The sequence below is a fragment of the Nocardiopsis suaedae genome, assembly GCF_027706745.1.
Taxonomy (GTDB): domain Bacteria; phylum Actinomycetota; class Actinomycetes; order Streptosporangiales; family Streptosporangiaceae; genus Nocardiopsis_A; species Nocardiopsis_A suaedae.
In genome coordinates this window covers 57,516-115,186 of the sequence record NZ_JAQFWP010000010.1, presented here as the reverse complement: position 1 = coordinate 115,186, position 57,671 = coordinate 57,516, and the positions used below count along the sequence as shown (strand labels likewise).

Here is a 57,671-nt window from a genome sequence, read left to right as displayed (position 1 = left end):
CCCGCAGCGCGGTGAGCTCGATCCCGGCGCCGTCGAGCGCGTCCTCATAGACGATGGTGTCGGGATCGTCCTCGGACACTTCACCGCGTGCGTTCCCCGTCCCCTCGGCGGAGAAGGCGACGGACCGCCCGTCCTCGGTCTCCATCCTGGCGAGCGGTGCACCGTCCGCCGTCTCAGAGAAGTCGACGTCGTTCGCATCGGCCCGGTTGCTCCACACTCCGGTGCGTTCGGGAATGAGAGTGGGGTCGATCTCCTCCCAATCACCCTTGTCGTTCTCGAAGTGGAGGGGTTCCAGGGAGAAGTCCGTGGCGAGGGTCCCGTCGGCGTTCCGGTAGGTGCGGGAGAACTCGTCCCGCTCCTCCGGGATCTCCTCGCTCGTATCCGGGTCGAAGCCTTCGACCTCCGGCGCTTCCGGTTCCTCCATGGGGCGCGGTCCGGTCTCCGGGGGCTCCACCGAGGCCTCTTCGGGGACGTCCGGCCACTCCCGGGGCAGAGCGCCTTCGGGCGGCTCGACCTTTCCGCCGCCGCCCCCTTCGGCCGAGGTCATACCGGTGTCCACCGTGTGCGGGAGGCCGTCGGCAGACCCCATGCGCTGGTCCGGGGTCGTGACGTCCGCGTCGGCGACAGGGCTCAGGCGCGGCATCCACACCGTTTCGGCGTCCGGCACCAAGGCCAGTGGGGCGAGCAGCGCGAGGACGGCCGTGATGACCACGGTCTGGGCCGCCAGACGGCGGGCGGGCAGGGGGCGTCGGGGGTGGTCGCCGAGGGGCACGGGTGCAGGCCTCCGGGAGGGGGACGGCGGGGGATGTGCAGCGGGGGCGCACAGAGGCGCAGGGAACGTATCCCGTTCTTAAATGCCTGAACAAGTTCTAATGAAGGACAAACCGCCACAAAATGCCCACGCGACACCTTCGCCGCGCCTCTCACCTGGCAGGATGCGACCCTCTCCGCCTCCGGTCGCGGTCGGGTCCCTGGGAGCCCTCCCAGGAAGGGGCATTCGGGTCATGTGAGGCATGTCACCGGCTACGTGCGTTTCCGTCGCGCCAGTGGGAAAATTACCTTCTGAGGATTGAACGGCGGGGAAGGAAACCTTCAGTAGGAGGGGCACACGCATGGCCACCACCGGGACCGACCACCACGGGCTCGACCACCGGGGACTGCGGGACGAGCTCGCCGGGTTGGCGACCGAGGCGCGCCGGGACGACCTCGCCGACATCGACCGCATGGCCACCGCGGACATCCTGCGCACCATGAACGCCGAGGACGCCAAGGTCCCCGCCGCCGTGGCCGACGCCGTGCCCGCGATCGCCGCCGCGGTGGACGCCGCCGCCGAGCGCATGCGGCGCGGCGGGCGGCTCGTCTACGCGGGCGCGGGAACCGCCGGGCGGCTCGGGGTGCTCGACGCCTCCGAGTGCCCTCCCACCTTCGGCACCGACCCCGCGCAGGTCGTGGGTCTCATCGCGGGCGGCCCGCGCGCCGTCGGCACCGCCGTGGAGGGGGCCGAGGACGACGCCGCCGCTGCCGCCGCCGACGTCTCCGGCCTGGACGTGGGCCCCGACGACACCGTGGTGGGCGTCTCGGCCTCCGGGCGCACCCCCTACGCGGTGCAGGCCGTGCGCACCGCCCGGGCGGCCGGGGCGCTGACCGTCGGCGTCTCCTGCAATCCCGGCTCCCCGCTGGGCGCCGCCGCCGAGCACCCCGTGGAGGTCGTCGTCGGCCCCGAGCTGATCGCCGGGTCCACCCGGCTCAAGGCCGGGACGGCGCAGAAGCTCGTGCTCAACATGCTCTCCACCGTCATCATGATCCGCCTCGGCAAGACCTACGGGAACCTCATGGTGGACCTGCGCGCCACCAACGAGAAGCTGCGCGCCCGCTCCCTGGGCATCGTCGAGGCCGCCACCGGCGCCTCCCCCGAGGACGCCGAGGCCGCGCTCACCTCCACCGGCGGCGGCGTCAAGGAGGCCATCCTCGTCCTCGCCGCCGACGTGGACGCCGCGACCGCCGCCCGCCTGCTGCGCGACAGCGACGGGCGCCTGCGCGAGGCCATCGCCGCCGCCCCCTGAGGGCGCGGCGCCCCCGGTTGAAAGGAGTCCCCCCATGTCCGACCGGTCCGGCCCCGGCACCGCCCCGAGGCCCGAGGACACCGCCCGCGCGCTGCTCCCCCTCGTCGGCGGCGCCGCCAACGTCACCTCGGTCGCGAACTGCATCAGCCGCCTGCGGCTCGGCCTGGCCGACCGCTCGCGGGTCCGCGACGCCGACGTGCGCGCCCTGCCCGGCGTCCTCGGCGTCGTCGAGGACGACACCTACCAGGTCGTGGTCGGCCCCCAGGCGGTGAACGCCGTCGCCGCCGCCTTCGGGAGACTGGTGGAGGAGAAGGGAGGAGGGGAGACGGGCCAGGCCGGACAGACGGATACGGCCGAAGAGCTCGCGGAGCGGGGCGCAGCCATCCGGGCCGCCAACAAGCGGCGCAACGCCACCCCGTTCAAGCTCTTCCTGCGCCGCATCGCCAACATCTTCGTCCCGCTCATCCCCGCCCTCATCGCCTGCGGGATCATCGCCGGTGTCACCGGCCTGCTGCGCAACCTCGGCTGGATGGAGGGCGCGCTCCCCGCGCTCACCGCGATCAGCTCCGGGTTCATGTCGCTGATCACCGTGTTCGTCGGGATGAACGCCGCCAAGGAGTTCGGCGGCACCCCCGTCCTGGGCGGCGCCGTCGCCGCCATCATCCCCTTCGCCGGGGTCGCCGACGTGCAGGTCTTCGGCACCGCCCTCTCCCCCGGCCAGGGCGGCGTGCTGGGCGCCCTGGGCGCGGCGGTGCTGTGCGCCTACGTGGAGCGCCGGGTGCGCCGCCACATGCCCGGCACCCTGGACGTGCTGCTCACCCCCACCATCGCCGTGCTGGTGGCGGGCCTGGCCACGGTCTTCGGGCTGATGCTGGCCGCCGGCGCGCTGTCCGAGGCGATCGGAGCGGGGGCCGACTGGCTGCTGGGCACCGCGGGCGCGTTCGCCGGGCTGGTGCTGGGCGGGCTCTTCCTGCCGCTGGTGATGCTCGGCCTGCACCAGGCCCTCATCCCCATCCACACCACCCTCATCGACCTGGAGGGCTACACCACCCTGCTGCCGATCCTGTCCATGGCCGGGGCCGGGCAGGTCGGCGCGGCGCTGGCGGTCTACCGCCGACTGCGGCACGACGCGGGCATCCGCGCCACTGTCCGCTCCGCCCTGCCCGCCGGTCTGCTGGGCGTGGGCGAGCCGCTGATCTACGGCGTGACGCTGCCTTTGGGCCGCCCGTTCATCACCGCCTGCGCGGGCGGCGCCGTCGGCGGCGCGTTCGTGGGCCTGATGGGCCAGCTCTGGGCGACCACCGGGTCGACCGCCATCGGCCCGTCCGGGTGGGCGCTGTTCCCGCTGGTGCAGGGCAGCGCCGGGATCGGACCGGCCGTGGCGGTCTACGGCGGCGGACTGGTGGTGGGCTACATCGCCGGGTTCGTGCTCACCGCTCTGTTCGGCTTCCCGAAGGGGGCGGTGCAAGCGGCGGAGGCGGTCGAGGAGGCGGTCGCCCCCGGGTCTACTCCCGGGTGACCACGGGGTTGGACAGCTCGCCGACCTTCTCCACCGCGACGCTGACCCGCTGCCCGGGCTCGACCGGGCCGACCCCGGCCGGGGTGCCGGTCAGGATGATGTCCCCGGGCAGCAGCGTCATGAAGGAGCTGATGTAGGAGACCAGCTCGGGGATGGGGTGCATCAGGGCCGAGGTGCGCGCGTCCTGGCGCACCTCGCCGTCCACGGTGGTGGTGATGCGCAGGTCCGAGGCCTCCTCCAGGGTGAGGCCGGTCTCCACCCACGGCCCGACCGGGCAGAAGGAGTCGAACCCCTTGGCGCGCGTCCACTGCTTGTCGGTGCGCTGCAGGTCGCGGGCGGTCACGTCGTTGGCGACGGTGTAGCCGAACACCATCTCCTTGGCGCGCTCCACCGGCACCTCGCGCCCCATCCGGCCGATGACCACGGCCAGCTCGCCCTCGTAGTCCACCTGCGCGGAGGCGGCCGGGTAGAACACGGGGTCGCCGGGCCCGGTCACCGCGGTGGAGGGCTTGAGGAAGACCACCGGCTCGGCGGTGGCCCCGCCGGTCACGTCCTTCATCTCGGCGACGTGGTCGGCGTAGTTCTTGCCGATGCACACCACCTTGCTGGGCAGCACGGGCGACAGCAGCCGCACGTCCTCGAGCTTGGCGCGCTCCCCGGTCAGCTGGATGTTGCCGAGCAGGGGGTGCCCGCTGATGCGGGACACGAACTCCTGCCCGCTCTCGGCGTCGGTGTCGACCAGGCCGAACCCGACGTCGTCCCCGGAAGAGAATCTCGCGATGCGCACGGCTGCCCTACCTAGCCTTCATTGGGGAGAACACGACCCGTCCGAGGGTACCGAGCCGCACGGCGCGGGCGCGCGCACCGCTCCCCCGTGTCCCAGCCGCCGAGACGCTGAACGGTGACTGCACGACCGTTCAGGAACGCTTACCCTTTGCGGTATGACCGACTGGGATCTGCGCAAGCTGCGGGTGCTGCGCGCGCTCGGTGAGCACCGCACCGTCCGGGCCACGGCCGAGGCCCTGAACATGACCCCCTCCGCCGTGTCCCAGCAGCTCGCCGGGCTGTCCCGGGAGACGGGCGTGCAGCTGCTGGAGGCGCACGGGCGGCGGGTGCGCCTGACCGACGCCGCGCACGTGCTGCTGCGCCACGGCGACGCCGTCTTCGCCGAGCTGGAGCGGGCCGAGGCCGAGCTGGAGGCCTTCGCCCGCGGCGAGGCCGGGCGGGTGGCGGTGGGCGCCTTCGCCACCGCGATCCCGGCGCTGGTCGTCCCGGCCGCGGCCGACCTGCGGCGGCGCTGGCCCGGCCTGGCGGTGCGGGTGCGCGAGGCCGAGGCGGCCGAGGCCTACGGGCTGCTGGCCGCCGGGGAGGTGGACCTGGCGCTGTCGCTGGCGGCCGACGCCCCCTCCCCGCGCGATGCCACCTTCGAGCGCACGGTGCTGCTGGCCGACCCGATGCGGGCGGCCCTGCCCGCGCACCACCGGCTGGCCGCGGCCCCCGGGCTGCGCCTGGCCGACCTGGCCGAGGAGCCGTGGATCTTCGGCGACTCCGGGCCGTGGCGGCAGATCACCGAGCACGCCTGCGGGGCCGCCGGGTTCACCCCCGACCAGGCGCACTCGGCCGCCGACTGGTCGGCGGTGCTGTCCCTGGTGGAGGCCGGGATGGGGGTGGCGCTGGTGCCGCGGCTGGCGGCCCCGGCGGCCCGGCCCGGGGTGGCCGTGCGCGAGCTGCGCGCCGACCGCCCGCTGCGGCACGTGGTGGCGGCGGTGCGCGCGGGCGCGGGCGGGCGGCCGCGGCTGGCCCGGGTACTGGGGGCGCTGCAGCGGGCGGCGGCCGAGCACGCGGACGGCCCGGCCCCACCGTTCAGTGATCATGAACAGTCTGAACAGTAGACGTCGATGGACACGAAAGATCGACCGGGCGCACACTGGGGGACGTACTCGCCTTCAACGGTACAAAGTTCACATTCTCGACGTTCACCTCCCCCGACAGTGAGGAGCACCGTGGCCGGCGCCCCGACCGATCCGCACGCCTACGACGCGCAGCCCTACTCCGGCGGCGACCCCTTCGCCGACTACCGGAGCACCGAGCACGCCTTCACCGGCCTGGTCGACCTGGCCGACCGCCGCCTGGGCGGCTCGGTCGTGGCCGCCAACGACGAGTTCTTCGCCCAGCGCGAGAACCTGCTCAAGCCCGAGCCGGCGGAGTTCGACCCCGAGGCCTTCGGGCACAAGGGCAAGGTCATGGACGGCTGGGAGACCCGGCGGCGGCGCAACACCGCCGAGGAGCCCTTCCCCGGCGACGGCGCCCACGACTGGGCGCTGATCCGTCTGGGCCTGCCCGGCGTGGTGCGCGGCGTGATGATCGACACCGCCCACTTCCGCGGCAACTACCCCCAGCAGGCCTCGGTCGAGGCGGTCTGCCTGACGGGCACCCCCTCCCCCGAGGAGCTGCTCGACGCCGAGTGGACCGAGATCGTCCCCCGCTCCCAGCTGCGCGGCCACGCCGCCAACGGGTTCGCCGTGGACAGCGAGCGGCGCTGGACGCACCTGCGCCTCAAGCAGTACCCTGACGGCGGCATCGCCCGCCTCCGCGTGCACGGCGAGGTCGTCCCCGACCCCGAGTGGCTGTCCGCCCTGGGCACCTTCGACCTGGCCGCGCTGGAGAACGGCGGGGTCGTCGAGGACGCCTCCGACCGCTTCTACTCCCCGCCCGAGAACACCATCCTCCCGGGCCGCTCCCGCAAGATGGACGACGGCTGGGAGAACCGCCGCCGCCGCGTCCGGGAGAGCAACGACTGGGTGCTCTACCGCCTGGCCGCGCACGGCGAGGTGCGGGCGGTCGAGATCGACACCGCCTACCTCAAGGGCAACGCCGCCGGGTGGGTCGAGGTGTCCTTCGCCGACGCCGCCGAGGGCGACCTGTCCGACCCGTCGGTGTGGACGACGGTGCTGCCGCGCACCCGGCTCCAGCCCGACTCCCCGCACCGGTTCCTGCTCGACGGGGCCCACCGGGCCACCCACGCGCGCGTCGACGTCTACCCCGACGGCGGGTACTCGCGCGTGCGGTTCCACGGCAGCCTGACCCCCGCCGGCCTGGAGGCCCTGCGCGCCCGCCGCGCGCGGCACTAGGCCGCCCCTCCCGGTGCGGCCGCCGCCCTCCTTTTCTCGCCTCAGGCCAGGGCGGCGGCCGCGCCGACGAACACGCACACCAGCACGAACAGCACCGCCAGCAGCGGCGCCACGAACCTCAGGTACGCGCCGTAGCCCACCTTGGCCAGCGCCAGCCCGCCCATCACCACGGCGGTGGTCGGCACCCACAGGTTCATCCACCCCGAGGCGGCCTGCCAGGCGGTGACCACGATGTCGGCCGGGACCCCGGCGAAGTGCGCCAGCGGGGCCAGGACCGGCATCGCCAGCGTGGAGTGCCCCGAGGTGGAGGGGATCAGGAACGCCAGCGGCAGGTTCACCGCGAACACCAGCACCGCGAAGACCGCCGAGGAGGTCCCCGACACCGCCGCCTCCATGGAGTGCAGCACGGTGTCGGTGATCCTCGCGTTGTTCATGATCGCCGTGACGCCGCGCGCGGCCACGATCACCAGCGCCGGGCCGATGAAGTCGGCGGCGCCGCGCACCAGCGTGCCGGTCAGGCGCGCCTCCCCCATCCGCCCGATCAGCCCGACCGCGATCGCGGCGACGACGAAGAGCGCGGACAGCTGCCCGAACGACCAGTCGAGCTGCCAGGGGTAGGGGGCGGCGGCCGCGTCGCCGGTCACCACGCTCGCCCACGGCACGACCGCGAACACCATGAAGGCGAACACCAGCGCCATGAAGGCCACGACGACGCGGTGGGTGGCGGTCAGCGGCTCGGGGTCGGCGTCCTGGGCGGCGCGTTCGGCGGCTTCGGCGTCCCCGGGCAGGAAGCCGGTGAGCGAGCGTTCGGGGCGCGCCCGCACGCGCGCGGCGTAGCGCAGGACGTAGGCGATGGTGACGGCGGTGAGCACGGCCCACATCAGCAGGCGCAAGGGGAGGCCGTCACCGAGGGACACCCCCGCGGCCGAGGAGGCCACCCCGGTGGCGAAGGGGTTGACGGTCGAGCCGAGCACGCCCACCCCGGCGCCGAGGATGACCGCGCCGGCCGCCGTCATGCGGTCGTAGCCCAGGGCCAGCACCATCGGGACGATGAGGCCGTAGAAGCCCAGGGTCTCCTCGGCGAACCCCTCGATGGAGCCGAGCACCGCGAAGACGCCCATCACCGCCCCGACGAGCAGGCCGCCGCGGCTCCTGAGGCGGTGGGCCAGGCGGGCGATGGCCCGCTCCAGGGCGCCGGTCGCGAAGACCATCGTGACGAACGCGCCGATGGCCAGGACGAAGAGGAACACGCCCGCGCTGCCGAACAGCTCGCCCGTGTTGTCCGGGCCGACGATGCCGGTGCCGGGGTCGAGGATGCCGTAGAGGCCGTTGACCGGGGACAGGAACAAGTCCATGAGCCGGTCGGTGAAGGTGCGGTCGGCGTCGATGCGCGCGTAGGTGCCCGCGATCGGCGCGCCGTCGGCGTCGCGCTCATAGGCGCCGGGCGGGATCAGGAAGGCGGCGAGCCAGACCCCGGCGGTGACGGCCGCCAGGACGGTCAGGGCGCTGGGGAAGCGCCACTCCCTGCCCTGCCCGCCGCTCATGCGTCCTCCCGCTCCCGGTACCGGCGCGCGTACTCCTGGAAGAAGACCGCCTCGGCCACCACCGCGCGCTTGAGCTCGTCCACCAGGACCCGCTCATTGGGCGCGTGGAGGTTGGACTCGGAGTCCTGCGCGCCGAAGAGGAGGATCTCCGCGCCGGGGACGGCCTTGGCCAGCCCGGCCACGAGTGGGATGGCGCCGCCGCTGGCCATGTGAACCGGCTCGGCGCCCCAGGCCTCGCGCATCGCGTCGGCGGCGGCACGGTACGCGGGGCCGCCCGTCTGCGCGGCGAAGCCGGACCCGGAGTCCCCGGCGTGCACGCTCAGCGGGACGCCGAACGGGCGCAGGCCTTCGAGGTGGCGGACCAGCGCGCGCTGCGCCTCGGCGGCGTCCTGCCTCGGGTGGACGCGGAGGTTGATCTTGGCGCGCGCGTAGGGGACGACGGCCGCGGCCGCGGTGTCGACGGCGGGGGCGTCGAGCCCCATGACGGTGATGGCGGGGCCCGTCCACAGGCGGCGCCCCAGGCTGCCGGTGCCGATCAGCGGCGCGTCCGGCCGCACCCCGGCCATGCGGCGGAACTCGGCCTCGTCCAGGGTGGTGCCGTCCCACTCCTCGCTGAGCAGGCCCGGCACGGCCACGTTTCCGTCCGCGTCGTGCAGGGTCGACAGGGCGTGCAGGAGCGCGATGAGCGCGTCGGGCGCCGCTCCCCCGAACTCACCGCTGTGGCGTGGCCCGTCCAGGGTGCGGACCTCGACCACGACCTCGGCGTCGCCGCGCAGCGCGACCGTGAAGGTGGGAACGCCGGGGCGGACGTTGCCCATGTCGGCGATGACCATGGCGTCGGAGCCGAACAGATCCGGGTCGCTGGGCGGATAGGTGTCGAACGGGCCGCCGTACTCCTCCTGCCCCTCGATGACGACCTTGACGCCCACGGGCGGCCGACCGCCGAAGACGCGCAGCGCGCCGATGTGCACGAGGATGTTGGCCTTGTCGTCGGCGATCCCGCGCGCGCGGATGGCCGGGCCCAGCGGGCCGGCGTCGAACTCGGTGGGTTCGAAGGGCGGGCTGTCCCAGTGGGACTGGTCGCCGGGCGGCTGGACGTCGTAGTGGGCGTACAACAGCACCGTCGGGGCGCCCTCGGGGGCGGGCAGGGAGCCGGTCACGACGGGGTAGGAGCCGGGCATCTCCAGTGCTCCGACGGACTCCATGCCCGCGGCGCGCAGGAGTTCGGCCACCTGGTCGCGGGCGCGCAGCACCGGCGCCTCCGGGTGGCCGGGGAAGGCGATGGACGGGATGCGCGCCAGCTCCACCAGGTCCGAGCGCAGCCCGTCGGCCAGGCCTTCGACGGTCCGGGCGATGTCCCGCATGCGGCTCCTCCAGGTCGGTGATGCCCGCATCCTGCCCGGGCACGGGCGGGGCGGGCCGTCCGACGCGCCTTGGGCGCGGTACGCGGTCGGCAAAGGGTGGGTGTTGCCGCGGTCATGCGCCGGAGGTGGTGGAGACTGTCCATCCCGAACACGTCGCGACCGAGAGGGGACACCGCCATGAGCGTGGTCAAGTTCAATGTGCTCACCGTGCCTGAGGGCGAGGGCCGGACGCTGGAGGAGCGGTTCGCCAAGCGGGCCGGGCTGGTGGAGGGGCAGCCGGGGTTCGAGGAGTTCATGCTTCTGCGGCCGGTGGAGGGCACCGACCGGTACCTGGTGTACACGCGGTGGAGGGACGAGGGGTCGTTCCAGGCGTGGCTGGAGAGCAGCGCCTTCAAGACGGGGCACGCGGAGGCGGCGGAGGAGTCCGGGAGCGCCGGGCAGGGCCACGGCCATGGGCACGGGCACGGCGGCCCCGCGGCGACCGGCAGCGAGCTGTGGGGCTTCGAGGTCGTGCAGCGGGTGAGCGCGGAGGACGGGAGCGGGGGCGCGTAATGTCCCGGCATTTCCCGGCCTGGGGATGACCAGGGCGGGGGCGTCCGGATCCGAGCCGGGCCGGATCTCTGGGATGCTGGGGTCCCGCTCCCGCCCCGTTCCAGGAAGGTCCACGCGTGCCCGAGCGTGCTCCGCAGTCCGGCGGCCGCCGACGCCGCTACCCGCCGGAGGTGCTGGTCGGTCTGGCCGTGGTCGCCCTCGGGTGCGTGCTGCTGGTGGCCGACAACCTGCCGTGGGTGCCCGACCCGGGGGCGGGCCGGGGGGCCGCCGTCTCGCCGTCGCCCTCCCCGAGCGGCGGGGGCGACGCCCGGGGCGGCCCGTCCGGCTCGCCCTCCCCCTCGTCGCCGCCCTCCCCGTCTCCATCGCCCTCGCCCATCATGCGGTCGGTGGTCGAGGAGGTGACCAGCGCCGACGGCGAGCTGGAGACCGTCGGGGGCGGCGCGGGACCCGTGGGCGACGGCCCGGTCGTCCGCTACACGGTCGAGGTGGAGAAGGGCCTGCCCGGCGAGGCGGAGGACTTCGCGGACGCCGTGCACGCGATCCTCGGCGACGAGCGCGGGTGGACGTCCAAGGGCCACTCCTTCGAGCGTGTGGAGGAGGGGCCGGTGGACTTCCGGGTGGCGCTGGCCTCGCCCGACACCGTGGACGCGATGTGCGCGCCGCTGCGGACCAACGGCTACACCTCGTGCAAGGCGAACGGGCGGGCGATCATCAACCAGAACCGGTGGGTGTCCGGGGTCGAGCACTTCGACGGGGACCTGGAGACGTACCGGATCTATGTGATCAACCACGAGGTGGGCCACGCGCTGGGCCACGGCCACGTCGGCTGCCCCGGCCAGGGCGAGCGGGCCCCGGTGATGATGCAGCAGACCCTGCGCCTCGACGGCTGCGAGCCCAACGGCTGGTTGGATCCGTAGCCGCCGTCAGCCGACCGCGCCGGTGACCTCCACCCCGCCGCGGACGGCGCGGATGAGGACCCCGTCCGAGGAGCCGGGGGCCCAGTCGGCGGGTCCGCTGACCGGGTCGCCGCGCCCCGGGGCGGTGATGTGGCGCCCGTCGCCGAAGACCAGGCGCAAGTGCCCGGCCGGGAAGGCGATGGACACCAGGACCTTGGTGCCGATGAGCGTCTGGAGGACGTCCACGGCGTCACCCGACGCGAGCGGCGCGGCGACGGCGATACGGACCCCGTCGCCCCGCTCCTCGACACTCTCGACCCGCGGACCGCGGAGTCCCAGGTCCCACCGGTCTTCCCTGGCATGGATCACGGGGTCCATCGTGCCCGCCGGAGGCACCGGATGCGGCGGGCGAGGGCGGCCGTGCCGAGGACGAGGCACACCAGGGAGAACACGGCCAGAAGCGGCATCAGCCACGCCGCGACGATCCAGTACTGGAAGCTGAACGACCCGCCCTGGACCCCGATCAGGGTCGGGAGGAACAGGCCGAGGACCGTCACGAGCCCGAGGGGGACGAGGCGCAGCACGACCCGGGGGCGCCGGGCCTCGCGCCGTCGGAGCGCCCAGCGGGGTGCCCGGACCACCGCGGTGGTGAGGAGCGTCCCCGCTAGCAGTGTGAGCCCCAGCAGGACCGCGTTGACGATGTTCATCGGGTTGCCCACCGGCGTCGTCTCGGCACCGGCCCGCTCCGCCAGCAGGTTGGTGGTCAGGAGGGCGGGAGCGCCCACGCCGTTGGTCAGGACGACGGCGGCGGTCCCCGAGGCGGGTGAGAACGCCATGTCCCCGGTCCAGGTCGCCAGGGTGCCCCCGTGGGCGACCAGCGGGCCGTCCCCTCCCGCCGGGGCGGGGCGCACCTCCCAGCCCAGGCCGGACTCCCCGGCCCCCGGCTGGGCGGTGTGCATCTCCTCCAGGGACTCCTCACTGAGCAGGTCTGAGCCGAGCGCGCCCTGGTTGAAGCGCACCCACCGCACCATGTCCTCCAGGGTCGAGACCACGCCGCCGTTGCCGACGCAACGGCCCGGCATCTCCGGGGCGGCGACGGCGACGCCGAGCACGACCTCGTAGCCCGACGCCAGCCCCGGCGCCGGGTCCGCGCACCCCTCGGTGGCGGTGGTGTCGTCCATCCCCAGCGGGGTGAACAGCTCTTCGGCGAGGAAGTCGTCGAACGGCTCGTCCGCGACGGCCTCGACGATCCTCGCCGCCACCGAGTAGTTGGTGTTGTGGTACTCCCACTGCTCCCCCGGGTCGGCGGCCAGCTCCTTGTCGGCCAGCTCGGCGACGACGTCGGCGGCGCTGCGGGGCGGCGGGAACACGTACTCGTTGTTGGTGCTGACCGACAGCCCCGAGGTGTGGTCGAGGAGCTGGCGGACGGTGATCCCGCGGAAGCGCGGGTCGTCCATGGTGAACTCGGGCAGGACGTCGACGACCGGGGCGTCCAGGGTGAACTCCCCCTGCTCCACCAGCAGCATCACCGCCGCGGCGGTCATCGGCTTGCTCATCGAGGCGATCCGGAAGCGCGTCGCCGGGGTGACGGCGGCACCGTCCCCGTCGTGGCCGCGCACGGCGGTCTCGACCGTGGAGCCGTCGATCACCGCCACGGCGATGCCGGGTGTGTCATAGGCCGACCGGTAGGCGTCGACCAGCTCGTCGGCCGCCGCACCGGTGGCGGCGTGCGCGGGCGGCGCCGTGCCCACCGCCGCGGTCAGGGCCAGTGCGACGGGCAGGACCGCACGCCGCACCGGGACAGATCGGATCATGTGCCGTGTATTCACGGCGGCAAAGCTAATTCCGGCGGCCGTCGTCCCACCTCACCCCGGAGGGTGAAATCCCGGGCCCGGCCCCACGCTCCGGCCCGGTGAGCGGGAGGGGCGTGGTTGCATGGGGCCCGGCGGAACGGAGCGGAAGCAAGGTGGACATGGACGTCGGTCAGGGCGGCGGCCACGGCGGCGGCCTGTGGCCCCGGTTCCGGCTGGTCGCCCACGGCGTCCTGGGGGCGCTGTCGGTTCCGGTGCTGGGTCTCATGGCGCTCGGCGGCGCCCACGCGTGGCAGGTCGCGGCGGCGGCCCTGGCGGCGGTGGCATTGCACGCCTCGGTCGAGGCCGCCCTGCGCCGCCCCGCGGCCGGCTTCGCGCTCGCCTCTCAGGCCATGCTGGGGCTGGTGCTGACGCCGATGCCGGGGCGGACGCCGAGCGCACTGCCGTCGGCGGCGTGCTTCCTGGTGGTGCTGTGGCGGATCGCCGCGACGTCCCGCCGCCTGCGGGCGGCCGCGCTGCCGGTGGCCGCCGCCGGGGTCGTGATCAGCGGGTCCGCCTCGTGGACCCGGCTCCCCGGCGACATGCCCGCGTGGACACCGGCGGCCCAGGGGGTGTTCGAGCTGGGCGCCGTGGCCGCCGTGTGGGCGGGTGCGGTCGCCGCGGCCCGGCGCCGGGAGCGGGCCGCCCGGGCCGAACGGGAACGGGTGGAGGCGGCGCGGTCGGCCGAACGCGCGCGGATCCGCCGCGACCTGCACGACGTCATCGCGCACTCGATCACGGTCATGGTGGCGCGGGTCGACGCGGCCGCGGTGACGGCCGGCGACAAGGGCACGCGCGAGGAGCTGGAGGACGTGGCCGAGTCGGGCCGCGACGCGCTCGGGGCGCTGCGCGCCATGCTGGCCGTGCTGGACGCGGGGCGCCCGGACCGCGGGGAGGCGCCGCCGACCCTGGGGGCGCTGCCGGAGCTGGTGCGGGCGGCGACCACCCCGCTGCACCGGGTGGTGTTCGAGGAGGAGGGCGCGCGCACGGCGGTGGCGCTCGACGCCGAGGCGGCGATCGTCCGCGTGGCGCAGGAGGGGATCACCAACGCGTTCCGGCACCTGAGGCCGCCGGTGGCCGTAACGGTCCACCTCCAATGGCGGGAGACCGGCGTTCTCCTCCGGATCCGCGACGACGGCGGCCGGGGCGGGCTGGACACCGGTCCCGCGGGGACCGGCCTGGCGGGCGCCCGGGAGAGGGTGGAGGCCGCGGGCGGCGTGTTCTCGGCCGATCCGGAGGACTCCGGCTGGGTCCTGACGGCGCGGCTACCGACCAAGGAGCAGCGGTGAGACCGGTACGGGTACTCCTGGTGGACGACCAGGTGCCGCTGCGCCGCGCGCTGCGCACGGTGCTGTCGGCCGATCCGGGGATCGAGGTCGTCGGGGACGTGGGCGACGGGCGGGCGGCGATCGAGGCGGTGCGCTCCCGGGGCGTCGACGTGACGCTCATGGACATCCGCATGCCGGGGCTCGACGGTGTCGGCGCGACGAAGGAGGTCACGCGGCTGTCGCCGTCGACGCGGGTGCTGATCCTGACGACGTTCGACGCGGACGAGCTGGTGGCCGCGGCCGTGCGGGCCGGTGCGAGCGGTTACCTGACGAAGGACACGCGGCCGAGCGCGCTGCGGAAGGCCGTGCACGACGTCGCTGCGGGGACGTCGGCGCTGGCGCCGGGGGTGGCGGCCACGGTGATCGGCCTGCTGCGCGAGGCGCCGGTGCCCGAACGGGAAACGCAGGCCGACCCCCTCCACGATCTGACCCCGCGCGAGGTGGACGTCTTCACACTGATCGCGGCGGGCCGGTCGAACGCGGAGATCGGCGAGGAGCTGTTCTTGAGCCAGAACACGGTGAAGACCCATGTGCGGGCGGTCCTGACGAAGCTGGGGCTGCGGGACCGCGTGCACGTGGTGATCCACGCCTACGAACACGGCCTCATCCGCCGCCCGCCGGGGTGAGGGCGACGGTGATGGCCCGGCGACCGCACCTGTCGGGGGTCAGCGCTCCTGCATCGCCCGGCCCAAGTCGGCGAACGCCTGCCACGCATCGCCGTGCGCGGTGATCGCCTCGACCTCGAACACCGACTCCGACGTCGGCGGGTAGCCGATCAGCTCGATCGACTTGCTCGGCGCGGGTGGGCGGTTGCGCGCGATCGCCTCCGCGGAGTCCCACAGGTAGACGGCGCCCCAGATCTGCTGCGCGGGATGGGAGAACCACACCTTCAGGTGCATCCCGTCGACCTCGGAGAACGCTTCCACGGCGTAGTCGCGGAGATACTCCCGCAGCCCTTCCACGGTCCGCTCCGAGTCCCGCAGGTCCCAGGCGAGGATCATCACGTACACGGCGTACTCCGGCGTCGGTGGCGGTCAGGGGAACGGATGCGGGAACGGGTTGAGGTCCGCATCCTCCAGTGGGCGGGGCGTGTAGCCCAACCGGAAAGGCACGTCGCGCAGGCGGGGCAGCCCGTGGATCCGGCGGTAGGCGTGCCCGAACGTCATCGGCAGCATCCCGGGCACGAGCACCTTCACGCAGCTCAACCCGGCGCGGCGGTGCTCCGACGCGGTCTGGTCCACGGCGACCACGTCCAGCCCGTCGGCCAGCAGCCGTCCGGTCAGCGCGTGCAGGTCCTCGGTCAGGTCGGCACCGGCGATCGACGGCCACGTCCGCGTGCCGAACGACGCGTCGATCGGCACGCCGGGACGCGGTGTGGGTCCGGTAAGGAACCGCAGACGGTCGAACACCCGGGAGTCGGCGTACAGCAGACCGTGGTCGGCCATCTGCTGCACCTGCGCCGAATCCGCCACCATCGCCCCGACCCGCTCGGCCTCCCCGGGGTAGGTGCCGATCAGCCCGTCCAGGATCGGGCCGAGCTCGGCGAGCGCGCCCAGCACGGCCCGCTCCGGCTGCAGGTGCGCGCCGGCCGCGCAGGACACCCGCGGTCGGCTCTCGTCGTCGTCCGACCGGACCGCCATCGCCCACACGCTGGGGACACCGTGGTCGAGCGTCGTGTCGTACAGCGACACCGCGTAGCCCTGCTCGTGCCGGATCTGCTCGACCAGCAAGGGGATCGTGCGGTCGGCCGCCGAGAAGGGATCGACCTTGGGGACCGGCAGTCGCGCGTACCACGTCAGCAGGAACGCGTCCCGCTCCAGCACCTCGAGCAGGCCGTGCAGGATCGCCTCCTCCAGGCAGCTCCCGGTGGCGCCGCCGTTGGACGACTCGAGCACGAACATCGGATCGTGGCCGGACTCCTCGCCGATGCCGTAGTAGGCCAGCCGTTCGGGGACCAGGACCGGTCCGCGCCGGGCGAACGAGTACCCCTGCACCCAGCCGTACTCCCGGCCGGGGTCGAACGGCGTGCAGCGGAAGCCCTCCCGAGCGTAGGACTCCGGCGGGTGCAGGCCGATCGCCGAGACGTCGATCGCCCGCTCGGCGACCTCGTGGTAACTCGCGCGCACCACCTCGGGCCGGTCGCCCTGCCGCAGCCCGCCGTACCGTTCCAGCGCCTCGCAGATCGCGACCGTCTCGCTGGTCCGGAAGTCGCGGGTCCGCCCGTAGCCGGACTCGGTGCGCTTGGACCGGTGGTGATCGCGCAGCCGCATCGGCGCCCGTACCAGCGCCATCCCGGCCGTCGTTCCGTACTGCAGCTCGCGGATCAGGCCGGCCTCGGGCTCCACGAAGTGGGCGCGCAGGTCGGCGGGGTCGAGGTCGGGGCGCAGCCGGTAGGTGTGCGGGTCCGGCTTCGGCCGCGGTCGCGGCGCGGCCGGCCCGCCGGGTCCGACCGGGGGGACGTCGGGGGGCTCCGCGCAGTCCGGGCAGTGCGGGTCGGGCAGGAACGGATGCCGGGTCACTTCGAGCGTGCGCAGGTCGACGCGCAGGAACGCCTCCGCGGTGCGCGGGACCGCACCGGAGGCCACCCGCGCGGCTTCGGCGGCGACCAGTGCGGCCACGGTGTCGGCGGCGAGCGGGGTCAGCAGCGTCGACGGGGTGGCGGCCAGCGTGTCGCGGTGCGCGGTGAACGCGGCGAGCGTGCCGTCCGGATCGGTGGTCGCCCGGTGCCGCCGCGCCTGCGCACACCGCAGACAGCCGCCTGCGCCGGGCCGCTCGAGCGGGCCGACGACCACGGTGCCGAGCTCGGTGCGCACCGGGAGCCACGGCACCCCGTGGTCTCGGGCCCACCGCCGCAGCTCCTCGCCGTCGCGCCAGCAGTCGCTGACCGAGGCGGCGAGCTCCGGGGGCTCCGGGGCCGCCGACACGCGGACCGCGCCGGTCACGGCCGCGGCCAGCAGGCCGGTGCCCTCGACGCGTACCCCTGGGGAGTCAGCCATCGGCCAGCACCACCTGCAGCAGGTTCGGCATCCGTCGGATCACCTCGGGATCGTGGTCGAGCGGCACGACGACCGGATCGTGCCCGGTGGCCGCCACCGCGGCGGAGAGCCGGTCGAGCGTCAGCGGGGCGTCGTCCGGCCCGCGACGGAACGGGCCGCTCAGGTGCGGCGGCAGCGGGTCCAGGGTGGGCGGCGCGTACGCCGGTTCGGCGTGCCGCCTGGACTGGTAGCCGAGCAGCGACTGCTCGAGCGCGTCCCGGAGCGCCGCGCCGATCGACGTGCCGACGGCGCAGACGCCGACGGTGCCGCGTGGGCCCGAGCGGACCAGCACACCCGGTACGCCGAGCAGCCCGCCGAGGTCGAGCACGGTGACCGGGTCGCCGGTGGCGTGCAGCAGCGCGCGGTAGCGGTCGCCGAGCGGGTCCAGCTCCATGTCGTCCAGCGCGAGCGACGGCAGCGGCTCGCGCACGGAGCGGAGGGCGGCGACGGCCAGCGCGCGGCAGTGGTCCAGCAACCCCTTCTCGACCGCGTGTTCCCAGCTGTATCCGGCGGCGGCGCCGAGCACCGGCCAGGTCCGGACCGCGCCGTCCAGCACGGGGAACGCCTGCCGTGCGGGCACGTCCCGCGGAGTACCGTCGAGGAGCCGGACGCCGCGCACCGTCCCGCCCGACAGTCGGCGCGGGTCCACCGCGAGCGAGCCGTAGACCGCGTATCCGCGCAGCGCGGCGTCGTAGCGGGCCGCCGCGAAGTCCGGCCCCGCGCCGACCACGCGCACCGGACCACCGGCGAGCGCCATCGGATCGGCGACCACGGCCTCACTGACGTGCACGGGGAACTGCGCGTAGCCGCGCTGGGCGATCTCGGCGAACACGCCGGTGTGGTCGTCGACCAAGGGAGCGGTGCGCCGGGACAGCTCGTCCTCGGTCAGCCGTTCCCCGGTCGGCGCCGCGCCGTCGCCGGGCGGGGGCGGGCCCGCGGGCGGCGGGAGCTCCAGCGGGTGCGACAGGAAGGCGTGGTGGGCGGTCTCCAGGTCGGCGTACCGGATGCTCGTCAGCCGGTCGCGCTCGGCATCGTCGGCGAGGCCGGTGGCGGCCCGGAACACCCGCTGCACCAGCTGGTTCGCGATCACCGTGAGGTGCTCGGCGGGCGGCGGAGGGGCGCCCGCGGGTACGGGCTCGGGCCGCAGCGCCGCCAGCCGTCGCCAGCCACTGGCCCCGTCCACGGCCGCGCTCGCGACCGGGCCGAGGACGGCGCGGTCGCCCAGGTGCGCGGCGTACCCGAGCAGCGAACCGGCGCGGCGTTCACGCACCCGGCGCGCCGGCGGGAGGTCCAGCCCGTCGGAGACCAGCAGCACGATGTCGCTGGCGTCCCCGTCGGGCGGCTCGGCGTCCGCCGAGACGACGCTCGCGGCTCCGGACCGCTCGCAGGCCCAGGCGACGGCGCCCGCCAACGGGCCCTCGCCGACCACGAGGACCGTGCGCCGCCGGTGGTCACGGAACGCGGCGTCCGGGGACTCGCGGAAGTACCCGAGGTAGCGCTCCTCCGGGGTGGCACCCCCGACGGAGGGCCCCTCCTCCAGTTCGCGCAGTACCCCCGCCTCGACCAGCGCTCCCACGACCCGCTCCAGCATCGGCCGGTGCCGTTCGTCCAGCCGGGCGGCCAGGTCCTCGAGGCCGAACCGCCCGTCCAGGAAGGGCTCCAGCCGATCCAGCCACGCCGCGATCGAGGTGCCCTCGAACGACACCGGCCCGTGGTGGGTCAGGAAGGCCAGCCCGGTCGGCGTGGTCGCGCGGTAGACGTCGTGGCGCAGCACCAGCCTCATGCGCGGCTCCGATCCGTGCCGGGCCGGGTGCCGAGCATGAACTCCCCGACCGTGCCCTCGGCCAGCGGGTCGATGCCGGTGGCGGCGGCGAACTCCTCGGAGTCGCCGGTGCCGACCGCGCACGCCGCCAGCCCCATCGCGGTGGCCGCCAGGTACATCACCTGGAACAGCACGCCGACGTGCTTGAGGATCAGCGCGTAACCGAACGCCTCGTACTTCCACATCACCCGCCCGAACCGCGCGGTGACCAGCATCAGCACCTGCGGCGGCGCGGGGATGCCCTGCAGCGCCTGGTTGACCCCGGTGATCCGGCGCAGCGCGGCCGGGTCGGCGGCGACGCGCTCCAACCGGTGGCCGTCCTGGTCGTACCGGTACAGGCCCGGATCGAGCCCGTCCACCCGGCGGACCAGGGGGTACAGCTCCAGTTCGTAGGACGCTCCGCCGGACGGGTACGGCCGCCCCAGGAACTCCGTGCCGTCCTGCTTGACCTTCGCCCGGGTGCTCGCGCACCGGTACAGGAACTCGGCCAGCTGCCGTTCGGAGAGCGGATGCTCGTCGTCGTACGCGCGCTCGGAGGTCCGGTCCTCCAGCACCGCGGTCAGCGGCGGGTCGGTCGCGCGCAGGGCATCGAGGTCGGGGCGGTACAGCTCGATGCCCGGCCCGGCCGGCCTGCGCAGCGGGGGAAGCGGGTCGGCGACGCCCTCGAACCGCGCCGTCTTGCCGATGTCCTCGCCGAGCGTCCGCCGCCCGCCCAGCCTGCTGTGCGTGTGGAACCACAGCTCGTGCGGGCTCCACTGCCGCAGCCGCAAGTCGTCGGGCGCGTGGTCGGCCTCCGCATCGAGGACGCCGGCGTGCGCGAGGTCGTCGAGGAACCGGCCGACGACGGCGGCGTCGAGGTCCTTGTCCAGCTCGGCCGCGTCGGCGCCCCCTGCCAGCCGGCTCACGATCGCGACCGCCCGCGGGTCGTGCAGGCGTACGTCGTGGGCCGCGCCGGGCACCGCGAGCACCAGCTCACCGGCGTCCGGTGCCAGCACGGCATGGCGGGACAGGCGCGCGGGCGACGGCGGGGCCGGACGATCCCGCCCGGGCGCGCGCAGCGGCTCCAACGTGTAGAGCGGGGCGCCGGAGGCGGCGACGGTGACGCGCAGCCAACCGGTGTGCCGCAGCCGGTCCACCAGCCCGGTGCCGTCGAGCTCGTCGAGCTCTTCGAGGCCGCATCGCCCACCGGACAGGCGGTCCAGCGCGCTCCGCTGCTCGGGGGACAGGGCGCCGAGCGGCTCGACGCGCGGCCAGCGGACCAGGTGCACCCGGCCGGACTCCGAGGTCGCCGCGTGCACGCCGGTGCGCAGGGTGAACAGCTCGGCGACGGCGCCGCTCATCCGCCGCCCCCGGAGATCACCTCGACGGACGTCCTGCCGTAGTGGCGCTCGGCGGTGTTCGCCGCGAAGTGGCAGAGGGCGTGGCGTTCGATGGGGCTGATCCCGAGCCGGGTCAGTTGGAGGTAGGCGTAGTTGATCAGCTGCCGGAAGACCGAGAAGTCGTCGCCGCGCATCCGCTCCATCGCCGCGGGGTTGGCGACCAGCGCGCGGTGGAAGTCGCTGGACAGGTCCTCGAACTTGCGGGGCTCCACCGACGGCAGGTAGAGGCGGCCCTCCTCGAGCAGGGTGCGGACCGCCGCCTCGATCGGGCGCAGCGTGTCCACCCAGCGGCGGACGAACGGCACCGACGTGCGGGTGCCGTCGAGGGTGGCCAGCACCTCGGTGAGCTCGGCGGCGAAGTGGTCGGCGTTGCGGGCGTACTGCGCGTCCCACTCGCGACGGCTCTCCGCACCACCGGGCGCCGCGTGCAGGAACGCCTCCGTGTGCGAGCGGAACGTCACGAAGTCCCGCTCCAGCCCGTCGGCGGAGAACGCCTCCACCGTTGCGAGCAGCAGCGCGAACGCGAGCCGCCGCCGCTGCGCGGGGTTCGGGGTGGCGGCGAGCACGTCGAAGGTCAGCGGCGTGGTGGCGACGTAGAAGCGGGCCAGCATCTCGGCGGTGTCGACGTTGTCGTGCACCTGCAGGCGCTCGTCGTACGTCTCGGGGACGATCGTGTTGTTCGGCGGCCACGGGCCCAGGGGGCCGTGCTCTCCTTCGAGGGCCGCCAACCGCTCGTGCAGCGGGAGGATCGCGGCCGGATCCAGCTCGGTCGTGGAGGGGTGCGCGCGCAGGAACCCGCCCACGATCTCGTCGGTGGCGGGCAGCACCAGCCGGTCGTAGGTCGCGTCGTCGGCGCGCACGTGCAGGCGCAGGTGCGGACCGAGCCGCCAGTGCGGGACGAAGTAGGCCTCGGGCACGTCCTCGGCGAGCCGCTCGAACAGCGGACGGACCCCCTCCAGGATCAGCCGGTCCCGGTCGTCGTCATGGTAGTAGACGTGAATCGCCCGCCACGGCATGCCTCTCCCCCTCTTCCCCCTCTGTGTCGCGCACCGCGCGCATCGCGAGCACGCGGACATAGCTCTCGTCGGCCAGCGACAGCCCGATCCGGTTGCAGAACAGGTGCGCGCAGATGTCGATGACGGGCAGCACGCTGACCGGCGTACCGGGCGGCAGCGGACCGGCGCCCTCCCACGCCTGGGCCGGGGGGACGAACCGGCCGGCCGCGGCCTCGGCGGTCAGCACCCGCTTCAGCCGGTCGATGGACCCCGTCCAGTCGGCGAGGTCGCCGCGCCCCTGCCGCCCGGCCACCGCCCGCAGCCGACCGGTCAGCGCGGTCAGCGTGGGCCGCTGCCGCTGCCATCGCCGTTCCAGCTCCGCCGGATCCAGTTCGCCGCCGATCGGGATGCGGGTGTCCATCTCCGCCCATGCGGACCGCCACGCCGGATCGTCGCGGAAGCTCAACCAGGCGAGCACCAGCAGCGAGTACGCCGCGGTGAACCGCTGATCGGCGTCCAGACCTCCCGCGAGCAGCCGCAGCGCCAACCGGCTGGACTCGGCGAAGTGCCGCTCGACCGCCGCCATCGCCGCCCCGGTGCCGAACCGGTGCCGCTCGCGCACGTAGGGCCGGAACTCGACGGAGTTGTTGGGGCGCAGTTCGGCGTACGCCTCAAGCCCTTCCCAACCGGCGATCTGGGCCGCCGAGCGCTGGTAGTCCGCCTGCTCCATCCGGTCGGCGGCCGGACGCGCGGCGAGGTACCGCTCGAACCGGCCGCGCACCAGTTCCCCGACCTCGGCGCGCGCGGACGCGTCCCGGGGCAGGACCCGGAACCGCAGGTGCGGCCCGCCGTCCCAGTAGCGCAGGAAGAACCACTCGTCGGCGAGCCCGCGCTCCCGCAGCTCGGCGGCCAACGGCGCGACGGCATCGACCAGCAGGGGATCGAGCCGGTCGTGGTAGAAGACGTGCGCCGCGACCCAGTCGGCCTCGGTGTGCTCAGCCATCGGCGCCCCGTTCGGAGTCTCGCTCGGGGTCTCGCTCGGGGATCTCCACGATGAACTCGGCGACCCGCTGCTCCCCGTCGTACGCGGTCGGCGCGTCGCCCGGCTCCGGCAGCGCCTCCTCGATCAGGAGTACGGCGGTGTCCGGGTCGGCCGCCAACTGGTCGAACAGCTCGACCAGGAAGACGTTCGCGGCGTCGACGTACAGCGGCTTGCGGGACTTCCGGAACGCCCAGTAGGGCAGCGATTCCGCGGCCAGCTCCTGGTCGAACAGCGCGGCGCCGAGCGCGCGGACGAAGCAGGTGCGCGGCATGCCGTGCTCGTGCAGCCAGCCGAGCAGCCGGTAGAGGTGGTCGGCCGGGCGCTCCCCCGGGCCGCGGACCGGGGCGTGGCCGGCGGGCACCAGCCAACTGGCGCGGCGGAGGACGACGTGGCCCAACCGCAGCCGCGGCTGGTGGACGAGCCGGTCCGGGACCCCGGTCTCGGCCAGGTCGCTCAACAGCGTGACCGCGGGGTGCTTGAGGTAGCTGCCGCCGAACACGTGCGTGAGCAGGCGGGCGACCGGGGGCAGCAGCGAGTCGGCCATCGTTCCCAGGTGCAGCGGCGTCAGCGGGCGGCCGAGCGACTCCGACTCCAGCCGGGGCAGCTCCCGCTCGGCGTCGAGGGTGACGACCAGATCGTGCGGAGCGACCCGCGCGTGTTCCGGGGCGGCGGTCACCACGCCGGGGTAGTCGAGCTCCCGGTCGGCGGTCGGCCGTTTCCGGTTCAGCCCCGATCCGAACGCGCCCGCGAGCTCGACGGTCAGCGCGCCGTCCTCGGCGGCGGTGACGCCGATCGGTTCCGGCTGGGCACCGGCCGTCTCCAGCTGGCGGCACAGCCGGTTGCGGCCGCGGCCGAAGCCGGTGGCGGCGGCGTTCAGCACCAGGTGGGCGGGGTCGCCGGTGGTACGGCCGGGCAGTCGCTGGACGAAGCACATCAGCGAGCGCGGCGGCCGGATCCAGGCGGGCCAGCCGTCGGCCATCGCGGCGATCCGCGCGGGGTCGGCGTACACTTCGCCGCCGCTCCCGCCCTCGGTGAGCAGGGCGCGCGCGGCCGTGTCCTGCAGACGGTAGAGCTCACGCACCCGGTCCAGCCCGCTGGACCGGCGCAGCAGCGGGTTCGTGGTGAACGCGAGCTCCATCGCGGCCCGCAGCTCGTCGGCGTACGGCCCGCCTCCGTCGATCTCCTCGTGGATCGCGCGCTGCAGGTCGACCACCGGCAGGCGGCAGCCGGGCCCGAACCGCGCGGCCAGGAACGAGCCGAGCACCAACCGCAGCGGCGCGACCGGGTCGTGGACGGCCAACCAGCGGCGGACGACGTCGAGGTCGTCCAGCGCCGACCGCCACTCCGGCAGCGCGCACTCCGCGGGTACGCCGGTGTGGACGGCGTTCTCGTGCAGGGTGATCCGGTCCTCGGGCCGCTCCTCCGCGGCCGCCGCGGCCCCGGTCGCCTCCCGTACGGCGTCGGTGAGCGCGGCGACGGTGTCACGGACCGCGCGCGCCCGGGCCGTGCCGGCGTCGAGGTCGGCGGGCGGGACCGTCCGGCTCAGTTCGATGTCGAGCGTGCCCGCCAGCTTCCGGCACGCGTCGAACCCGTCCGGCGCGACGCCTTCAAGCCAGTCGGCCAGCTTCGCGAACGGCCGCTCCGCCTGGTCGGCGACCGGCATCTGCGCTTCCAACAGCCCGCCCGCGCGGAGCTTGTCGATGTACCGGCGGATCGCGTCGGGGTTCCCGCCCGAGCGGCCGAGGTGCGCGCACAGCTCCGAGACCGTGAGCGGCCCGTGCTCACCGACGGCCCGGAGGACCGCGGCAACCGTCGCCGACGCGGGGAGAGAGACGATCGGCTCGTCCCGGCTCGGCGCGAGGAACCGCACCACGCCGTCGCGTTCGGACGCGCTCGGATTCACCCGTACGGCGAGCTCGCCCGTCAGCCGCGGGTCGTGCGCGAGCGCGTCGCGGACCCGCTCGAAGACGAGCCGGTCGGTTTCGAGCAGCACCCGCGCCTCGCCGGGATCCGGGTAGCGCGTCGCCGGCCGATCGGTCCACCGGCCGAGGCCGCTGATCGTGAACGTGCTGTAGGGACTGGTCTTCGCGGCTGCGCGCGCGACGTACTTCACCAGCCGGCCGATGCTCTTTCGCCGCGGTCGGCGCCCGGGGTCGGCCTGCCATTTCCGCAGCACCGCGTACAGCGACGGGCTGGACAGGGAGAGCGCGTGCAGGAACAGCGGGTCCGCGGTGACGTCCCGAAGCCGGTTCCGGGCCGCGCGGGTCTCCGCCTCGAGCATGTCGTGCGCGTCGGCGAGGTGCGCGTGGTGGGCGCGCAGGCGGGTCACCCAGTCCTCGACCCGGTCGCGCAGCCCGTCCGGCAGCAGCGCCGCGATGTCGTCGTTCCACTCGCGTCCGCCGGGCACCCGGGTCTGGAACACGGCCCGGCGCAGGCCCACGAGTCCGGGCCTCGCGGCCGGATCGCTCAGGCCGCCGATCACCGGGTACAGCTCGTCCGACAGCAGTGCGCCCCGCTCGGTGAGCCGCTCGTGATCGGCGCGGCACGCGTCGAGCAGCGCGAGCGACTCGGTGCATCTCAGCTCGGAGAGCGCGGACAGCGGGAGGCCTGCGATGCGGACGGCGGGCGGGGCCGCCGCACCGGGCAGGCCGCGGTGCGGACCGGGATCGGTTGCTGGCAAGTCGGCTCTCGTCCCTCTCCTGCTGGGAGCCTGGGAGCCCACGCCGGTGGGGCCGCTGCCGACCCCACCGGCGTGGGCGGATCACGCGCGGGTCGTCATCAGGAACAGGAGCAGCAGGAGCCCTGATCCAGGCTGCAGCACGACGCGCCGTTCTCCGGGAGACCGTGTCCGGCGGTCAGGGACTCGACGGTGAGGCCCTTCGACGTCAGCGAGAACACGTCCATGGGCAGGTCGTCGACCTCGAAGTCCACTTGGTCCGGGCTGTCAGGGGACTGCATTGACCACTCCTTTTGCCGGCACTCTCTGGCAACCGCACGCCGCGCTTGGAAAGAAAGGATGGGATACCGATCGGCCGCGAAGGGCGCGGCATTCGATGGCACGGGAACATAATGCGCCAAGGAAAGCGCGGAACGCCTTTCTCAGCCCCCCTCCGCCCCTCGAACCGCCGCCTGCGGGCCGCCGGACCTCGCATGCTGCAGGATCCAGCGTTGGGCGGGAGCGTAAGCGAGATGCGGACGATTCGTCAATACCGGAAAATTGCCCCACATGTCCGGCGCGCGGGGGCGCGACGGGCCCGGGGCGGGCGCCTCCAGGTCAGGCGCTACCAGGCCACCGGAAGCCCGGTCGAGCCGACCGCGAGCCTGGGATCGCGGGACCGGATCCCGCCCGCCGGCACGGCGAGGCGCATGGCCGGAAAACGCCCGATCAGGGTGCGGAAGAGAATGCACAGCTGCATGCGGGCCAGCGGCGCGCCCAGACAATAATGCGCACCGGCGCCGAAGATCAGCGGGGTCTTTCCGGTTCGGTGCACGTCGAGCCGGTCCGGCTCGGCGATGTGCCGCTCATCATGGCTTGCCGCGTGAATGTCGAGCAGCACCAGCTCACCTTTCCGGATCGTGGTCCCGTCGACGGTGACGTCGGTGCCGGCCCAGCGGGGAATCCCGAACGGCGTCCGTGTTCCGGCGGCCGTGATCGCCGAGAGCCGGAGCAGCTCCTCCACGGCGTTCTCGACCAGCTCGGGGGACTCGCGCACCGCGGCCCACTGGTCGGCGTCGGCCGACAGCCTCACCAGCGAGTCGTCGATCGCGTCCATCGTCGGACCCACGCCCGCGAGCAGGATCAGGCAGGCCGCCCCGGTCAGCCGCTCCATCGTCCAGTGTTCGGGGTCCTCGGTGTGCGCGGCCGCGAGATCGGTCGGCACATCACCACGCGGCTCGGCGATCCGCCGCCGCACGAGCGTTGCGACGTACGGCGAAAGGCCGGTGATCCCGCGCACCATCCGGTCGGGATCGTGGTCGCTGATCGCGTCGTGCAGCCATCCGTCGAAATCCCCGCCCTCGTCGTCGGGGACGCCGAACAGCTCGCGCAGCACCAGCGGCGGCAGCGGAGCCGACACCAGGCGGTGGAAGTCGGCGTGCCGCGGGGCCGCGGCGAGGTCGTCGAGCAGGCCGTCCACGATCTCCTGGATCCGCGGCCGCAGGCCCGCGAGCCGGCGCGCGGACATCGAGCGGCCGACCAGCCTCCGCATCCGCAGGTGGTCCTCCGCGGCGTCGGGCGTCCACTGCTGCGGCGGGCCGAAGGGGCCGGACGCGAAGCAGCGCGGCGCGCCCGCCGGATCCTCGTGGTAGACGTCCAGGCGCGGATCGGTGAGCAGCCGCCGCACCGTGCCGTGGTCGCTGACCAGCCAGGCCGGATGGCCGCTCGCGGTGGTGGTGAGCCGGACCTCGCCGTGTGCCATCGCGCCGCCTTCGGAGCCGAGGAGAACCCGAAACAGGACCGCCGCCACCCAACCAGGCGGGCCGAGGACCCGCAAGCGGTCGGCGTCGCCGACGCGGCGACGGAGATTGTCCGCCCGCCGAGGGGCCCACGATCCTCCAAGAGGTCACGACCGACAGACTCTAGTCCGAGGGTCGTGCGATCCCGTGCTCCCATGCCCAGGCGGCGATTCCGACGCGGTTGCGTACACCGAGCTTGGCGACCATGTTGGAGATGTGGGTCTTGACCGTTCCGGTCGAGATGTACAGCTCCTCGGCGATGTCCGCATTGGTCCGACCGTGTGCGACGAGCCGGGCGACCTCGCACTCCCGGGTGCTCAACGCCGCCACGGATGCGCGGGAGGCCGCATTCCGCGAGACCGCGGTGTGGCGGAGGAGCCGAACCGTGATCTGCGGGCTGACCAGCATGTCGCCGTTGACCGCTGCCCTGACCGCCTCGGTGAGCAGGGTGGGCCCGGACCGTTTCAGCAGGAAGCCGCACGCTCCGATCGCCAGCGCCTCGGCGACGTACTCGTCGAGGTCGAAGGTGGTCACGACGATCACCTTGCACGCCGCGGTGCGCTCGTCCGCCATCAGCGTACGGGTGACTTCGAGACCGTCCATCTCCGGCATCCGGACGTCCATCAACACCACATCGGGCACCAGATGACGCACCGTGTCAAGGGCTCCCGCTCCGTCGGCGGCCTCACCGATCACGCGCATGTCCGGTTGCGAGTCGATGACCAGCCGGAACGAGCTGCGGATGTCGCGCTGGTCGTCGGCGATCACCACGCGTGTCCGAGGCGTCGTCACGAGTCACTCCTTGGGTCGGTCGCGGGCAGTGTGGCCTCCAGCCGCCACCGCCCCTCGTCGTCGCGCCCGGCCTCGAGCCGGCCGCCGACCGCCTGCAGCCGCTCCTCGAGCGTGACCAGGCCGGTCCCGCCCCGGGAGGGCGGCTTCCAGCCGGGCGGGCGGGAAACGGGTGGGACCTCGTTCAGGACCAGCACGGACAGGGTGCCGTCCGGTGCACACCCGACGCGGACCGTGACCGGACGACCGGGAGCGCCGTGGCGGCGTACGTTGGTCAGGCCCTCGACCACGACGCGGTATGCCGCGGCCTGGACCTCCCGGGAGGTTCGTGCCGACAGGTCATCGTCGAACTCGACCCGAACCGGGGCGTCCGGTGGGCGCTCGACCCGAAACCGTTCCACGAGTCGTGGAACGTCGGAGATCCCGCGCGTCGACAGTGGCGCGGCATTGTCCTCGTGCAGCCCCTGGACGAACCCGTCCATCGTGTCGAGTGCGGCGGTGCCCACTTCCTCGATCCGGGCGAGGGCACCCCGGAGGTGCTCGGCATCGTCGGGTCGGGCGAACTGCGCCGACTGGGCCTGCGCCACGATGCCGGTCAGGTCGTGTGCCACGTAGTCGTGAAGATCCTGGGCGAGCTCCAGCCGCTGGTCGCGGCGCACTGCGGCTATCAGCTCAGCCCTGCGGTGAGCGAGGTGGCGCGGTACACCACCGGCGAGCACGGCGAGGCTCGGGAAGAACGCCGACGCGGCGAAGTGTCCGATGACGATGAAGAGGTCACTCACGGACGTGATCGGCCACGGGCTGAGCTCCGGCTCCGGAGGCGGTGCGTAGTCGAGCAGCCGCAGCGTCCATGCGACACAGGCGATCCACACGACGGCCCCGGAGGCCACTGCCGACCGGAGCGGGTCCATCCAGCGCGCTACGGCCGCCAACAACAGGTAGAGGGCGATCAACTCGGCCGGCGCGATGTTGATCCCGGGCCCGTAGACCACGGTGTCGGTGATGGAAGCGTACGCCGTGACGGCAAGCGAGACACCCCCCGCCGCGACCGCGACACGATGGAGATGTCTCCGGCCGACCGGCCAGCTCACGATCACCGCCATCACCGAGCACACCGCTACGGCCGCGGAGATGCCGACCGGCCCGGCTTGATCGTGGAGCGCGAACGCGCCCGGCACCGCCAGCAGAGCGACCCCGAGGAACAGCACGGAACGGACGGGCATCACCTCAGCGTATACGCGGATCCGCGGCCGGAACCGCCGGTCAGGCGGGCGTAGGAGGTCGATGCGACCAGGAGTCCGAGCCCCCATGCCGTGTACCCGCCGACCATGAGCACGACGGGGCGATCGATCGGCTGCAAGCCGGTGACGATCGCCCCGAACCCGCCGATGCCGAAGTAGGCGACGAGTCCGGCCCCCATGAAGAGCCCGGGGCCGAGCACCAGCCACCGGGGGACGTCGCGTCCGGCCAGAGGCCCGGTCCAACGGGGCCAGATCCGGCCCCAGCGGTGCACCAGCGCCATCGGCAGCACGGTGCCCGACGTCAACAAGAGCACGACGAACACCCGGAAGCCGACACTCTCCCCGGACCAGGTATCGATCAACGACGGCAGATACGGCAGGGCGCGCGCGCTGGTGCCCGCGAGGACCAGGTAGCCGCCGGCGAAACCCCACCACGGGGTGGTCGCGGAACGTCCGGGGCGGGGTCGCCGCGGTCGTCGCCCGCGGAACTCGCCGAGCGCGGTCGAAACGGCGAGCGCGCCGCCGATCACCCCCCAACCCCGCACGAGGAGCAGGCCCACCTCCGCGCCGCTCATCGGCACACCGAACGGGATCAGCAGCGCCATGGCGAGTCCGATCCAGAACAGCATGCAGTAGCCGATCATCCCGGCACCGCCGAGCCCTGCCAGGCCGACCCACGGCCAACGCGGGGCCTGCCTTGGTCGACGCCCCCGGGACACGGCCAGGCCGGCGGCCCCGGCGGCCGCGGCGCCAGACGGCACGACCGGCAACCATCCCCCCGGCAGCGGAGACTCGCCGCACAGCCTCGCGCAACCGTCAGGGGATCCGTCGGCGAAGAAGCCGGGGTCGCCCACGACGGCCCACCAGATGTGAAGGACCGCGTAAGTCGAGCACCACGCAGCGGCCATGACCGGCCTCGGTGGCGCGAGCATGCGGGGAATCACCGTTCGACCTCCGTCGAGCGCGGCGACGGGCAGTCCCCACCCCGTGTGACCTGTCGGGTCAGTGCGGCACGGAAGCCTGCGCTGCCGGTTCGGAACCGATCCTCGGCGGCGGCTTCACTTGGGAGAGAATCGCCGAGGGCGTCGTTCACCCGGGGATACCGCGCGGCGATCTGTGCCTCGACCATCGGATCGTCGGTGAGCGATGCCGCCCGCCGGGCCAGGTCGTCCGACACCACGATCGTGCACTCCAGGGCCATCACGGGTGCGACCTCGTCATCGAGTTCCCTCACCTGGCCGGCCACTGCGGCGAGATCCGCCTGCCTCGCGGAGTGCCTCTGCTCCTCCTCGAGCCGGCGAGGCGCATCCGTCGATTCGACGAGCTCGCGGGTCGGCCAGAGCTCGACGTACGGCGCGTCGTAGGGATGGTCCACCGTCACGACGACGAAGCCGTGGCTGGCCAGGTCCTCGGCGAGCGCGGTGAGGGAGCTGCGCATGCCGTCCGGCGGCGCGCCCATCACGACCACCGGGAAGGATCCGTGCCGCGGCGGCGCGTACCGGTGGGCGTGCGTGGTGAACAGCCAGTTGACCTCGCCCGACCGCAGTCCGAGCCGCTCCTCGTGGTCCGGCGACCACGCGAGCATCGCGAGCTCGGCCATGTGCTGGGACCGCCCGTAGTGGCGGAGCGGATGCTCCCCGTCGGCGGCCGGATAGCGGATGTCGGCCATGACGACGCGCGAGTCGCCCGGCCGCCACGGGTCGTCCGCTCCGGTGTCGAGGCGGGTGTACCGGACTCCGACCGCTTCGGGCCCTGTGGGGTCGATGAGACCGGGGCTGAAGGGTTCGCGCCACACCGCTTCAGGCCGTCCCGGGAGGATCAGGATCGAGGCCGCGGCAGCGAGGCAGGCGACGGCGACCGCGGCCAGATGTCGAGTGCTCATGTCTTCACTCTCGGCCGGTGAGCGGACGGATCCCATCCGTCTTTCGGCAGAGTGCCGTGCCGAAGGCGATCGGATCTCCGGCGTTCGACGGAGACCGGGAAATGGGAGGACGCCGACAGGGTCGTGAACATGACTGCGACAACGTCCACCGTGCCTCCGAGGACCGCGCCCCTGGCCGGCCCCATCGCGGTCGCATGGTCGGCCTACGTGACCGTCATGGGCGTCTACTGGACCGCCGGCGGTGCCGGCTTCCCCTTCGGACGCACGGACCCGGGCGCTCCCGACTCGGCATCCCTCCTCGCGGCCCTGGAGGCGTCGGCCGGTGGCCCCGTGATCGCCGCGACCGGCCTCATCGGACTCTTGCTGGCATGGCGGTTGGAGAGCCGACGGCCGCTGTCCGCGATCGGGAGAAGATGCCTGATCATTGCGGGGGTCACCTTCTCCTGCACCCTCGTGGCGCCGGTACTCGACGGCCGCGCCGTGTTCCTGCTGCCGCCGTTGGGCCTGAGCATCGCGCCGTGGTTCGATGCCGACTGGCCGACCCTCTTCCAGATGACCACTCCCTTCGCAGCCGCCGGCTTCCTGGTGACCACGGTGGGGATGGCCCGCCGTACGGCCGATCGGTCCGCAGCGGGAGTGGCGCGCGCCGCCGCCGTGTCCACCGCCTGGGAGCGGGTCGGGCGGGTCGCGACGTACATCGCCATGCTGGCGCCGGTACCCTACGCGGTCATCCGGCTGTGCTGGTCCCGCGGCTGGGGCGTCGGTGCCCCGGAGCCGTTCGTCGACTGGCTCCTGCTCACCCAGCCGGAGAACGTGTGGATCGAGCCCATCCTCGCCGGCATGGCTCTCACCGGGGCGCTCCTCACCTCCGGTCTGCTCCGCCCTTGGGGCCGGGTCTTCCCGCGGTGGCTGCCCGCGCTGGGCGGCCGCCCCGTGCCCCTCTGGTTGCCGCTCGGCCTGGGCGGTTCGGCGGCGCTGGCGGTCTGGTCCTTCGGCCGGGGGATGCTGCTCGGGCGCCTGGGGGTCCACATTCCCGGCCAGGTGAGCGCGGCCCAGGCATGGGGCCTGGAGGTCAGTGGGTGGGACTACTGGGGCGTCGACGGCCTCGCCTGGGTGCTCTTCCCGCTCTGGGGGCTTTCCCTCACGGTGGCGCTGGTCGGCTACTACCACCGGCGTCGCCCGCTCGGCACGGCCACGCCCGCACCGCCACGCTGCGGGAGTACGCCTTCGCCGAGCTCAAGGCGCGGGGACGCGGAGCGCAGGCCGCGCAACACGTGATCAAGAGGGTCCGCGACTCCTCCACCACGCTCAAGACCGGGTCCAAGCCCGTCGTGTTCCGGCCCGAGGCGGCCCAGCCCTACGACGACCGGTGTTGTGCGACATGAAGTCGTATTCCATGAGTGTGGGGTCGGGTCCCCATGGACTTCACCGATCCCGAAGGGGGAACGAAGACGGCGGTGCCGCTCGCGCCGGGCGGCCTACTGGTCATGACAGGCCCGGCGCGCTACACGTGGCGCCATGCCGTCACTGCACGCAAGAGCGACCCCGGCCCCAGGTGGACGGCCACCACGGGAATCTCCCCGTCCTGCGGTCAGGCCGTATCCGTGCGTGCCTCATCGAGCAGGCGCAGCAGCCAGCGGTCCACACCACCACGGCAGGAAGCCGCCCTACTTCCCCGTGCCACGTGGAGGACGCCGGGCGACGGCGATCAGGGTGCCCAACAACTCGGAGTCGGGGGCGGGGTGGACGCGAACGTCCACATCGGTGAAGCCATGTCCGGTCATGATGTCGGCCCACTGCTCGGGTTCGTAGGCCCACCTGTACAACCACACCGGCCGTCCTGTGAACCCTGCCCCGTACATGCCCTGCGCGCCATAGGCCCCGGGAACCGGCGGTGCGTGGGAGAAGACGAGCCGTCCGCCCGGCTCTAGGCGGTCGAAGATGAGGGGCAGCAGCCGCCCCGGGTCGGTGAACCACACCGCGCCCCAGATGGAGTAGATGGCCTCCCAGCGCCGCCCGTCCGCTCCCGCGAGGAAGTCAACGGCGTCAGAGCAGGTGAACTCCGCGTTCGGCAGGTGGGCCCACCGTGCGGTGGCTCGTTCCCGCTGCACCGGGGATACGTCCACTCCCGAGGCGGCGATCCCTTTGGCCGCCAGGACGGCAACGGCGTTTCCCCGCCCGAACCCCAGCTCCAGCGCGGTAAGGGGTTCACCGAGCAGTTCATCGCCAGGGCCGTGGCCCTCGTACTGGCACCAGCCGAAGGCGTTCTTCAGCGCTTCTTCGGGCGACTCGATGTCAGCCTGGCCATTGCCGTAGCGGTCCCAGTAACCGGCGGGGCTGACGGTCTGCGCGGGGTCAATGCGTGTACTCATGGTCTCCGGTGTCCGTGTGGCGGCTGCGCGGTGGCCGACACGGTAGCGCCGGGCGCCCCATGATCGCCGGTGAACACGGCAACGGGGCCCGAGCGGTGTGCTCGGGCCCCGCAGTCAGGGGATCAGTGGCAGTTGGAGCCGGGGTGGCAGGGAGTGCACTTGGCGCCGTCGCGCTCCCACAAGGGCCAGTCGACGACGAACCCGTTGTTCTCGATGACATGGGCGGTCTTCATGACGGACCCGTCGTACTTGAATTCGATCTCGGGGGTGTGCTCCAGGAGGCCGCCGAAGTGGCGGTGGCAGAACTCGCGGTAGTTGACGGTGTCGAGGATGAAGCCGTGCACGGCGGTGTCGATCAGGGGGCCGCAGCCGAGCCCGAGGTGTCGGCCGTGCTTCTCCATGGCGGTGATCAAGTAGGCCACGGCCTGGCCGAAGCACCTGTTCGCCATGACGGTGTCCCAGGGGTGGTCGCGGATGAGCAGGGCGATCTCGCGGTCCCACACGTCGGCGGGGACGTAGTCGCGGGGGTCGCGGGTGGCGGTGCGGGCCGCCTCCGTCCCGGTGGTGGTCATCAGGGGCTCCTCCTTCAGCAAGGGCGAACCTTCTGGACACCTCCCAGGAGACGGCTCCACATGCGCGGGGCTCAATGACGCCGGGTGAGGGCATCATTGCCCCGCGGGGCAATGTCTTCGCCGGTGGCCGCGGGCTAGCCTCGCACCACCCCCTGCCGGAGGAGCCCATGCCGACGATCAGCCGTCGGCGCCGCGCGGAGCTGGCCCGCGCCGCCGCACAGATCCGCATCGAGGGCCAGCGCTCCGGGCGCACCGTGCACGCCGTCGCCGCTGAGATCGTCCGACGCCTGCCGCAGATGCGGCCGCTGGAGGCGCACCGGCACGCCTACGGGTGGACCCGCCGCCAGCTCGCCGACGCCGTCGTGGAGGCGATCCGGGCACGAGGGCAGGCCGACCCCGGGCTCTCCGAGGCGAGGATCTGCCGATGGGAGCACAACGGCGTCCACCCCTCCGCGGACTACGCCGAGGCGCTTATAGAGGTCTTCGCCGTCCCTCCCGCGCGCCTTGGCCTGACCGCACCCCGGACTGCTTGGTACGGTCGTGGCCATCCGCGCGCCCAGGGAGTCACCATGGCCGACCACGCGCCGCTGACCGCGGTGACCGACAGCATCGCGCTGCACTTGGAGGTCGAGGGGCCCGCGGGCGGCCCCCAGGCGCGTGAGCAGGTCGGAAGGGCGCTGAACTACTTCGCGGTCCATTATGGCGACCACGCGCCGACCCTCATGGCCACCGAGGTCCACCGGTGCCGAGGCCTGGTCGTGGGCATGCTCGCTCACCGCCAACCCGACCGTGACCGCAGGGAGCTGCGGACTCTGGCGGGATGGCTCTCGGCGCTGCTGGGAGACTTCGTCTTCTCCGCCTCTGACTACGAGGGGGCGCTCATCCACCTGGGCACCGGTGCCCGTCTAGGGACCGAGGTCGGTGACGCCCGTCTGGCGAGTTGGAGCGTGGGGGCGCAATCGATGATGACCGCTTTCCGCGGGCGAGACGTCGATGCCTTAGAGCTGGCGGTTCAGGCGAGCGAGCTTGCCGACGGGCCGCTGCAGCAGGCGCAGATGGCGGCCTGGTGCGAACTGCGGCCACTGGCTCGCATGGGACGAGCGCGGGAGGCCCGGGACGCGGCTCGTCGGGCACAGCGCAGCATGGACGCCGCTGACGAGGATCCTCGGAACCGGTGGGGGTTCGACCGGCCGGAGCTGCACCAGCACCTGGCCGAAGCCCACCTGACGCTCGGAGACTCGGCGCAGGCACGCAGTCACGCCGAGACAGCCCGAAGGCTGAAGCGGACCGGTTCGGGCGGGTGGGCCGCCGCAACCGCGATCCTGGCGCGGGCGGCTGCCGCCGACCGCGACGCCGACGGGGCGGTGGCGCTCGCCGACCAGATCCTCGACACGGTGCCCGCCGAGTCGTTGCGCGAGACCACCCGGCGCCGCCTCCTCACGCTCGATGCGGACCTGGCCGCCGACCCCGCTCCCGGACCGGCGGCACGCGCTCTGACCGACCGCCTCCGAGCGCTGCCTGCTCACAGCCCGATCCAGCGCTCCAGCCCGGAGCCCAATGGCCGGTGAGAAGCGGTCACCGCTTCTGCACCTCGCGCATGACCGTTCCCCCACAACGCAATGAGTGAACTGGGTAGGGGGCGGTCATGGCACCGAGGACGGCGGAGCTCCTGAGCTCGGCCCCAGTGCCGTCGCTTTTCGCTGCCTCCAGCCCCCCCGGCCGCCCCGGTGGGGAGCGCGACGCCGCGCCACTGGGGGTGGGGTGGGCCCGCCAAACAGCGGCAACCCAAAGCAACGAGCGGTGGGGATGCCTCCTGGACCGACGAACGTGGTGGAAGAACCGTCCATGAGGCGATCAAGAGGTGAAACCACCACCCTCACTCCCCTCGGCCGACCAGAACGCGGGCCCGGAGGCTGCGCAGGGTCATCCTGTGTCGTGAAATCGCCGTTTTCCGCATGATCGTGTGGCGATTCCGCCACACAGGATGAGCGGACCGGCCTTCACACACCCACACGCGGGCGGCCACCCGCCCCTGACCGCGCCGCATTCCCGGAGCGGGAGAGGCCCGCCACCCGGCGAGCAGCGCCGGGGAACCGCCCTGCTCCTGCCGTCGCCGCTCTCCTCCCCGGCACCGTGGCGGCCCGACACCCGGCAGGCAGGCCGGAGCGGGGTGCCTGCTGATCCGTCGTTGCTCTCCGCCTGGACTTTCGACAGCCGAATGGGGAGCGCGGCACCGCACCGCCGGGGTGGGGAGGGCCCGCCAAGCAGCGGTAACCCAACGCAACGAGCGGTGGGGATGGGGCCTGGACCAACGAACGCGGCGAAAGAACCATCCATAAGGCGATCAGGAGGTGGAACCACCACCCCCGACGGCCCACAGCGGCCCCATCGGCGAGCGCGGCGCCGCACCGCCGGGGTGGGGTGGGCCCGCCAAGCAGCGGTGACCCAACGCAACGGGCGGTGAGGGTGGGGCCTGGACCAACGAACGTGGATCACCACCAGAAGGTGATCAGGAGGCGGAAGCACCGGCCTCGATACCCCGCAGCGGCCCCGCCGAGGAGCGCGGCGCCGCACCGCCGGGGTGGGGCGGGCCCGCCAAGCAGCGGCGACCCACTGCAACGAGCGGTGGGGATGCCTCCTGAGCCCACGCTGCTTCGTCGCATGCTGTGGCTGCGGTGGAGATCGAAGGGGCAGCACCAAGCCAGAGAACTGGGCGGTGGGGTGGGGACGCCTCCTGGGCCCAGGTGCCACATGGTGCAGCGGTCCCGGCTCGGGGCCGGGCCGGGACCGGGCGCCCCCTACTCGTTGTGGCCCTGGTGCATCAACCCGTACCTCACGGCCTGCTCCAGTGCGGTCCACGACGCGTCGATCACGTTCTCTCCCACGCCCACCGTCGTCCACTCGCTGTGGCCGTCGCCGAAGGTGACCAGGATCCGCGTCACCGCCCCGGTGCCGCCGCCCTCCAGGATGCGGACCTTGTAGTCCACCAGACGCAGCGCCCCCAGCTCGGGGTACACCCCCTCCACGGCCTGGCGCAGGGCCCGGTCCAACGCGTTCACCGGGCCGTTGCCCTCCGCGGTGGCGATCATCCGCTCACCCTTGACGTGCAGCTTCACGGTCGCCTCGCTCACGGCCACCCCGTCCGCGCGGCGCTCGGTGATGACCCGCCACGATTCGGCGGTGAAGAGCTCGGGCGCCTCGCCCAGTTCTTCGCGCAGGAGCAGCTCGAGAGAGGCGTCCGCGGCCTCGAAGCTGTACCCGCGGGTCTCCAGCTCCTTGATGCGCTCGACCGCCCGCGCCGCCGGGGCCCGGTCGCCGCCCAGGTCCACGCCCAGCTCCTCGGCCTTCAGCTCGATCGACGCCCGCCCGGCCATGTCCGAGACCAGCATCCGCATGTCGTTGCCGACCAGGGCCGGGTCGGTGTGCTGGTACAGGTCCGGGTCGACCTTGATGGCCGAGGCGTGCAGCCCCGCCTTGTGCGCGAACGCCGACACCCCCACGTACGGCTGGTGCGTCGCCGGTGCGATGTTCACCAGCTCGGCGACGGCCGTGGAGACGCGGGAGGCCTCGGCCAGGCACCCCTCCGGCAGCACCTTGCGCCCGTGCTTGAGCTCCAGCGCCGCCACCACCGAGAACAGGTCGGCGTTGCCCACCCGCTCCCCGTACCCGTTGGCGGTGCACTGCACATGGGTGGCCCCGGCGTCGACCGCGGCCAGGGTGTTGGCGACCGCGCACCCGGTGTCGTCCTGGGCGTGCATGCCCAGCCGCGCGCCGGTCGCCTCAAGGGCCTCGGCGACGACGCGGCCGACCCCGGCGGGCAGCATGCCGCCGTTGGTGTCGCACAGCACCGCCACGTCGGCCCCGGCCCCGGCGGCGGCCCGCACCGCCTCCAGGGCGTAGGACGGGTCGTACAGGTACCCGTCGAAGAAGTGCTCCAGGTCGACGAAGACCCTCCGCCCCTCGGCCCGCAGGTGCGCGACCGTGTCGGCGATCATCGCCAGGTTCTCCTCCGGCGTGGTGCGCAGCGCGCGTTCCACATGCCGGACGTCGCTCTTGGCCACCAGCGTCACCACGGGGGCACCCGAGTCGCGCAGTGCGGCGACCTGTGGGTCGTCCGCCGTGTGGGCCCCCGGCCGGCGGGTCGCGCCGAACGCGGTGAGCCGCGCGTGCTCCAGGTCGAGCTCTTGTGAAGCCCGCCGGAAGAACTCGGTGTCCTTGGGGTTGGCCCCCGGCCAGCCGCCCTCGACGAAGCCCACGCCGAAGGCGTCCAGCAGCCGCGCGATGGCGAGCTTGTCGGCGACGGTCAGGGCGACCCCCTCGCGCTGGGCGCCGTCGCGCAGGGTCGTGTCGAAGACGTGGAAGCTGTCGTCTGGCATCGGTGGTACTCCCGAGTCGGATGCTGCCCGTGGTGCCGGAGCCCGACCGTGCGCCGCCAATAAAAAAGACCCCTCGTGGACACGAGAGGTCGGCGCGCCGGCGGGGTCCGTTTTCAGCCGGCGCGCCTGGCGATAATGATCACCTGAGACGGCACGCTGCCAGTCTGCCACAGGGGTGCGGAAAAGCCCGAGTTCACGCGCCGAATGTCTCGGGATGTGAGACGCAATGTCCCGGATCCGGACGTCGTGGCCGGTCCTGTGGCTGGTCGTGCGGCAGGTCCCGGCGGGAGCAGGGCCGGGCGGTGGAGGCCCCTCAGGCCTTGGGGAAGGTGCGGATCCACCCGTGGGTGTCGGGGCGTTTGCCGTACTGCAGCGCCACCAGCTCCTCGCGCAGCCGCATGGTCACCGGCCCCGGCTCGCCGTCGCCGACGGTGAACTCGCCGTGGGCGCTCTTGACGTGCCCGACCGGGGTGATCACCGCCGCGGTGCCGCACGCGAACACCTCGGTGATCTCCCCGCTCAGCGCGCCCTGGCGCCACTCGTCGGTGGAGATGCGCCCTTCCTCGGCGGGAAGGCCCAGCTCCGGCGCGAGCTTGAGCAGCGAGTCTCGGGTGATGCCGGGGAGCAGCGTCCCGGTCAGCCCCGGGGTGAGGATGCGCGCGTCCTCGCCGGACCCGAAGACGAAGAACAGGTTCATCCCGCCCATCTCCTCGACCCAGCGGTGCTCGACCGCGTCCAGCCACACGCACTGGTCGCAGCCCTGCTCGACCGCCTGGCGCTGGGCCAGGAAGCTGGCGGCGTAGTTGCCCGCGAACTTGGCCTCGCCGGTCCCGCCGGGCGCGGCGCGGGTGTAGTCCTCGCTCAGCCACACGGTCACCGGGCGGACGCCCCCGGAGAAGTACGGCCCCGACGGCGAGGCGATCAGCCCGAACAGGTAGGTCGACGACGGGCCGTTGACGCCCAGGCCGACCTCGGTGGCGATCATGTAGGGACGCAGGTAGAGGCTGGCGTCCTTCTGGGTGGGGATCCAGTCCCCGTCGTGCTCCAGCAGCAGCTCGATGGAGCGCACGAACAGGTCCTCGGGCAGCTCGGGCATGGCCATGCGCCGTGCGCTGCGGTTCATGCGCTCGGCGTTGGCCTCGGGCCGGAACGCCGCGGCCGTGCCGTCCGGGTGCCGGTAGGCCTTGAGCCCCTCGAAGATCTCCTGCGCGTAGTGCAGTGCCTTGGTGGCCGGGTCGAGCGACAGCGGCCCGTAGGGCTCCAGCCGCGCGTCGTGCCACCCCTTCCCCTCGGTGTAGCGGATGGTCACCATGTGGTCGGTGAACACGTTCCCGAACCCGGGGTCGCCCAGCAGCGCCTCTCGCTCCTCCGGGGTCCGCCGCGAGGCCGAGGGCTGGACGTCGAACGTCAACCCGCTTGTGGTGGTGCCGTTGCTCATGGGTTTCTCAGGTCCTCTCACCTACGTCGGTCCGGCAGCGCCGCCGGTCCGGAGTCCAGTCTGACGGAATCGGCGCGTCCGCTGCCAGTGCCCGTTCCGGCCGGGCACCGGCGCACTCCGGGCGCGCCCCGGAGGGGAGAGGATCCCCGGCGCGGCCCGCCCGGCGGTGCAGGGCGGGCCGCGCTCGAGCGAATGCGGCTAGCCCTGCCCGGCTACTCGGCCGGCCAGGTCGTCACCGATCTGGGCGGTGGTGCGCTCGCCGCCCTCCTTGGCCCGCACCTGCAGGTCCTCGGCGACCGCGGCCTCCACCCGGCGCGCGGCGGCGGGCAGCCCGAGGTGCTCCAGCATCAGGGCGACCGAGAGCACCGTGGCGGTGGGGTCGGCGACGCCCTGTCCGGCGATGTCCGGGGCCGACCCGTGGACCGGCTCGAACATGCTGGGGAAGTCCCCCTCGGGGTTGACGTTCCCGCTGGCGGCCAGGCCGATGCCGCCGGTGACGGCGGCGCCGATGTCGGTGATGATGTCGCCGAACAGGTTGTCGGTGACGATCACGTCGAAGCGCTCGGGCCGGTTCACGAAGAACATCGCCGCCGCGTCCACGTGGCAGTAGTCCACGGTGACCTGCGGGTACTCGGCGCCGACCGCGCGTACGGTGCGCTGCCACAGGTCCCCGGCATACGACAGCACGTTGTCCTTGTGCACCAGGGTCAGGTGGCGGCGGGGCCGCTCGGCGGCCTTGGCGAAGGCGTAGCGCACGACCCGCTCCACGCCCATGCGGGTGTTGACGCTGTCCTGGGTGGCGATCTCGTCGGGGGTGCCCTTGCGCATCACCCCGCCCATCCCGGCGTAGGGCCCCTCGGTGCCCTCGCGGACCACGAGCATGTCGATGTCCTCGGGGGTCCGGTCGGCCAGCGGGGTGGCCACGCCCGGGTACAGCTTGACCGGGCGCAGGTTGGCGTAGTGCGCGAAGGCGAAGCGCAGCCGCAGCAGCAGCCCGCGCTCCAGCACCCCGCTGGGCACCGAGGGGTCGCCCACGGCGCCCAGCAGGATCGCGTCGTGGCCGCGCAGCTCGGCCTCCACCGCGTCGGGGAGCACCTCGCCCGAGGCGTGGTACCGGCGCGCCCCCAGGTCGTACTCGGTGGTCCCGACGGCGAGGTCGTCCCCGGCGGCGGCCGCGAGCACCTTCAGGCCCTCGGCGACGACCTCGGGACCGATCCCGTCGCCGGGGATGACGGCCAGATTCACGCTGCGCGCTGCCATGTGCCCTGCCTATCGGGTCGGGCCGGTCCCAGCATGTCTCACATGCCGAGACCGGCGTTACGTTCTCTGAGACAACTGTAGCGCCTCAGCGCCCCTGGGGCGCCCCGTTGTCCCTGCGCTCGAAGGCGTCCTGCAGCGCGCGGGCGGCCTCGTCGCGGTCCTCGGCGGGAGTGTCTGCGGTGTCGTACACGGCGGTCCTCACAAGCGTCGTGGAGTGGAGAAAAGAGAAGAGTGGAGCAGGGAAAAGGACGCGTGCGGTCGCACTCAGAGATCGCGCATGGGTGGCGCCCGCGGAAGTGGTCCTGCGGGGCGGCGCCGGGCCCGGACCCGAGTTGCGGGCGGGGGCGGCGGTGCGCGCGGCCGCGGCGCGGAGTCGCGCCGACGGATTTACTCGGACGACAGAATATCGGATGTCCGAACTTCTCACCAGAAGCCCCGCGGGATCCATCGGAGGAAACCCGCGGAGACGACGGCGGCGGCCGCCCGGTCCACCGGGCGGCCGCCGCGTCAGTGCAGTCTGCGTGCGGCGGGGAGGCGCTAGTCCTCCAGGTCCACCTGGCGGGTGGTCTCGGCGCGGATCTCGGTGGAGATCGCCTCCAGCGTGGCGCCCGGGATGGCCGTGTCCACGGTGAGGATGATCAGCGCCTTGCCGCCCTGCTCGTCCCGGCTGACCTGCATGCCCGCGATGTTCACCGAGGACTCGCCGAGCAGCGCGCCCACGGTGCCCACGATGCCCGGGCGGTCGTCGTAGGACAGGAACGCCATGTGGTCGCTGAGCGCGATCTCCATGCTGTACCCGTTGACCTCGACGAGCTTCTCGGTGTGCCGCGGCCCGGTCAGGGTGCCCGACACCGACACCCGGCGGCCGTCGGCCAGCACCCCGCGCACGGTGATCAGGTTCCGCCAGTCGGAGTCGCCGTCGCCGGTGGACAGCGTCACCTCCACCCCCCGCTCCTTGGCCAGCAGCGGGGCGTTGACGAAGGTCACCGCCTCCTCGACGACCGGGCCGAACACGCCCTTGAGCGCGGCCAGCTCCACGACCTTCACGTCGTGCGCGGCGATCTCGCCCCGCACCTCGACGTCGATGCGGTCGGGCAGCCCCCCGGCCAGCGAGGTGAAGATCCGGCCCAGCTTCTCGGCCAGCGGCAGCCCCGGCTTGACCTCCTCGGCCACCGAGCCGCCCTGCACGTTGACCGCGTCCGGCACGAACTCCCCGGCCAGCGCCAGCTTGACCGAGCGGACCACCTGGGTCCCGGCCTTCTCCTGGGCCTCGTGGGTGCTGGCGCCCAGGTGCGGGGCGACCACCACGTTCTCGAACTCGAACAGCGGGCTGTCGGTGCACGGCTCGCTGGCCCACACGTCGATGCCCGCGCCGGCCACCCGGCCCTCCTTGATCGCCCGGTAGAGCGCGTCCTCGTCGAGGATGCCGCCGCGGGCGGCGTTGATGACCCGCACCTCGGGCTTGACCTTGTGCAGCGCCTCGTCGCCGATCAGGCCCAGGGTGTCCTTGTTCTTGGGCAGGTGGATGGTGATGAAGTCCGAGCGCCGCAGCAGCTCGTCCAGGCTGACCATCTCCACGCCCATCTGCGCGGCCCGGGCGGGCTGCACGAACGGGTCGTAGGCGATGAGCTTGGTGCCGAACGCCGACAGGCGCTGGGCGACCAGGGCGCCGATGCGGCCCAGGCCGACCACGCCCACCGTCTTGTCGTAGACCTCCACGCCGGTGTACTTGGACCGCTTCCACTCCCCGTTGACCAGGGCGTTGTGCGCGGGGGCGGTGTTGCGGGCGCTGGCCAGCAGCAGGTTCACCGCCTGCTCGGCGGCGCTGACGATGTTGGAGGTGGGGGCGTTGACGACCAGCACGCCGGCCTTGGTGGCGGCGTCCACGTCGACGTTGTCCAGGCCGACCCCCGCGCGGGCGACGACCTTGAGCTTCGGTGCGGCCGCCAGCGCCTCGGCGTCCACCTGGGTGGCACTGCGCACGATCAGCGCGTCCACGTCGGCCAGGGCCGGGAGCAGCTGGGACCGGTCCGCGCCGGTGGTGTGGCGGACGTCGAAGTCCCCCTCCAAAAGAGCGAGTCCGGCGGGCGAGAGTTCTTCCGCGACGAGTACGGAGGGCTTGGGCACAGCGTGATCCTTATGGTTGCCAGTCGGTCTGCGTCGGGTGCGTCGGCCGACAAAAGTCTAGTCCGCAGGTCGGGATCGCGGGCGGGGAGGGCGCGGGTTGTGATCCTTCCCCAGATGCGACGGGGCGGGCGGCGCGTGCCGCCCGCCCCCGGCCCGGCCCGCCGGACTCAGCCCTTCAGCCAGCTCATCAGCGGACGCAGCTCCGCCCCGACCTTCTCGATCGGCTCGGCCTGCTCGGCCTCGCGCCGCTTGAGGAAGGTGGGCCGCCCGGCGTCGAACTCGGCCACCAGCTCACGGGCGTAGGTGCCGTCCTGCACCTCGGCCAGGATGCGCCGCATCTCCTCGCGGGTCTGCTCGGTGATCACCCGCGGGCCGCGGGTGTAGCCGCCGTACTCGGCGTTGTCCGAGACCGACCAGTTCATCTTGGAGATGCCGCCCTCGTACATGAGGTCGACGATCAGCTTGACCTCGTGCAGGCACTCGAAGTAAGCGACCTCGGGCTGGTACCCGGCCTCGGTGAGGGTGGCGAACCCGGCCTTGATCAGCTCGGCCAGGCCGCCGCAGAGCACGACCTGCTCACCGAACAGGTCGGTCTCGGTCTCCTCCTCGAAGGTGGTCTTCAGCGCGCCCGCGCGGGTGCCGCCGATGCCCTTGGCGTAGGACAGCGCCAGGTCCCAGGCGGAGCCGGAGGCGTCCTGCTGGACGGCGACCAGCACCGGGACGCCGCGCCCCTCCTCGAACTGGCGGCGCACCAGGTGGCCGGGGCCCTTGGGGGCGACCATGGCCACGTCCACGTCGGCCGGCGGCTGGATCAGGCCGTAGCGGATGCTGAAGCCGTGGCCGAAGAAGAGCGCGTCGCCCGGGCTCAGGTTGGGCGCGATCTCCTCGGCGTACAGGTCGCGGTGGATGTGGTCGGGGACCAGCACCATGATCAGGTCGGCCTCGCGGGTGGCCTCGGCGGGGGTGAGCACCCGCAGGCCCTCCTCCTCGGCCTTGGCGCGGCTCGTGGACCCCTCGGCCAGGCCGATGCGCACGTCCACCCCGGAGTCGCGCAGCGACAGCGCGTGCGCGTGCCCCTGGCTGCCGTAGCCGATCACGGCGACCCTGCGCCCCTGGACCGCGCTCAGGTCGGCGCTGTCGTCGTAGTACATCTGTGCTGCCACGTCGGCGTGCTCCTTGCTCGTGTTCTTCTTCGTCTTCCTGCGCCGCGCCGGGGTCAGGCGCTCCGCTCCACGGGGCGCAGCGAGCGGTCCGTGATCGACCGGGGGCCCCGGCCCAGGGCCACCATGCCCGACTTGACCAGTTCCTTGATCCCGTAGGGCTCCAGGTTGCGGATCAGCGCGTCGAGCTTCTCGGGTTTGCCGGTCGCCTCGATGACGACGACGTCGGCGTGGACGTCGACGATGTTCGCGCGGAACAGCTCCGCGGTCTGGATCACGTGGGGGCGGCTGGCGGCGTCGGCCTTGACCTTGGCCAGCAGCAGCTCCCGCCGGACCGATGCGTCGTCGTCCATCTCGACGATCTTGATGACGTTCACGAGCTTGTTGAGCTGCTTGGTCACCTGCTCCAAGGGGTGGCGGTCGCAGTTGACCACGATCGTCATGCGGGACAGTCCCTCGTACTCGGTGGTACTGACGCTGAGGGAGTTGATGTTGAAGCCGCGGCGCGAGAACAGCGCCGAAGCACGGGCGAGGATGCCCGGGGTGTCCTCGACGAGGACGGAGAGCGTGTGCTGGCTCATGGGGACGGCTGCCCTTTCTGCTCGTCTCGTCGCTTGCTCAGTCCTCGTCGCCCCAGTCCGGCGCCATGTCGCGCGCGTACTGGATGTCGTCGTTGCTCACGCCCGGCCCGACCATCGGCCAGACCATCGCGTCGTGGTGGACCGAGAAGTCGACCACGACGGGGGCGTCGTCGACGGCCATCGCCTTCTCGATGGTGGCGTCGACGTCCTCGGGCCGCTCGCACCGCAGGCCGACACAACCGTACGCCTCGGCCAGGCGCACGAAGTCGGGAATGCGGACCTTCTCCTCCTCGACCGGCGCGGTCTGCAGGTTGGTGTTGGAGTAGCGGCCCTCGTAGAACAGGGTCTGCCACTGGCGGACCATGCCCAGGTTGCCGTTGTTGACCACCGCGACCTTGATCGGGATGCCCTCCACGGCGCAGGTGGCCAGCTCCTGGTTGGTCATCTGGAAGCACCCGTCGCCGTCGACCGCCCACACGGCGCGGTCCGGGTCGCCGACCTTGGCGCCCAGCGCCGCGGGGACGGAGAAGCCCATGGTGCCCAGCCCGCCGGAGTTGAGGAAGGCCCCGGGGCGCTCGTGCCCGATGAACTGGGCCGCCCACATCTGGTGCTGGCCGACCCCGGCGACGTAGGTGGCCTCGGGCCCGGCGATCTCGCCCAGGCGGCGGATGACGTGCTGCGGGGCCAGCCCGCCCTCCTCGGCCGGCTGGTAGCCCAGCGGGTACTCCTCGCGCAGCCGCTCCAGCTGGGCCCACCAGGCCGCGTAGTCGCCGCGGCGGTCCTCGGACTGGTCCTTGCGGACCGCGACCACCAGGTCGGCCAGGACCTCCCGGCAGTCGCCGACGATCGGCACGTCGGCGTGGCGGTTCTTGGAGATCTCCGCCGGGTCGATGTCGGCGTGGACCACGGCCGCGTCCTTGGCGAAGCTGTCCAGCCGCCCGGTGACCCGGTCGTCGAAGCGGGCGCCGAGCGCGACCACCAGGTCGGCCCGCTGCAGGGCGCCGACCGCCGGGACGGTGCCGTGCATGCCCGGCATGCCCAGGTGCTGGGGGTGGGAGTCGGGGAAGACGCCGCGCGCCATCAGGGTGGTGACGACCGGGACCCCGGTCAGCTCGGCCAGCACCCGCAGCTCCTGGTGGGCCCCGGCGCGCAGCACCCCGCCGCCGACGTAGAGCACCGGGCGGCGGGCCTCGGCGATCAGCCGGGCGGCCTCGCGGACCTGCTTGCCGTGCGGCTTGGTCACCGGCCGGTAGCCGGGCATGTCGAGCCGCTGCGGCCAGGCGAACTCCGCCTCGGCCTGCAGGGCGTCCTTGGCGATGTCGACCAGGACCGGGCCGGGGCGGCCGGTGGAGGCGATGTGGAAGGCCTCGGCGATGGTCCGCGGGATCTCGGCCGCGTCCTTGACCAGGAAGTTGTGCTTGGTGATCGGCATGGTGATGCCGCTGATGTCGGCCTCTTGGAAGGCGTCGGTGCCGATCATGGGGGTGGCGACCTGGCCGGTGATGGCGACCATCGGGACCGAGTCCATGTGGGCGTCGGCGATGGGGGTGACCAGGTTGGTGGCGCCCGGGCCGCTGGTGGCCATGCAGACCCCGGGGCGGCCGGTGGCGTAGGCGTAGCCCTCGGCGGCGTGCCCGGCGCCCTGCTCGTGGCGCATCAGGATGTGCCGCACCCGCCGGGAGTCGTAGAGCGGGTCGTAGGCGGGGAGGATCGCCCCTCCGGGGATCCCGAACACCGTGTCCACGCCGGCGTGCTCCAGTGACCTGATCAGCGAACGTGCTCCGGTCATGCGCTCGGTCATCGAAAGATCCTTCGGTCGCGATCCAGGGGGTCGGTCCAGCCGTGGCAACAAAAAACCCTCCACCGCGGGTGCGGTCGGAGGGTGGCGCGCAGCAGCGTCTACTCGGTCAGCTGGCTGCGCGCCGACCAAGTACGAGAATGAGGGTGGTGTTGCTCTGCACGGTGTCAACCTTGGCGAACGCGGGGGCGGGCGTCAACCGATTCCGGGTTTTGTCTCACGATATGAGATGTGACGTGTCGCATACCGCGCCCGGCGAGAACCGAACAAACCCCTTATGACCTGCGGATACGCAGCGCGGCGCCGAGCGCGCCGCACCCTGGGTCCACATTTCGGACACCTTCTAGAGCGGAATGCCCGCGCCGCCGCCCACGAGCGCCTCCACGCCCGCGGCCGCCATCGGCCGGGCCACCAGGAACCCCTGGCCGTGGCCGCACCCCATGGAGCGCAGCTTCTCCAGCTGCTCGGGCCGCTCGATCCCCTCGGCCACCACCTGGACCCCCAGGTCCTGGCCGAGCCGCACGATGGTGTGGGTGAGCAGCGTGACGGTCCCGTCGGCGCCCAGGTCCCGCACGAACGACGGGTCGATCTTGATCTCGTCCACCCGCAGCTCGCGCAGGTGCGCCAGGGACGCGTACCCCATCCCGAAGTCGTCGATGGCCAGCCGCACCCCCAGCCGCCGCAGCGCCGAGAGCCGCTCCACGGCCTCCCCGGGGTCCTCCAGCAGGACCTCCTCGTCGACCTCCAGCGTCAGCACGCGCGCCGGCAGGCCGCTCTCCTCCAGCGCGTCGGCCACCGTCTCCACGAACCGCGGCGAGAGGATCTGGCGCACCGACAGGTTCACGCTCAGCCCGATGTCCCACTCGGCGGCCCGCCACAGCGCCACCTTGGCGCAGGCCTCCCGCAGCACCCACTCGCCCAGCGGGACGATCAGCCCGGACTCCTCGGCGGCGCCGATGAACTCCTCGGGCAGCAGCAGCCGCTCGGCGGCCCGCCCGTCCCCGTCCCCGTCGGCCGGGTCCGTGCGGCGCCAGCGCACCAGCGCCTCCACCGCGGTCACCTGCGAGCTCTCCAGGTCCACCACCGGCTGGTACTCCAGGGTGAACTCCTTGTCGGCGAGCGCCTGGCGCAGCCGCGCCTGCAGCTCCAGGCGCCCCACCACCTGGGCGTGCATGTCGGCGGCGTACACCTCCAGGCGGCCGCCGCCCTGCTCCTTGGCCCGCGCCAGCGCCATGTCGGCGTTGCGCATCAGCTCTCCGGCGTCCATCCCGGACTCGGCGAAGGCCACCCCGGAGCTGGCGGTGAGCACCACCTCCCGGTCGGCCACCTGGAACGGCTCGGCGGCGATCGCCCGCCCCAGCCGCTCGGCCAGGTCGACCACGCGCTGGGCGTGCGCGCCGCCCTCGACCAGCACCGCGAACTCGTCCCCGCCCCACCGGGCCAGGGTCATGCCGGAGGCCGACGCGGCGCGCAGCCGCCGCGCCGCCTGCGCCAGCAGGTAGTCGCCGAAGGTGTGCCCGGCCGAGTCGTTCACCGCGGTGAACCCGTCCAGGTCGAGGAAGATCGCGGCGATCTCGCCGGAGCCGGCCTCCTCGCCCGAGGCGGCCGCCCGCTCCCGGCGGGCGATCATGTCCCGGGCCCGCTCCTCCAGGTAGGCCCGGTTGGGCAGGCCGGTGATGCCGTCGTGGAAGGTCAGGTGGTTGACCTGGTCCTCCAGCGCCACCAGGGCGCTGATGTCGCGGGTGGTCACCAGCAGCCGGTCCGGCTCGCCGGGCTGCTCGTACAGCGACACGGTGGACTCGGTGTGCCGCCAGGTGCCGTCCCCGGCCCGCACCCGCAGCCGCAGGTGCACGCTGTCGGCGCCGCCGCCCCGCTCGAACAGGCGCGCCGCCCCGGCCGTGCGCGGCAGGTCCTCCGGGTGCACGATGGCCGTCACCGGCTCGGCCACCAGGTCGTCCAGCGTGTAGCCGAACGCCTCGGGCGCGCCGGGGCTGACGTAGAACACCCCGCCGTCGTCGTCCAGGATGAGGATGACGTCGCCGCTGTTGCGCGCCAGCTCGTGGAAGTGCGCCTCGCGGGTGAGCACCATCCGGTTCAGGGTGCCGTTCTCCTCCAGCATCCCCGACATGCGCACCAGCAGCACCAGCACCGCCGACCCGGCGGCCAGCGGCAGCACCGCCGCCACCCCGGTCAGGCTCAGCGCCGCCACCGTCAGCACCACCGTGGCCAGCCCGAGCGCGGCGATCGCCGCGATCTCCGGGGCGAACCGGTACAGACCGCGGCCGGTGATCCGGCGCGGCCGCGCCCCCGCCCGGTCCCGGATCAGCCACGGCAGCGCGCCCAGCAGGGCGAAGCCCAGCAGCCGCACCGGGTACTCGATCCCACCGGCCGGGGCGTCGCCGGTCAGCCGGGTGACCGCCCCGATCAGGTCGGCCCCGGCCACGATGACGAACGCCGCCATCGCGATCACCACGGCCCGGCGGGTGCTGTGCGGCGAGGTGAAGGCCAGCGGCGCGATCAGGCACAGCACCGCGATGTCGGCGACCGGGTACACCAGGGCGAAGCCCAGGTACTCCCCGCCCTCGCCCAGCTCGCTGTACAGCCGCGCGAACAGCAGCAGCCAGACCACGGCGAACAGGGCCGCCGCGGCCACGTAGGAGTCGGTCAGGTGCCGGGTGGCCGGGCGCAGCCCTTGCGGCAGCGGGGCCAGCCGGGTGAACCCGAGGGCGAACAGCGCCAGCGCCACCAGGCTGAACAGGTCGCCCAGGGTGAGCGAGACCGCCGGGCTGGTGGTGAGCAGGCCGGTGACGGCCGAGGTGGCCGCCCCTGCGCTCCAGGCGGCCGCGGCCAGCCCCAGGTAGCGCAGCGCGGCGGTGCCGTCGGCGCCGTCGGAGACCATCGGGTCGTCGGCGGCGGTCCCGGCCCGGCGCCGGGCGCCGGTCAGCAGGGACGCCGCGGCCAGCGCGGCGGCCACCGCGATGGGCCAGTGGCCCAGCCGCGAGGTCAGCGTCGTCCCCGGCGCCACCTGCACCAGCGTGCCCAGCGCGTAGACCACGGTGAGCACCGCGACCGCGCCGAGCCAGAGCCGCTGGTCGCCCTTGGCGACGGCCGTCTTCATGGGCACCCTTCCGGTCGTTGGCGCAGAGCGTGCCGCCTCCGCGGCACGGGCCGGGAGCGACCAGGCTATTCACCCAAGGTCACGCTCGGGTTGAGAGACGGCACCGGCCCCTGATCAGGCCGAACCGATCCGCTCCAGGATGAGCTCGCGCGCGCGGGCCGCGTCGGCCTGCCCCCGGGTCGCCTTCATCACGTCCCCGACCAGCTTGCCCGCGGCGGCGGCCTTGCCGCCGCGGATCTTCTCCACGACGTCCGGGTTGTCGGCGATCACCTGGTCGACCACCCCGCCCAGCGCCGAGTCGTCGCTGACCACCTTCAGCCCGCGGGCCTCGACCACCTCGTCCGGGGCGCCCTCCCCGGCCAGCACCCCGTCGACGACCTGGCGTGCCAGCTTGTTGGTCAGCTCGCCGGAGGAGACCAGCGCGCACACCCGGGCCACCTGCGCGGGGGTGATCGCCAGCGCCGCCAGCTCCGTCTCGGACTCCGAGGCGCGGCGGGACAGCTCGTTCAGCCACCACTTGCGGGCGTCGCCCGAGTCGGCCCCCGCCGCCACGGTCGCCTCGACCAGCTCGATGGCGTCGGCGTTGACCAAGTCGCGCAGCTCCTCGTCGCTGAGGCCCCACTCGGTGCGCACCCGCGCGCGCTGGGCCGCCGGAAGCTCGGGCAGGCCCGCGCGCAGCTCCTCCACCCAGTCGGCGCCCGGCGCGACCGGCACCAGGTCGGGGTCGGGGAAGTAGCGGTAGTCCTGCGCCTCCTCCTTGGAGCGGCCCGAGACCGAGGTCCCGGTGTTCTCCTGGAAGTGGCGGGTCTCCTGGACGATGCGGCCCCCGGCGTCGAGCACCCCGGCCTGCCGCTCGATCTCCGAGCGCACCGCGCGCTCCACCGACCGCAGCGAGTTGACGTTCTTGGTCTCGGTGCGCGTGCCCCACTCGCCGGCGCCGTCCGGGTTGATCGACACGTTCACGTCGCAGCGCAGGGACCCCTCCTCCATGCGCACGTCCGAGATGCCCAGCGAGCGCACCAGCGCGCGCAGCTCGGCCACGTAGGCGCGGGCCACCTGGGGTGCCAGGTCCCCGGCGCCGGGAATGGGCTTGGTGACGATCTCCAGCAGCGGGATGCCCGCGCGGTTGTAGTCCACGTTGGAGTGGCTGGCGCCGTGGATCCGCCCGGTGGCGCCGCCCACGTGGGTGCTCTTGCCGGTGTCCTCCTCCATGTGGACCCGCTCGATCTCCACACGGAAGGTGCGCGGCCCCTCGGGCGTGTCGACCTCCACGTCGAGCGCGCCGTCGCTGCACAGCGGCTCGTCGTACTGGGAGATCTGGTAGTTCTTCGGCATGTCCGGGTAGAAGTAGTTCTTCCGGGCGAAGCGGCACCAGGAGGCGATCGAGCAGTCCAGCGCCAGGCCCAGCCGGATCGCGCTCTCCACCGCCGTGGCGTTGGCCACCGGAAGGGCGCCGGGCAGGGCCAGGCACACCGGGCACACCTGCGTGTTGGGCTCGGCTCCGAACGCGGTCGGGCAGGAGCAGAACATCTTCGAGGCGGTGCCCAGCTCGATGTGCACCTCCAGCCCGAGGACCGGCTCGTACCGCCGCACCGCGTCGTCGTACGCCACCGGCGCCGCGCCCGCGGCAGTGCCGTTCGTTACCGCGCTGACCATCGCCGCACTACCCGTTTCCGTCGTCGTGGAATTCCTCCCGCGTACCCGCGGGACCTCATGAGAAGCCTACCGATGGCCGGGCACCGGCGACGACGGGCGCGGAATGTCACAGCACGCGCACGATTCGGCTCCCACGCGCGGTTCCTCCTGGACGCGCGCGCCCCTCCGGTTACCCTGACCGCGACCCCGACCGACCCGAAGGAGCCCGCACCGCCGTGCCCCGCACCCCGACCGCCGCACCCGCCCGCCCGGCCGCAGCCGCCGCGGCGCTGCTCGGCGCGGCCGCCCTGGCCTGCTCCGGGGCCCCGGCCGCCGCGGCCTCCCCGGACGGCCCCGCCCGCGTGGAGCGGGCCGTCACCGAGGGCGCGCAGGTGCACCTGGAGAGCGGCGACAGCGTGGCCACCGCGCTCTACAGCCTGCGGATCGACGACTCGGCCTCGGTCCCCGCCTACGGCGCCGACCTCGACGGGGAGGTGGACCACTCCGCCGCCTACGTCGAGTCCGGCTTCGAGGCGCTGGAGGCGCCCGAGGACGCCGCCGGACCGGTCGCCTGGGTGGTCGCCCACTCCTACCCCTCCGTCGGCCTGGAGGACCTGGACGCCCCGGGCGCCGGGGGGCTGAACGAGAGCCAGGCCATCGCCGCCACCCAGGCGGCCGTGTGGCACTTCACCGACGGCGCCGAACTGGCCGGGCCCGGCGGCAGCGGCGGCAACGACCCCCGCGTGGAGCGGTTCTACCGGCACCTGGTCTCCGAGGCCGAGCGGGCCCCGGACGCCCCCGCCGCGCCCACCCTGGCCCTGGCCCCGGACCGGATCTCCGGCGCCGACCCGGCCGCCCCGCTGGGCCCGCTGCGGGTCAGCACCACCGGAACCGGCCCGGTCCGGGTGGCGGTCAACGGCGCGCCCGGCGCCCGGCTGGCCGACGCCGACGGGGAGACGGTCTCCGAGGTCGCCGACGGCGAGGAGTTCTACCTGCACGTGCCCGCCGACCCGGGCGCCGGGGTGGCCACCGTGCACGCCCGCGCCGGCACCGCCGCGCTGTCCCCGGGCCGCGCCTTCTCCGGGCGCGACGGCGTGGCCACCCTGCCGGTGGTCGCCGCCGATGAGGCGCTGACCGGCGCCTCGGCCGAGGTGAAGGCGGACTGGTCCGCCCCGGCCCCCGAGGGCGCACCCGGGGCCGCACCGATGCCACAGGCCTCCTCGCACGTCCCCGCCCGCGAGCGGCCGGAGGCCCCCTCCTCCCCCGCGCCGCCCCCTTCCCCCGCTCCCGCCGCACCCGAAGGCGGGGCGGCCGACACCGAGGCCTCCGGCGGCCTGGCGCTGACCGGGACCTGGCTGGGCGGGCTGCTGGCGATCGGCGGCGGCCTGGCGGCCGCGGGCGCCGCGGCGCTGGTGGCCGCCCGGCTCCTCAAGCGGCGCCGCTAGGGCGCCGCCCGCGCCTCCGTGGTTCCGGTCACGTTTGACGCATGTCCGTTTTCGGACCAAATACCGTTGATCCCCTTTCCTGAGCTGCACGAACCGCACAGTTCAGGCATTGTTACCGAGAATTCCGCGAACCCTGTTGGAAGTCCGGAATCGGGTCGCTAGGATCGGGCGGTGCGGAAGTGACGCATTCGCCCCGCGGCCCCGAGACATCCCGCGGCTCAGGCGATCCCGACGCACCCGAGACGGACCCGCTCGACACAACCCGGGTGCGCGCTTCCCCGGCCGACCCCTCTCGACCTCGGAATTCACCGGTCCGGGAGGGCCCGGCGCATCATTCCCCGATACGAGACCCGGGACGCGATTTGATCACTACGGTCCACCCCCACGCCGCCCGCCGCGGCCGCCGCTTCGTCGCGGCCACCGCGGTGACCGCAGCGGCCGCCCTGGCCTTCGGCCTGTCCTCGGCCCCGGCCCTGGCCGACGGCGCCACCGGAAAGTACGTGGGCAACGGCCCCGGCGGTATCGCCGTCGAGACCGAGAACCACGGAAAGATCCAGACCAACCTGTTCAAGCTGCAGCTGGACGACGGCGCCACCCTGCAGACCTACTGCATCGACGCCGAGACCGCGATCCGCGGCGGCGCCGAGTACCGCGAGGACGCCTGGGACACCTACCCCGGCAAGGGCGACTTCGCCCAGCCCGGCAAGGTGCACACCGTCCTGCAGTCCTCCTTCCCCACGGTCGGCGTCGCGGACCTGGCCGAGGCCGCGGGCATCGAGGGCCTGACCGAGAAGGAGGCCGTCGCCGGCACCCAGGCCGCGGTCTGGCACTTCAGCAACGGCACGAAGCTGACCGAGGGCGGCAAGCACGGCGCCAACGTCGACGCGCTCTACGCCCACCTGGTGGAGCAGGCCGAGAAGTCCGACACCCCCGAGCCGGAGGCGTCGCTGACCATCACCCCCGAGGCCGCCGAGGGCGCCGCCGGGGAGACCATCGGCGAATTCACCGTCGAGACCAGCGCCGACTCGGTGCCGCTGAAGCTGGACGCCCCTGAGGGCTTCCAGCTGGTCGACGTGGAGAGCGGCGAGCCGGTCGAGGCCGCCGCCGACGGCGACACGCTGGGCGTCAAGGTCCCCGAGGGCGCCGAGGACGGCGAGGCCTCCTTCTCCGGCACCATCACCGCCACCGTCGAGGTCGGCCGCCTGTTCCGCGGCGTCGACGGCCAGCCCGCCACCCAGACGCTGATCACCGCCGACAGCTCCGAGACGGAGATCACCGCCGGCGCCGAGGTCTCCTGGACCTCCGGCGGCGAGACCCCGCCGGACGACGGCGGCGACGACGGCGACGAGCAGCCCAGCCCCTCCCCCTCCCCGTCCACCCCTGACGACGGCGGGAACGGCGGCGGCGACGAGGGCGACGGCGGCCAGGACGAGGGCGACGACAAGCCCGCGCCCGGCGGCGGCGACGAGGACCAGGGCGGCGGCCTGCCGGTCACCGGCGGCGCGCTGTACGGCCTGATCGGCGCGGCCGTGGCCGCGGTCGGCGGCGGCGCCGCGGCGATCTACTTCGGCCGCAAGCGCAAGGCCTCCAGCGAGGTCTGAGGCCCGACGGCCTGAGGCGCACGGAAGGGGCGGAGGGTCTTCCCTCCGCCCCTTCTTCGTGTCCTGCGTGTCCGCCGGTGCCCGCTCAGACCGCGTACGGGCTGCCGCTGAGGAAGTCGGCCCCGCTGCGGTCGCGCAGCGCCGCCTCCACCGCGGCGCCCACCCGGTAGGCGCGGTCGTCGGCCATGGCCGGCGCCATCACCTGCAGCCCCACCGGGAGCCCGTCCTCGGGCGCCAGCCCGCAGGGCACCGACAGCGCCGCGTTGCCCGCCAGGTTGGTCGGGATGGTGCACAGGTCGGCCAGGTACATCGCCATCGGGTCACCGGTCCGCTCGCCCAGCGGGAACGCCGTGGTCGGCGCGGTCGGCGAGACCAGCACGTCCACGCCCTCGAACGCCGCCTCGAAGTCCCGCTTGATGAGCGTGCGCACCTGCTGCGCCGACCCGTAGTAGGCGTCGTAGTAGCCGCTGGACAGCGCGTAGGTGCCCAGGATGATGCGGCGCTTGACCTCCGGTCCGAACCCCTCGGCCCGGGTCAGCGCCATCACCTCCTCGGCGCTGCGGGTGCCGTCGTCGCCGGTGCGCAGCCCGTAGCGCATGGCGTCGAACCGGGCCAGGTTGGACGAGCACTCGCTGGGCGCGATCAGGTAGTAGGCGGCCAGCGCGGTGTCGAAGCTGGGGCAGGACACCTCGACGACCTTGGCGCCCATCGACTCCAGCAGCTCCACGCTCTCCTGGAACCGGGTGAGCACCCCGGCCTGGTACCCCTCCCCGGACAGCTCCTTGACCACGCCCACGCGCAGCCCGGCCACGTCCGCCCGGCGGGCCGCCTCGGCCACCGGCGGCACCGGCGCGTCGATGGAGGTGGAGTCGCGCGGGTCGTGCCCGGAGAAGGCCTCCTGCAGCAGCGCCGCGTCCAGCACGTTGCGGGCGAAGGGGCCCGGGGTGTCCAGCGAGGAGGCGAAGGCGATCAGCCCGTACCGGGAGGAGCCGCCGTAGGTGGGCTTGGCGCCCACCAGGCCGCACACCGCCGCGGGCTGGCGGATGGAGCCCCCCGTGTCGGTGCCGGTGGCCAGCGGCGCCTCGAAGGCGGCCACGGCCGCCGAGGAGCCGCCGGAGGAGCCGCCCGGCACCCGGGAGGCGTCCCACGGGTTGCGGGTGGGGCCGAAGGCCGAGTTCTCCGTGGACGAGCCCATCGCGAACTCGTCCATATTGGTCTTGCCCAGCACCACCAGCCCGGCCTCGCGCAGCCGCGCGGTGACCGTGGCGTCGTAGGGCGGCCGGTACCCCTCCAGGATGCGGGAGGCCGCGGTGGTGGGCATGTCCGTGGTGGTGAACACGTCCTTGTGCGCCACCGGCACCCCGGCCAGCGGGCCCAGGTCCTCCCCCGCGGCGCGGCGCTCGTCCACCGCGCGCGCCTGGGCCAGCGTGGTCTCCCGGTCCACGTGCAGGAACGCGTTGACCTCCGGCTCGGCCAGCGCGACGCGGTCCAGGTAGGCCTCGGCCGCCTGCACCGCCGACACCTGCCCCGCGGCGATCGCCGAGCCGAGCTCGGCGGCGGTCATGCGGATCAGTTCGGCGCCCATCACTCCTCCTCCCCCAGGATCTGCGGGACCCGGAAGCGCTGGTCCTCGACGGCCGGTGCGGCGGCCAGGGCCTGCTCGGGGGTGAGGCCGGGCCGGGCCTCGTCGGGACGGTGGACGTTGGCCAGCGGCAGGGCGTGCGAACTCGGCGGGATGTCGCCCTCGGCGGCCTGCTGGACCTTGGCCACCGCGGAGATGATCTCATCGAGCTGGGCGGCGAGGTGGTCGAGTTCGTCCTCGTTCAGCGCCAGCCGCGACAACCGGGCGAGGTGCGCGACCTCATCACGGGTGATGGCGGACATGGATTGCTAACCGTTCTCTTCTTGCAGTCAGGGCGCCTCAATCCTATGGCCGTCGTGGGCGCCCCCGTGCGCGCGCAGCCACGCGGCCGCCTCGGCGGCCTCCAGCGGCGGGGAGAACAGCCGCCCCTGGGCGGCGTGGCAGCCCATCGCGGCCACCGCCTCGGCCACCCCCTCGGACTCCACGCCCTCGGCCACCGCCCGCATGCCCAGCGTGCCCACCAGGTCGATCGCCGAGGCGACGATCACCCGCCCGTCGGCGTCCTCCTCCACCCGGCGCACGAACGAGCCGTCGATCTTGATCTCCTGCACCGGCAGCCCGTTGAGCCGGGCCAGGGTGAAGTAGCCGGTGCCGAAGTCGTCCAGGGACAGCGGCACCCCCAGGTCGGACAGGGCCAGGATGACCGGGGCCACCGCGTCGGCCTCGGCGACCATCACCCGCTCGCCGATCTCCAGGCGCAGCGCCGCGGGCGGCACCCCGTGCCGCCGCAGCCCGGCGGCGACCACATCGGGCAGGGCCGGGTCGAGCAGCTCGCGCGCGGACAGGTTCACCGACACCGGCAGCTCCACGCCTTCCGCCCGCCACCGCGCCACCTGGGACAGGGTCTGCTCCAGCACCTCGTGGGTGAAGCCGCGCATCAGGTAGGACTGCTCGATCAGCGGCACGAACTCGTGCGGGTCCAGCACCCCGCGGCGCGGGTGGCGCCAGCGCACCAGCGCCTCCAGCCCGACCGGCCGCCGGTCCGACAGGTCCACGGTGGGCTGGTAGAACATCTCCAGCTCCTTCTCCACCAGGGCGCGGCGCAGCTCGCCGAAGAGGCTGAGCCGGGCGGTGGAGTTGCGGTCCTTGTGCGGGGCGTACAGCTCCACCCCGGTGCGGGCCTCCTTGGCCACGTACATGGCCACGTCGGCGCGCTGCATCAGCAGCTCGAAGTCGGGGGCGTGGTTGGGGTAGAGCGCGATGCCGACGCTGGCCTCCAGGTCGAAGTCCATCCCGTCCAGCCGCACCGGCTCGGCCAGGGCCACCCGCAGCCGGGCGGCCACCTCGCGGGCCGAGGCGGCGTCGCGCACCTGCGGCAGCAGCACCGCGAACTCGTCCCCGCCGAGCCGGGCCACCAGGTCGCCGGGGCGCACGCTGTGCGTCAGGCGCAGCGCCACGGTCTGCAGCAGCCGGTCCCCGGTGGGGTGCCCCAGGGTGTCGTTGACCTCCTTGAACCGGTCCAGGTCGAGCAGGAGCAGGCCGACCCGGTGGTGGCGCTGGCGGGCCTCGCCCAGGGCCTGCTGGGTGCGCAGGATGAGCAGCTTGCGGTTGGCCAGCCCGGTGAGCTCGTCGTGGTTGGCCTGGTGCTCGCGCTTCACCGACAGGGTGGCGCTGGTGTACAGCGCGGCCAGCGGGAAGGCGAACAGCGGCACCAGCCAG

General features: G+C 73.4%; 45 protein-coding genes (2 of these 45 cut by a window edge). 12 read left to right on the top strand and 33 right to left on the bottom strand.

The features are described 5' to 3' along the window. Positions 1 to 772 carry the beginning of a DNRLRE domain-containing protein gene (locus O4U47_RS07710; protein ID WP_270676931.1) on the bottom strand. Its footprint begins 8,342 nt before the window's first position, so the window shows 772 of its 9,114 coding nt (coding positions 1-772); its start codon is at positions 770 to 772; its stop codon lies beyond the left edge, outside the window. A gap of 340 nt (positions 773 to 1,112) precedes the next feature. Between O4U47_RS07710 and murQ the strand changes: the two genes are divergently transcribed. Both murQ and O4U47_RS07700 read left to right on the top strand, forming a co-directional pair. After that, positions 1,113 to 2,063 (top strand): N-acetylmuramic acid 6-phosphate etherase, encoded by a 951-nt coding sequence (murQ, locus tag O4U47_RS07705; protein WP_270676930.1) that lies wholly within the window; start codon positions 1,113 to 1,115, stop codon positions 2,061 to 2,063. Positions 2,064 to 2,097: 34 nt separating this feature from the next. Further along, the gene (locus O4U47_RS07700; RefSeq protein ID WP_270676929.1) at positions 2,098 to 3,582 is read left to right on the top strand and encodes a PTS transporter subunit EIIC; all 1,485 of its coding nucleotides are present in this window, start codon (positions 2,098 to 2,100) and stop codon (positions 3,580 to 3,582) included. On the opposite strand, the gene O4U47_RS07695 is transcribed toward O4U47_RS07700, so the two are convergent. Further along, positions 3,569 to 4,369 (bottom strand): fumarylacetoacetate hydrolase family protein, encoded by an 801-nt coding sequence (locus O4U47_RS07695; RefSeq protein WP_270676928.1) that lies wholly within the window; start codon positions 4,367 to 4,369, stop codon positions 3,569 to 3,571. The genes O4U47_RS07700 and O4U47_RS07695 overlap by 14 nt on opposite strands. Positions 4,370 to 4,523: 154 nt before the next feature. On the opposite strand from O4U47_RS07695, the gene O4U47_RS07690 reads away from it, so the two are divergent. Next, the gene (locus tag O4U47_RS07690; protein WP_270676927.1) at positions 4,524 to 5,474 is read left to right on the top strand and encodes a LysR family transcriptional regulator; all 951 of its coding nucleotides are present in this window, start codon (positions 4,524 to 4,526) and stop codon (positions 5,472 to 5,474) included. Positions 5,475 to 5,585: 111 nt separating this feature from the next. Next, positions 5,586 to 6,713, top strand: a complete 1,128-nt coding sequence (gene alc / locus O4U47_RS07685; RefSeq protein WP_270676926.1) for an allantoicase — start codon at positions 5,586 to 5,588, stop codon at positions 6,711 to 6,713. Between the two features lie 41 nt (positions 6,714 to 6,754). On the opposite strand, the gene O4U47_RS07680 is transcribed toward alc, so the two are convergent. Both O4U47_RS07680 and O4U47_RS07675 read right to left on the bottom strand, forming a co-directional pair. Beyond that, the gene (locus O4U47_RS07680) at positions 6,755 to 8,257 is read right to left on the bottom strand and encodes a YfcC family protein (protein ID WP_270676925.1); all 1,503 of its coding nucleotides are present in this window, start codon (positions 8,255 to 8,257) and stop codon (positions 6,755 to 6,757) included. Further along, positions 8,254 to 9,621 (bottom strand): M20/M25/M40 family metallo-hydrolase, encoded by a 1,368-nt coding sequence (locus tag O4U47_RS07675; RefSeq protein WP_270676924.1) that lies wholly within the window; start codon positions 9,619 to 9,621, stop codon positions 8,254 to 8,256. The genes O4U47_RS07680 and O4U47_RS07675 overlap by 4 nt, the downstream gene beginning before the upstream one ends. 177 nt (positions 9,622 to 9,798) lie before the next feature. Between O4U47_RS07675 and O4U47_RS07670 the strand changes: the two genes are divergently transcribed. Further along, positions 9,799 to 10,173 (top strand): antibiotic biosynthesis monooxygenase family protein, encoded by a 375-nt coding sequence (locus tag O4U47_RS07670; RefSeq protein ID WP_270676923.1) that lies wholly within the window; start codon positions 9,799 to 9,801, stop codon positions 10,171 to 10,173. A 116-nt stretch (positions 10,174 to 10,289) separates the two neighbouring features. Then, positions 10,290 to 11,090, top strand: a complete 801-nt coding sequence (locus O4U47_RS07665) for a DUF3152 domain-containing protein (RefSeq protein ID WP_270676922.1) — start codon at positions 10,290 to 10,292, stop codon at positions 11,088 to 11,090. Positions 11,091 to 11,096: 6 nt separating this feature from the next. On the opposite strand, the gene O4U47_RS07660 is transcribed toward O4U47_RS07665, so the two are convergent. Then, positions 11,097 to 11,447, bottom strand: a complete 351-nt coding sequence (locus O4U47_RS07660) for a hypothetical protein (RefSeq protein WP_408638947.1) — start codon at positions 11,445 to 11,447, stop codon at positions 11,097 to 11,099. After that, a complete protein-coding gene (locus tag O4U47_RS07655; protein WP_270676920.1) occupies positions 11,435 to 12,883 on the bottom strand; it encodes a serine hydrolase domain-containing protein in 1,449 nt (482 codons plus the stop codon). The genes O4U47_RS07660 and O4U47_RS07655 overlap by 13 nt, the downstream gene beginning before the upstream one ends. A 158-nt stretch (positions 12,884 to 13,041) precedes the next feature. Between O4U47_RS07655 and O4U47_RS07650 the strand changes: the two genes are divergently transcribed. Beyond that, positions 13,042 to 14,208: a sensor histidine kinase gene (locus tag O4U47_RS07650; protein ID WP_270676918.1), complete on the top strand. Its 1,167-nt coding sequence runs from the start codon at positions 13,042 to 13,044 to the stop codon at positions 14,206 to 14,208. Further along, complete coding sequence (locus O4U47_RS07645; protein WP_333563636.1) at positions 14,205 to 14,873, top strand: response regulator transcription factor; 669 nt, start codon at positions 14,205 to 14,207, stop codon at positions 14,871 to 14,873. The genes O4U47_RS07650 and O4U47_RS07645 overlap by 4 nt, the downstream gene beginning before the upstream one ends. 39 nt (positions 14,874 to 14,912) lie before the next feature. Here the strand turns inward: O4U47_RS07645 and O4U47_RS07640 are convergent, their stop codons facing one another. From O4U47_RS07640 to O4U47_RS07580, 13 genes are all read right to left on the bottom strand, one after another. After that, positions 14,913 to 15,248, bottom strand: a complete 336-nt coding sequence (locus tag O4U47_RS07640) for a hypothetical protein (protein ID WP_270676949.1) — start codon at positions 15,246 to 15,248, stop codon at positions 14,913 to 14,915. 33 nt (positions 15,249 to 15,281) lie between these two features. Next, the gene (locus O4U47_RS07635) at positions 15,282 to 17,243 is read right to left on the bottom strand and encodes a TOMM precursor leader peptide-binding protein (RefSeq protein WP_270676917.1); all 1,962 of its coding nucleotides are present in this window, start codon (positions 17,241 to 17,243) and stop codon (positions 15,282 to 15,284) included. Then, a complete protein-coding gene (locus O4U47_RS07630; RefSeq protein WP_270676916.1) occupies positions 17,236 to 19,065 on the bottom strand; it encodes a hypothetical protein in 1,830 nt (609 codons plus the stop codon). Before O4U47_RS07630 ends, O4U47_RS07635 begins: the two co-directional genes overlap by 8 nt. After that, positions 19,062 to 20,444 carry a SagB/ThcOx family dehydrogenase gene (locus O4U47_RS07625; protein ID WP_270676915.1) on the bottom strand — a complete coding sequence of 461 codons (1,383 nt, stop codon included), beginning with the start codon at positions 20,442 to 20,444 and terminating at the stop codon, positions 19,062 to 19,064. Before O4U47_RS07625 ends, O4U47_RS07630 begins: the two co-directional genes overlap by 4 nt. Then, entirely contained in the window at positions 20,441 to 21,499 is a 1,059-nt protein-coding gene (locus O4U47_RS07620) for a thiopeptide maturation pyridine synthase (protein ID WP_270676914.1), read from the bottom strand. Before O4U47_RS07620 ends, O4U47_RS07625 begins: the two co-directional genes overlap by 4 nt. Next, complete coding sequence (locus O4U47_RS07615) at positions 21,465 to 22,481, bottom strand: thiopeptide-type bacteriocin biosynthesis protein (protein ID WP_270676913.1); 1,017 nt, start codon at positions 22,479 to 22,481, stop codon at positions 21,465 to 21,467. Before O4U47_RS07615 ends, O4U47_RS07620 begins: the two co-directional genes overlap by 35 nt. Continuing rightward, complete coding sequence (locus O4U47_RS07610; RefSeq protein WP_270676912.1) at positions 22,474 to 25,200, bottom strand: lantibiotic dehydratase; 2,727 nt, start codon at positions 25,198 to 25,200, stop codon at positions 22,474 to 22,476. Before O4U47_RS07610 ends, O4U47_RS07615 begins: the two co-directional genes overlap by 8 nt. A gap of 98 nt (positions 25,201 to 25,298) precedes the next feature. After that, positions 25,299 to 25,478 carry a thiomuracin/GE37468 family thiazolyl RiPP peptide gene (locus tag O4U47_RS07605; protein WP_017625652.1) on the bottom strand — a complete coding sequence of 60 codons (180 nt, stop codon included), beginning with the start codon at positions 25,476 to 25,478 and terminating at the stop codon, positions 25,299 to 25,301. Positions 25,479 to 25,801: 323 nt separating this feature from the next. Beyond that, complete coding sequence (locus O4U47_RS07600) at positions 25,802 to 26,986, bottom strand: cytochrome P450 (protein WP_270676911.1); 1,185 nt, start codon at positions 26,984 to 26,986, stop codon at positions 25,802 to 25,804. 112 nt (positions 26,987 to 27,098) lie between these two features. Then, positions 27,099 to 27,767: a response regulator gene (locus O4U47_RS07595; RefSeq protein ID WP_270676910.1), complete on the bottom strand. Its 669-nt coding sequence runs from the start codon at positions 27,765 to 27,767 to the stop codon at positions 27,099 to 27,101. Next, the gene (locus O4U47_RS07590; RefSeq protein WP_270676909.1) at positions 27,764 to 28,987 is read right to left on the bottom strand and encodes a sensor histidine kinase; all 1,224 of its coding nucleotides are present in this window, start codon (positions 28,985 to 28,987) and stop codon (positions 27,764 to 27,766) included. Before O4U47_RS07590 ends, O4U47_RS07595 begins: the two co-directional genes overlap by 4 nt. Beyond that, positions 28,987 to 29,649 (bottom strand): hypothetical protein, encoded by a 663-nt coding sequence (locus tag O4U47_RS07585; protein ID WP_270676908.1) that lies wholly within the window; start codon positions 29,647 to 29,649, stop codon positions 28,987 to 28,989. Before O4U47_RS07585 ends, O4U47_RS07590 begins: the two co-directional genes overlap by 1 nt. Before the next feature lie 296 nt (positions 29,650 to 29,945). Next, the gene (locus O4U47_RS07580) at positions 29,946 to 30,887 is read right to left on the bottom strand and encodes a hypothetical protein (RefSeq protein WP_270676907.1); all 942 of its coding nucleotides are present in this window, start codon (positions 30,885 to 30,887) and stop codon (positions 29,946 to 29,948) included. A 129-nt stretch (positions 30,888 to 31,016) separates the two neighbouring features. On the opposite strand from O4U47_RS07580, the gene O4U47_RS07575 reads away from it, so the two are divergent. Continuing rightward, on the top strand, positions 31,017 to 32,165 hold the full coding sequence (locus tag O4U47_RS07575) for a hypothetical protein (protein WP_270676906.1): 1,149 nt from the start codon (positions 31,017 to 31,019) through the stop codon (positions 32,163 to 32,165). Between the two features lie 389 nt (positions 32,166 to 32,554). On the opposite strand, the gene O4U47_RS07570 is transcribed toward O4U47_RS07575, so the two are convergent. Together O4U47_RS07570 and O4U47_RS07565 are read right to left on the bottom strand one after the other, a co-directional pair. Continuing rightward, positions 32,555 to 33,259 carry a class I SAM-dependent methyltransferase gene (locus O4U47_RS07570; protein ID WP_270676905.1) on the bottom strand — a complete coding sequence of 235 codons (705 nt, stop codon included), beginning with the start codon at positions 33,257 to 33,259 and terminating at the stop codon, positions 32,555 to 32,557. A gap of 122 nt (positions 33,260 to 33,381) precedes the next feature. After that, a complete protein-coding gene (locus tag O4U47_RS07565) occupies positions 33,382 to 33,831 on the bottom strand; it encodes a glycine-rich domain-containing protein (protein ID WP_270676904.1) in 450 nt (149 codons plus the stop codon). Positions 33,832 to 33,998: 167 nt separating this feature from the next. Here O4U47_RS07565 and O4U47_RS07560 point away from each other — a divergent pair, with 167 nt between their 5' ends. After that, on the top strand, positions 33,999 to 35,399 hold the full coding sequence (locus O4U47_RS07560; RefSeq protein ID WP_270676903.1) for a helix-turn-helix domain-containing protein: 1,401 nt from the start codon (positions 33,999 to 34,001) through the stop codon (positions 35,397 to 35,399). 1,230 nt (positions 35,400 to 36,629) lie between these two features. On the opposite strand, the gene cimA is transcribed toward O4U47_RS07560, so the two are convergent. The 9 genes from cimA to gatB form a co-directional block, all read right to left on the bottom strand. After that, on the bottom strand, positions 36,630 to 38,207 hold the full coding sequence (gene cimA / locus O4U47_RS07555; protein ID WP_270676902.1) for a citramalate synthase: 1,578 nt from the start codon (positions 38,205 to 38,207) through the stop codon (positions 36,630 to 36,632). Between the two features lie 313 nt (positions 38,208 to 38,520). Beyond that, positions 38,521 to 39,645 carry a branched-chain amino acid aminotransferase gene (locus O4U47_RS07550; protein ID WP_270676901.1) on the bottom strand — a complete coding sequence of 375 codons (1,125 nt, stop codon included), beginning with the start codon at positions 39,643 to 39,645 and terminating at the stop codon, positions 38,521 to 38,523. Between the two features lie 198 nt (positions 39,646 to 39,843). Continuing rightward, positions 39,844 to 40,905 (bottom strand): 3-isopropylmalate dehydrogenase, encoded by a 1,062-nt coding sequence (locus O4U47_RS07545; protein ID WP_270676900.1) that lies wholly within the window; start codon positions 40,903 to 40,905, stop codon positions 39,844 to 39,846. Positions 40,906 to 41,442: 537 nt separating this feature from the next. Beyond that, a complete protein-coding gene (gene serA, locus O4U47_RS07540; RefSeq protein ID WP_270676899.1) occupies positions 41,443 to 43,032 on the bottom strand; it encodes a phosphoglycerate dehydrogenase in 1,590 nt (529 codons plus the stop codon). A 167-nt stretch (positions 43,033 to 43,199) separates the two neighbouring features. Further along, entirely contained in the window at positions 43,200 to 44,195 is a 996-nt protein-coding gene (ilvC, locus tag O4U47_RS07535) for a ketol-acid reductoisomerase (protein ID WP_270676898.1), read from the bottom strand. A 53-nt stretch (positions 44,196 to 44,248) separates the two neighbouring features. Beyond that, a complete protein-coding gene (gene ilvN / locus O4U47_RS07530; protein ID WP_270676897.1) occupies positions 44,249 to 44,773 on the bottom strand; it encodes an acetolactate synthase small subunit in 525 nt (174 codons plus the stop codon). Between the two features lie 37 nt (positions 44,774 to 44,810). Further along, positions 44,811 to 46,574: an acetolactate synthase large subunit gene (locus tag O4U47_RS07525; protein ID WP_270676896.1), complete on the bottom strand. Its 1,764-nt coding sequence runs from the start codon at positions 46,572 to 46,574 to the stop codon at positions 44,811 to 44,813. Between the two features lie 340 nt (positions 46,575 to 46,914). Next, complete coding sequence (locus O4U47_RS07520; protein WP_270676895.1) at positions 46,915 to 49,689, bottom strand: putative bifunctional diguanylate cyclase/phosphodiesterase; 2,775 nt, start codon at positions 49,687 to 49,689, stop codon at positions 46,915 to 46,917. 114 nt (positions 49,690 to 49,803) lie between these two features. Beyond that, positions 49,804 to 51,345, bottom strand: coding sequence for an Asp-tRNA(Asn)/Glu-tRNA(Gln) amidotransferase subunit GatB (gene gatB, locus O4U47_RS07515; RefSeq protein ID WP_270676894.1), 1,542 nt, complete (start codon positions 51,343 to 51,345; stop codon positions 49,804 to 49,806). A 215-nt stretch (positions 51,346 to 51,560) separates the two neighbouring features. Between gatB and O4U47_RS07510 the strand changes: the two genes are divergently transcribed. Together O4U47_RS07510 and O4U47_RS07505 are read left to right on the top strand one after the other, a co-directional pair. Next, the gene (locus O4U47_RS07510) at positions 51,561 to 52,769 is read left to right on the top strand and encodes a thioester domain-containing protein (RefSeq protein ID WP_270676893.1); all 1,209 of its coding nucleotides are present in this window, start codon (positions 51,561 to 51,563) and stop codon (positions 52,767 to 52,769) included. A 362-nt stretch (positions 52,770 to 53,131) separates the two neighbouring features. Next, positions 53,132 to 54,370: a thioester domain-containing protein gene (locus O4U47_RS07505; protein WP_270676892.1), complete on the top strand. Its 1,239-nt coding sequence runs from the start codon at positions 53,132 to 53,134 to the stop codon at positions 54,368 to 54,370. Between the two features lie 85 nt (positions 54,371 to 54,455). On the opposite strand, the gene gatA is transcribed toward O4U47_RS07505, so the two are convergent. The 3 genes in view from gatA to O4U47_RS07490 are tightly spaced (at most 27 nt apart) and all read right to left on the bottom strand, a layout consistent with a single transcriptional unit that may run on beyond the window. Continuing rightward, entirely contained in the window at positions 54,456 to 55,955 is a 1,500-nt protein-coding gene (gatA, locus tag O4U47_RS07500) for an Asp-tRNA(Asn)/Glu-tRNA(Gln) amidotransferase subunit GatA (protein ID WP_270676891.1), read from the bottom strand. Next, positions 55,955 to 56,254, bottom strand: a complete 300-nt coding sequence (gene gatC, locus O4U47_RS07495; RefSeq protein WP_017625672.1) for an Asp-tRNA(Asn)/Glu-tRNA(Gln) amidotransferase subunit GatC — start codon at positions 56,252 to 56,254, stop codon at positions 55,955 to 55,957. Before gatC ends, gatA begins: the two co-directional genes overlap by 1 nt. Before the next feature lie 27 nt (positions 56,255 to 56,281). After that, positions 56,282 to 57,671: the 3' portion of a putative bifunctional diguanylate cyclase/phosphodiesterase gene (locus O4U47_RS07490; protein WP_270676890.1), read on the bottom strand. Its footprint extends 662 nt past the window's final position; only the last 1,390 of its 2,052 coding nucleotides appear in the window; the start codon falls outside the window, past its right edge — the gene reads right to left on this strand; its stop codon occupies positions 56,282 to 56,284.

Bases quoted from the DNA above. Each gene is read 5' to 3' on its own strand.
- O4U47_RS07560 (WP_270676903.1), top strand. From the start codon at position 33,999: ATGCCGACGATCAGCCGTCGGCGCCGCGCGGAGCTGGCCCGCGCCGCC.
- O4U47_RS07655 (WP_270676920.1), bottom strand. From the start codon at position 12,883: ATGATCCGATCTGTCCCGGTGCGGCGTGCGGTCCTGCCCGTCGCACTG.
- O4U47_RS07625 (WP_270676915.1), bottom strand. From the start codon at position 20,444: ATGAGCGGCGCCGTCGCCGAGCTGTTCACCCTGCGCACCGGCGTGCAC.
- O4U47_RS07700 (WP_270676929.1), top strand. From the start codon at position 2,098: ATGTCCGACCGGTCCGGCCCCGGCACCGCCCCGAGGCCCGAGGACACC.
- gatB (WP_270676894.1), bottom strand. From the start codon at position 51,345: ATGGTCAGCGCGGTAACGAACGGCACTGCCGCGGGCGCGGCGCCGGTG.
- O4U47_RS07525 (WP_270676896.1), bottom strand. From the start codon at position 46,574: ATGACCGAGCGCATGACCGGAGCACGTTCGCTGATCAGGTCACTGGAG.
- O4U47_RS07680 (WP_270676925.1), bottom strand. From the start codon at position 8,257: ATGAGCGGCGGGCAGGGCAGGGAGTGGCGCTTCCCCAGCGCCCTGACC.
- O4U47_RS07605 (WP_017625652.1), bottom strand. From the start codon at position 25,478: ATGCAGTCCCCTGACAGCCCGGACCAAGTGGACTTCGAGGTCGACGAC.
- O4U47_RS07550 (WP_270676901.1), bottom strand. From the start codon at position 39,645: ATGAGCAACGGCACCACCACAAGCGGGTTGACGTTCGACGTCCAGCCC.
- O4U47_RS07585 (WP_270676908.1), bottom strand. From the start codon at position 29,649: ATGATCGGCTACTGCATGCTGTTCTGGATCGGACTCGCCATGGCGCTG.
- O4U47_RS07545 (WP_270676900.1), bottom strand. From the start codon at position 40,905: ATGGCAGCGCGCAGCGTGAATCTGGCCGTCATCCCCGGCGACGGGATC.
- O4U47_RS07630 (WP_270676916.1), bottom strand. From the start codon at position 19,065: ATGAGGCTGGTGCTGCGCCACGACGTCTACCGCGCGACCACGCCGACC.
- cimA (WP_270676902.1), bottom strand. From the start codon at position 38,207: ATGCCAGACGACAGCTTCCACGTCTTCGACACGACCCTGCGCGACGGC.
- O4U47_RS07575 (WP_270676906.1), top strand. From the start codon at position 31,017: ATGACTGCGACAACGTCCACCGTGCCTCCGAGGACCGCGCCCCTGGCC.
- O4U47_RS07565 (WP_270676904.1), bottom strand. From the start codon at position 33,831: ATGACCACCACCGGGACGGAGGCGGCCCGCACCGCCACCCGCGACCCC.
- gatC (WP_017625672.1), bottom strand. From the start codon at position 56,254: ATGTCCGCCATCACCCGTGATGAGGTCGCGCACCTCGCCCGGTTGTCG.
- O4U47_RS07675 (WP_270676924.1), bottom strand. From the start codon at position 9,621: ATGCGGGACATCGCCCGGACCGTCGAAGGCCTGGCCGACGGGCTGCGC.
- O4U47_RS07615 (WP_270676913.1), bottom strand. From the start codon at position 22,481: ATGGCTGAGCACACCGAGGCCGACTGGGTCGCGGCGCACGTCTTCTAC.
- O4U47_RS07580 (WP_270676907.1), bottom strand. From the start codon at position 30,887: ATGAGCACTCGACATCTGGCCGCGGTCGCCGTCGCCTGCCTCGCTGCC.
- O4U47_RS07570 (WP_270676905.1), bottom strand. From the start codon at position 33,259: ATGAGTACACGCATTGACCCCGCGCAGACCGTCAGCCCCGCCGGTTAC.
- murQ (WP_270676930.1), top strand. From the start codon at position 1,113: ATGGCCACCACCGGGACCGACCACCACGGGCTCGACCACCGGGGACTG.
- O4U47_RS07650 (WP_270676918.1), top strand. From the start codon at position 13,042: ATGGACGTCGGTCAGGGCGGCGGCCACGGCGGCGGCCTGTGGCCCCGG.
- O4U47_RS07620 (WP_270676914.1), bottom strand. From the start codon at position 21,499: ATGCCGTGGCGGGCGATTCACGTCTACTACCATGACGACGACCGGGAC.
- O4U47_RS07635 (WP_270676917.1), bottom strand. From the start codon at position 17,243: ATGGCTGACTCCCCAGGGGTACGCGTCGAGGGCACCGGCCTGCTGGCC.
- O4U47_RS07640 (WP_270676949.1), bottom strand. From the start codon at position 15,248: ATGATCCTCGCCTGGGACCTGCGGGACTCGGAGCGGACCGTGGAAGGG.
- gatA (WP_270676891.1), bottom strand. From the start codon at position 55,955: ATGGGCGCCGAACTGATCCGCATGACCGCCGCCGAGCTCGGCTCGGCG.
- O4U47_RS07670 (WP_270676923.1), top strand. From the start codon at position 9,799: ATGAGCGTGGTCAAGTTCAATGTGCTCACCGTGCCTGAGGGCGAGGGC.
- O4U47_RS07690 (WP_270676927.1), top strand. From the start codon at position 4,524: ATGACCGACTGGGATCTGCGCAAGCTGCGGGTGCTGCGCGCGCTCGGT.
- O4U47_RS07520 (WP_270676895.1), bottom strand. From the start codon at position 49,689: ATGAAGACGGCCGTCGCCAAGGGCGACCAGCGGCTCTGGCTCGGCGCG.
- ilvN (WP_270676897.1), bottom strand. From the start codon at position 44,773: ATGAGCCAGCACACGCTCTCCGTCCTCGTCGAGGACACCCCGGGCATC.
- O4U47_RS07590 (WP_270676909.1), bottom strand. From the start codon at position 28,987: ATGCCCGTCCGTTCCGTGCTGTTCCTCGGGGTCGCTCTGCTGGCGGTG.
- O4U47_RS07660 (WP_408638947.1), bottom strand. From the start codon at position 11,447: ATGGACCCCGTGATCCATGCCAGGGAAGACCGGTGGGACCTGGGACTC.